The sequence below is a fragment of the Micromonospora sp. NPDC049257 genome (genome assembly GCF_040678915.1).
Classification (GTDB): Bacteria; Actinomycetota; Actinomycetes; order Mycobacteriales; family Micromonosporaceae; genus Micromonospora; species Micromonospora antibiotica.
In genome coordinates, this window is record NZ_JBFAQU010000006.1 from 1 (window position 1) to 57,090 (window position 57,090).

General features: G+C 72.2%; 54 protein-coding genes and 2 pseudogenes (1 of these 56 only partly in view). 41 read left to right on the forward strand and 15 right to left on the reverse strand.

Translation table 11 applies throughout. From position 1 onward, the window contains the following. Positions 1–150: acyl-CoA dehydrogenase family protein (locus AB0K25_RS11765; protein ID WP_363820226.1), on the forward strand; the 150-nt coding region annotated here is incomplete at its 5' end. A 118-nt stretch (positions 151–268) separates the two neighbouring features. Here AB0K25_RS11765 and AB0K25_RS11770 read toward each other — a convergent pair. Both AB0K25_RS11770 and AB0K25_RS11775 read right to left on the reverse strand, forming a co-directional pair. Beyond that, on the reverse strand, positions 269–1,420 hold the full coding sequence (locus AB0K25_RS11770; RefSeq protein WP_363819904.1) for a helix-turn-helix domain-containing protein: 1,152 nt from the start codon (positions 1,418–1,420) through the stop codon (positions 269–271). Next, positions 1,417–1,569, reverse strand: a complete 153-nt coding sequence (locus AB0K25_RS11775) for a hypothetical protein (protein WP_208570977.1) — start codon at positions 1,567–1,569, stop codon at positions 1,417–1,419. The genes AB0K25_RS11770 and AB0K25_RS11775 overlap by 4 nt, the downstream gene beginning before the upstream one ends. 219 nt (positions 1,570–1,788) lie before the next feature. Here AB0K25_RS11775 and AB0K25_RS11780 point away from each other — a divergent pair, with 219 nt between their 5' ends. Next, positions 1,789–2,580, forward strand: a complete 792-nt coding sequence (locus AB0K25_RS11780) for a GntR family transcriptional regulator (protein WP_363819907.1) — start codon at positions 1,789–1,791, stop codon at positions 2,578–2,580. Between the two features lie 72 nt (positions 2,581–2,652). Here the strand turns inward: AB0K25_RS11780 and AB0K25_RS11785 are convergent, their stop codons facing one another. Next, the gene (locus AB0K25_RS11785) at positions 2,653–3,327 is read right to left on the reverse strand and encodes a hypothetical protein (RefSeq protein WP_208570975.1); all 675 of its coding nucleotides are present in this window, start codon (positions 3,325–3,327) and stop codon (positions 2,653–2,655) included. 23 nt (positions 3,328–3,350) lie between these two features. On the opposite strand from AB0K25_RS11785, the gene AB0K25_RS11790 reads away from it, so the two are divergent. Further along, positions 3,351–3,866 carry an acyl-CoA thioesterase gene (locus AB0K25_RS11790; protein ID WP_091248315.1) on the forward strand — a complete coding sequence of 172 codons (516 nt, stop codon included), beginning with the start codon at positions 3,351–3,353 and terminating at the stop codon, positions 3,864–3,866. A 546-nt stretch (positions 3,867–4,412) separates the two neighbouring features. Then, a complete protein-coding gene (locus AB0K25_RS11795; RefSeq protein ID WP_308291128.1) occupies positions 4,413–6,494 on the forward strand; it encodes an acetoacetate--CoA ligase in 2,082 nt (693 codons plus the stop codon). Positions 6,495–6,869: 375 nt separating this feature from the next. Here AB0K25_RS11795 and AB0K25_RS11800 read toward each other — a convergent pair whose 3' ends face one another. Further along, positions 6,870–7,559 carry a TIGR03089 family protein gene (locus tag AB0K25_RS11800; protein WP_363819911.1) on the reverse strand — a complete coding sequence of 230 codons (690 nt, stop codon included), beginning with the start codon at positions 7,557–7,559 and terminating at the stop codon, positions 6,870–6,872. A gap of 151 nt (positions 7,560–7,710) precedes the next feature. Here AB0K25_RS11800 and AB0K25_RS11805 point away from each other — a divergent pair, with 151 nt between their 5' ends. Continuing rightward, positions 7,711–8,856, forward strand: a complete 1,146-nt coding sequence (locus AB0K25_RS11805) for a glycosyltransferase family 1 protein (RefSeq protein WP_219467335.1) — start codon at positions 7,711–7,713, stop codon at positions 8,854–8,856. Between the two features lie 63 nt (positions 8,857–8,919). Next, positions 8,920–10,011: a sugar phosphate nucleotidyltransferase gene (locus AB0K25_RS11810; protein WP_363819914.1), complete on the forward strand. Its 1,092-nt coding sequence runs from the start codon at positions 8,920–8,922 to the stop codon at positions 10,009–10,011. 188 nt (positions 10,012–10,199) lie between these two features. Here the strand turns inward: AB0K25_RS11810 and AB0K25_RS11815 are convergent, their stop codons facing one another. After that, complete coding sequence (locus AB0K25_RS11815) at positions 10,200–10,766, reverse strand: NUDIX domain-containing protein (protein ID WP_308291129.1); 567 nt, start codon at positions 10,764–10,766, stop codon at positions 10,200–10,202. Positions 10,767–10,979: 213 nt separating this feature from the next. On the opposite strand from AB0K25_RS11815, the gene AB0K25_RS11820 reads away from it, so the two are divergent. Continuing rightward, on the forward strand, positions 10,980–12,017 hold the full coding sequence (locus tag AB0K25_RS11820; RefSeq protein ID WP_357536301.1) for a hypothetical protein: 1,038 nt from the start codon (positions 10,980–10,982) through the stop codon (positions 12,015–12,017). A 276-nt stretch (positions 12,018–12,293) separates the two neighbouring features. Further along, positions 12,294–13,295, forward strand: a complete 1,002-nt coding sequence (locus AB0K25_RS11825) for a winged helix-turn-helix domain-containing protein (protein ID WP_219467342.1) — start codon at positions 12,294–12,296, stop codon at positions 13,293–13,295. A 185-nt stretch (positions 13,296–13,480) separates the two neighbouring features. Here the strand turns inward: AB0K25_RS11825 and AB0K25_RS11830 are convergent, their stop codons facing one another. Together AB0K25_RS11830 and cofD are read right to left on the reverse strand one after the other, a co-directional pair. Next, positions 13,481–14,644, reverse strand: coding sequence for a coenzyme F420-0:L-glutamate ligase (locus tag AB0K25_RS11830; RefSeq protein WP_357536303.1), 1,164 nt, complete (start codon positions 14,642–14,644; stop codon positions 13,481–13,483). Beyond that, entirely contained in the window at positions 14,641–15,588 is a 948-nt protein-coding gene (gene cofD, locus AB0K25_RS11835) for a 2-phospho-L-lactate transferase (RefSeq protein WP_219467346.1), read from the reverse strand. Before cofD ends, AB0K25_RS11830 begins: the two co-directional genes overlap by 4 nt. Before the next feature lie 98 nt (positions 15,589–15,686). Between cofD and AB0K25_RS11840 the strand changes: the two genes are divergently transcribed. The 6 genes from AB0K25_RS11840 (at position 15,687) to AB0K25_RS11865 (ending at position 22,455) form a co-directional block, all read left to right on the forward strand. Then, the gene (locus tag AB0K25_RS11840) at positions 15,687–16,646 is read left to right on the forward strand and encodes a hypothetical protein (protein ID WP_363819919.1); all 960 of its coding nucleotides are present in this window, start codon (positions 15,687–15,689) and stop codon (positions 16,644–16,646) included. A gap of 201 nt (positions 16,647–16,847) precedes the next feature. Next, positions 16,848–19,370, forward strand: a complete 2,523-nt coding sequence (locus AB0K25_RS11845) for a bifunctional FO biosynthesis protein CofGH (RefSeq protein WP_357536307.1) — start codon at positions 16,848–16,850, stop codon at positions 19,368–19,370. A 126-nt stretch (positions 19,371–19,496) separates the two neighbouring features. Then, on the forward strand, positions 19,497–19,775 hold the full coding sequence (locus AB0K25_RS11850; protein ID WP_208570296.1) for a hypothetical protein: 279 nt from the start codon (positions 19,497–19,499) through the stop codon (positions 19,773–19,775). Positions 19,776–19,954: 179 nt separating this feature from the next. Continuing rightward, positions 19,955–21,352, forward strand: coding sequence for a DUF4331 domain-containing protein (locus tag AB0K25_RS11855; protein ID WP_208570297.1), 1,398 nt, complete (start codon positions 19,955–19,957; stop codon positions 21,350–21,352). 76 nt (positions 21,353–21,428) lie between these two features. Beyond that, a complete protein-coding gene (locus tag AB0K25_RS11860; protein ID WP_219470688.1) occupies positions 21,429–21,722 on the forward strand; it encodes a phospholipase in 294 nt (97 codons plus the stop codon). Positions 21,723–22,197: 475 nt separating this feature from the next. Continuing rightward, entirely contained in the window at positions 22,198–22,455 is a 258-nt protein-coding gene (locus AB0K25_RS11865; protein ID WP_007455784.1) for a WhiB family transcriptional regulator, read from the forward strand. A 460-nt stretch (positions 22,456–22,915) separates the two neighbouring features. On the opposite strand, the gene AB0K25_RS11870 is transcribed toward AB0K25_RS11865, so the two are convergent. Next, positions 22,916–23,365 (reverse strand): metallopeptidase family protein, encoded by a 450-nt coding sequence (locus AB0K25_RS11870; RefSeq protein ID WP_208570298.1) that lies wholly within the window; start codon positions 23,363–23,365, stop codon positions 22,916–22,918. Positions 23,366–23,518: 153 nt separating this feature from the next. On the opposite strand from AB0K25_RS11870, the gene AB0K25_RS11875 reads away from it, so the two are divergent. Further along, positions 23,519–23,890, forward strand: a complete 372-nt coding sequence (locus tag AB0K25_RS11875) for a DUF3499 domain-containing protein (RefSeq protein WP_208570299.1) — start codon at positions 23,519–23,521, stop codon at positions 23,888–23,890. Between the two features lie 226 nt (positions 23,891–24,116). Here AB0K25_RS11875 and AB0K25_RS11880 read toward each other — a convergent pair whose 3' ends face one another. Both AB0K25_RS11880 and AB0K25_RS11885 read right to left on the reverse strand, forming a co-directional pair. Beyond that, positions 24,117–25,493 carry an FAD-dependent oxidoreductase gene (locus tag AB0K25_RS11880; protein ID WP_363819923.1) on the reverse strand — a complete coding sequence of 459 codons (1,377 nt, stop codon included), beginning with the start codon at positions 25,491–25,493 and terminating at the stop codon, positions 24,117–24,119. A gap of 198 nt (positions 25,494–25,691) precedes the next feature. Then, positions 25,692–27,038, reverse strand: coding sequence for an aspartate aminotransferase family protein (locus AB0K25_RS11885; RefSeq protein ID WP_357536311.1), 1,347 nt, complete (start codon positions 27,036–27,038; stop codon positions 25,692–25,694). A gap of 453 nt (positions 27,039–27,491) precedes the next feature. Between AB0K25_RS11885 and AB0K25_RS11890 the strand changes: the two genes are divergently transcribed. The 3 genes from AB0K25_RS11890 to AB0K25_RS11900 are packed head-to-tail and all read left to right on the forward strand — an operon-like array spanning position 27,492 to position 28,623. Further along, entirely contained in the window at positions 27,492–28,259 is a 768-nt protein-coding gene (locus AB0K25_RS11890; RefSeq protein ID WP_363819926.1) for a helix-turn-helix transcriptional regulator, read from the forward strand. Then, positions 28,250–28,432 carry a DUF397 domain-containing protein gene (locus AB0K25_RS11895; RefSeq protein WP_363819929.1) on the forward strand — a complete coding sequence of 61 codons (183 nt, stop codon included), beginning with the start codon at positions 28,250–28,252 and terminating at the stop codon, positions 28,430–28,432. The genes AB0K25_RS11890 and AB0K25_RS11895 overlap by 10 nt, the downstream gene beginning before the upstream one ends. 11 nt (positions 28,433–28,443) lie before the next feature. After that, positions 28,444–28,623 carry a DUF397 domain-containing protein gene (locus tag AB0K25_RS11900; RefSeq protein ID WP_363819932.1) on the forward strand — a complete coding sequence of 60 codons (180 nt, stop codon included), beginning with the start codon at positions 28,444–28,446 and terminating at the stop codon, positions 28,621–28,623. 30 nt (positions 28,624–28,653) lie between these two features. Here AB0K25_RS11900 and AB0K25_RS11905 read toward each other — a convergent pair whose 3' ends face one another. Next, positions 28,654–29,166: an Lrp/AsnC family transcriptional regulator gene (locus AB0K25_RS11905; protein ID WP_357536315.1), complete on the reverse strand. Its 513-nt coding sequence runs from the start codon at positions 29,164–29,166 to the stop codon at positions 28,654–28,656. 207 nt (positions 29,167–29,373) lie between these two features. Here AB0K25_RS11905 and AB0K25_RS11910 point away from each other — a divergent pair, with 207 nt between their 5' ends. The 9 genes and pseudogenes from AB0K25_RS11910 (at position 29,374) to AB0K25_RS11950 (ending at position 36,195) form a co-directional block, all read left to right on the forward strand. Further along, complete coding sequence (locus AB0K25_RS11910; protein ID WP_357536317.1) at positions 29,374–30,558, forward strand: spermidine/putrescine ABC transporter substrate-binding protein; 1,185 nt, start codon at positions 29,374–29,376, stop codon at positions 30,556–30,558. Positions 30,559–30,563: 5 nt separating this feature from the next. Then, a complete protein-coding gene (locus tag AB0K25_RS11915; RefSeq protein WP_357536360.1) occupies positions 30,564–31,715 on the forward strand; it encodes an ABC transporter ATP-binding protein in 1,152 nt (383 codons plus the stop codon). 5 nt (positions 31,716–31,720) lie between these two features. Continuing rightward, positions 31,721–32,623 (forward strand): ABC transporter permease, encoded by a 903-nt coding sequence (locus AB0K25_RS11920; protein WP_357536362.1) that lies wholly within the window; start codon positions 31,721–31,723, stop codon positions 32,621–32,623. Between the two features lie 174 nt (positions 32,624–32,797). Next, positions 32,798–33,685, forward strand: a complete 888-nt coding sequence (locus AB0K25_RS11925; RefSeq protein WP_363819936.1) for an ABC transporter permease — start codon at positions 32,798–32,800, stop codon at positions 33,683–33,685. After that, entirely contained in the window at positions 33,682–33,885 is a 204-nt protein-coding gene (locus AB0K25_RS11930; protein ID WP_219470902.1) for a hypothetical protein, read from the forward strand. Before AB0K25_RS11925 ends, AB0K25_RS11930 begins: the two co-directional genes overlap by 4 nt. Beyond that, complete coding sequence (locus tag AB0K25_RS11935) at positions 33,885–35,087, forward strand: saccharopine dehydrogenase C-terminal domain-containing protein (RefSeq protein WP_363819939.1); 1,203 nt, start codon at positions 33,885–33,887, stop codon at positions 35,085–35,087. The genes AB0K25_RS11930 and AB0K25_RS11935 overlap by 1 nt, the downstream gene beginning before the upstream one ends. Continuing rightward, positions 35,084–35,209: pseudogene (locus tag AB0K25_RS11940) on the forward strand (agmatinase); the annotation flags it as partial. The gene AB0K25_RS11935 and the pseudogene AB0K25_RS11940, both read left to right, overlap by 4 nt. A 23-nt stretch (positions 35,210–35,232) precedes the next feature. Further along, positions 35,233–35,361 (forward strand): hypothetical protein, encoded by a 129-nt coding sequence (locus AB0K25_RS11945; protein WP_255597893.1) that lies wholly within the window; start codon positions 35,233–35,235, stop codon positions 35,359–35,361. Positions 35,362–35,496: 135 nt separating this feature from the next. Continuing rightward, on the forward strand, positions 35,497–36,195 hold the full coding sequence (locus AB0K25_RS11950; RefSeq protein WP_357536323.1) for a hypothetical protein: 699 nt from the start codon (positions 35,497–35,499) through the stop codon (positions 36,193–36,195). 13 nt (positions 36,196–36,208) lie between these two features. Here the strand turns inward: AB0K25_RS11950 and gabT are convergent, their stop codons facing one another. Together gabT and AB0K25_RS11960 are read right to left on the reverse strand one after the other, a co-directional pair. Further along, the gene (gene gabT, locus AB0K25_RS11955) at positions 36,209–37,480 is read right to left on the reverse strand and encodes a 4-aminobutyrate--2-oxoglutarate transaminase (protein WP_363819942.1); all 1,272 of its coding nucleotides are present in this window, start codon (positions 37,478–37,480) and stop codon (positions 36,209–36,211) included. Between the two features lie 5 nt (positions 37,481–37,485). Next, positions 37,486–38,922, reverse strand: a complete 1,437-nt coding sequence (locus AB0K25_RS11960) for a gamma-aminobutyraldehyde dehydrogenase (protein WP_363819946.1) — start codon at positions 38,920–38,922, stop codon at positions 37,486–37,488. A 143-nt stretch (positions 38,923–39,065) separates the two neighbouring features. Here AB0K25_RS11960 and AB0K25_RS11965 point away from each other — a divergent pair, with 143 nt between their 5' ends. Beyond that, positions 39,066–40,505 (forward strand): aldehyde dehydrogenase family protein, encoded by a 1,440-nt coding sequence (locus AB0K25_RS11965; protein WP_363819949.1) that lies wholly within the window; start codon positions 39,066–39,068, stop codon positions 40,503–40,505. 16 nt (positions 40,506–40,521) lie between these two features. Here the strand turns inward: AB0K25_RS11965 and AB0K25_RS11970 are convergent, their stop codons facing one another. Beyond that, positions 40,522–41,745 carry an SUKH-3 domain-containing protein gene (locus tag AB0K25_RS11970; RefSeq protein ID WP_363819952.1) on the reverse strand — a complete coding sequence of 408 codons (1,224 nt, stop codon included), beginning with the start codon at positions 41,743–41,745 and terminating at the stop codon, positions 40,522–40,524. Positions 41,746–41,819: 74 nt separating this feature from the next. Here AB0K25_RS11970 and AB0K25_RS11975 point away from each other — a divergent pair, with 74 nt between their 5' ends. The 13 genes and pseudogenes from AB0K25_RS11975 (at position 41,820) to ahcY (ending at position 56,849) form a co-directional block, all read left to right on the forward strand. Next, on the forward strand, positions 41,820–42,251 hold the full coding sequence (locus AB0K25_RS11975) for a YbaB/EbfC family nucleoid-associated protein (protein ID WP_363819955.1): 432 nt from the start codon (positions 41,820–41,822) through the stop codon (positions 42,249–42,251). Continuing rightward, positions 42,244–42,588 (forward strand): hypothetical protein, encoded by a 345-nt coding sequence (locus tag AB0K25_RS11980; protein ID WP_363819958.1) that lies wholly within the window; start codon positions 42,244–42,246, stop codon positions 42,586–42,588. The genes AB0K25_RS11975 and AB0K25_RS11980 overlap by 8 nt, the downstream gene beginning before the upstream one ends. Positions 42,589–42,603: 15 nt before the next feature. Further along, positions 42,604–46,632, forward strand: a complete 4,029-nt coding sequence (locus tag AB0K25_RS11985) for a toxin glutamine deamidase domain-containing protein (RefSeq protein ID WP_363819961.1) — start codon at positions 42,604–42,606, stop codon at positions 46,630–46,632. Beyond that, complete coding sequence (locus tag AB0K25_RS11990; RefSeq protein ID WP_219467394.1) at positions 46,604–46,894, forward strand: hypothetical protein; 291 nt, start codon at positions 46,604–46,606, stop codon at positions 46,892–46,894. The genes AB0K25_RS11985 and AB0K25_RS11990 overlap by 29 nt, the downstream gene beginning before the upstream one ends. 148 nt (positions 46,895–47,042) lie before the next feature. Beyond that, positions 47,043–47,240: a hypothetical protein gene (locus AB0K25_RS11995; protein ID WP_363819964.1), complete on the forward strand. Its 198-nt coding sequence runs from the start codon at positions 47,043–47,045 to the stop codon at positions 47,238–47,240. A 37-nt stretch (positions 47,241–47,277) separates the two neighbouring features. Next, positions 47,278–47,913 (forward strand): annotated as a pseudogene (gene nfi / locus AB0K25_RS12000) (deoxyribonuclease V); the annotation flags it as partial. A gap of 297 nt (positions 47,914–48,210) precedes the next feature. Then, positions 48,211–49,731 carry a hypothetical protein gene (locus AB0K25_RS12005; RefSeq protein ID WP_363819966.1) on the forward strand — a complete coding sequence of 507 codons (1,521 nt, stop codon included), beginning with the start codon at positions 48,211–48,213 and terminating at the stop codon, positions 49,729–49,731. Positions 49,732–49,800: 69 nt separating this feature from the next. Then, the gene (locus AB0K25_RS12010; protein WP_208570322.1) at positions 49,801–51,183 is read left to right on the forward strand and encodes a phosphomannomutase/phosphoglucomutase; all 1,383 of its coding nucleotides are present in this window, start codon (positions 49,801–49,803) and stop codon (positions 51,181–51,183) included. 63 nt (positions 51,184–51,246) lie between these two features. Then, the gene (locus tag AB0K25_RS12015; RefSeq protein WP_088642951.1) at positions 51,247–51,432 is read left to right on the forward strand and encodes a Trm112 family protein; all 186 of its coding nucleotides are present in this window, start codon (positions 51,247–51,249) and stop codon (positions 51,430–51,432) included. After that, positions 51,429–52,625, forward strand: a complete 1,197-nt coding sequence (locus tag AB0K25_RS12020) for an SIS domain-containing protein (protein WP_208570323.1) — start codon at positions 51,429–51,431, stop codon at positions 52,623–52,625. The genes AB0K25_RS12015 and AB0K25_RS12020 overlap by 4 nt, the downstream gene beginning before the upstream one ends. Before the next feature lie 91 nt (positions 52,626–52,716). Continuing rightward, the gene (locus tag AB0K25_RS12025; RefSeq protein ID WP_219467397.1) at positions 52,717–53,724 is read left to right on the forward strand and encodes a cation diffusion facilitator family transporter; all 1,008 of its coding nucleotides are present in this window, start codon (positions 52,717–52,719) and stop codon (positions 53,722–53,724) included. 2 nt (positions 53,725–53,726) lie between these two features. Continuing rightward, positions 53,727–55,052 (forward strand): mannose-6-phosphate isomerase, class I, encoded by a 1,326-nt coding sequence (gene manA, locus AB0K25_RS12030; RefSeq protein WP_363819970.1) that lies wholly within the window; start codon positions 53,727–53,729, stop codon positions 55,050–55,052. 309 nt (positions 55,053–55,361) lie between these two features. After that, entirely contained in the window at positions 55,362–56,849 is a 1,488-nt protein-coding gene (gene ahcY, locus AB0K25_RS12035; protein ID WP_219467402.1) for an adenosylhomocysteinase, read from the forward strand. A gap of 104 nt (positions 56,850–56,953) precedes the next feature. Here the strand turns inward: ahcY and AB0K25_RS12040 are convergent, their stop codons facing one another. After that, positions 56,954–57,090, reverse strand: partial view of a hypothetical protein gene (locus AB0K25_RS12040; protein ID WP_219467404.1) — the 3' portion only. It continues 34 nt past the right edge of the window; the window shows 137 of its 171 coding nt (coding positions 35–171); its start codon lies off the right edge, out of view — the gene reads right to left on this strand; the stop codon is at positions 56,954–56,956.

Genomic DNA, 57,090 nt, shown 5'->3' on the forward strand with positions numbered 1-57,090 from the left:
ACCGACGCGGTGCAGTTGCTGGGCGGGTACGGCTACACCCGGGACTACCCGGTCGAGCGGATGATGCGCGACGCCAAGATCACCCAGATCTACGAAGGCACCAACCAGGTCCAACGCATCGTCATGGCCCGCCAGTTGCTCAAGGACTGACCGCCGGGTTCGTTGCTCCTCCGTTCCGGACGCCTGCTTCGCACCTGACAGGCAAGGTGCGAAGTGGGTGTCAAGTTCCGTGAGCTGCCGACGATCTCGATGTGCGGCTGCTGGCGGGTCAGCGGGTGAGGCCGACGGTGGTGGCGAGGCGGGCCACGTCGGCGGCTGGCGGGCCGCTGCGGGCGATCTCGGCGACGAGGGTACGCGCGGCGGGGCGGTAGCGGACCTCGGCGGGCGCGATGGTGTCGGCCTCGACCAGCGTACGACCGGCGGCGGCGAGGTCACCGGCGTCGAGGTAGGCGCGGGCGGCGTCGACGAGGTGCGCGGCCCGATGCTCGACGGGAAGCCGACGCCAGTCGTCGCGCCCGATGGCCTTCTCGTGGTGGTGGACCGCCACGGCCGTGTCGCCGAGGCGCAGGGCGGTCAGGAAGCGGGCCAGCAGCACGGCGGCGGGACCGAACGCGGTGTGGTGCGGGTCGTCGCCGCTCGTACACCGGTTGGCGAGGACGGTGGCGTGGTCGATCAGGTTGTCGGCGCGGCGGCCGTCACCACAGCCGGCGGCGGCCAGCGCGGCCTGGAGGAACAGCGTCCCGCGTACCGCGTCGTGGGTGGCGGTGCCGATGGCGGCGACGGCGGCGGTGAGGGCGAGCCGGTCGCGGCCGAGCGCGCGCAGCGCCTGGGCCACGACGATGGTCGCGGTGCCGGCGCGGACGGGGTCCCCCACGGCGGCGGCGACGGCCCGGTCGGCGGCGAGCCAACCGAGATCGGCCTCACCGAGCTTGACCAGCACCGATGCGGTGATCCGGTACGCGGCCACCAGCGGTCCCGGGCTGGCACGGGCGGCGTCGAGCAGGCTGGGCAGGGCCCGGAGCAGTTGCGTGTAGTGGGCGTGCTGGTAGGTGAGCCAGGCGTGCGCGACATGCCGCCCCAGTTCGTCGGGCGACACCGTCCGGGCCGGACGCTGGTGGTGGTAGCGGGCCAGGGCGGCGCGGACCGCGTCGACACCGTCGAGGCCGGCGGTCACGGGCGGTAGCGGTCTGCGGGGGTCGAGCAGGGTGGCCGGGTCGAGGCGCAGCACCTCGGCGATCTCCTGGACGGTCGAGTAGCGGTCCAGGCTGCGTACGCCGCGTTCGACCTTGTCCACCCAGCTCTTCGACTTGCCGAGCCGGTCGGCGAGCATCTGCTGGGTCATCCGGCGGCGTACCCGCCAGCGGGCCACCCGCCGGCCGATCGGCAGCTCGTCGACGTCGGTCAGCGCCGGCCGGTTCACCGGTCCCGCTCCACCGGCGGGGGTACGGCCACGGTGGTGGACTCCCCGCAGCGCGGACACCACCTCGACTTGACCCGGAACGCCAGCAGCCCGACCAGAAAGCCCGGCACCAGGCCCCCGAACACGATCGATACCACTTCAGACCTCATGATCACTCTTACCTTCGGTAAGCGGGGCTGTGAGCTGCGCAGATAGCTCTGAGTGAGGGCTCCTGCACTGCTACCGAAAGTTAGCGCACTAACTCTAGATCAGTAAAGGACTTAATTGTGCTAACTTTCGGATCATGAACGTTTGACATTGTTTGCTGCGCCTGCGGAGACGTGGTCGACTTGACCGTGAGTAGGTGTGTCCACGTGGAGGGGTCATCCATGACCGGCAGGGAGCCGCCCAACTATCAGCGCGTCGTGGATGACCTGCGACAGCGGATCCTTGGCGGTGAACTGTCCTCTGGGGACAAGCTGCCCACCGAGAGGGAACTCCAGCAGCGCTGGGGCTTCTCCAGCACCGTCATCAAGCACGCCCTCACCATGCTCCGCAGCGAAGGGCTCATCGAAGGCCGACGGGGATCGGGCAACTACGTCCGCAGCCGCACATCGCTCGTGCGTCGCGCCCACTCTCGGGACCTGCGCAACCGCATCGGCAGCACGTCACCGTTCGCCCGGGACAGCGAAGCCGCAGGCAAGCAACCGAGCTGGGAGTCTGACAGCGAGAAGATTCCCGCAACGCCCCGCATCGCCGAACGGCTCGGCATTCAGCCCGGCGACACCGTCATGCACACCAGGTACCGCTACCTGGCCGACGGAGTCCCGATACAACTTGCCGACTCGTACGAGCCGCTGGCCCTCACCGGCGGTACGCCGATCGAGTACCCCGAGCGAGGTCCGATCATCGGCGTGGTCGCTCGGATGGACTTCATCGGTGTGGCCGTCGACCGGTTTGTGGAAGAGGTGACGACCCGGCAGGCGATGCCCGAGGAAGCTGCCGCCCTCGAACTCGACCGGCGCGGCGGCAGGTGGGTGATCGAAGTCGAGCGCACCTACTTCGCCGGGCGGACCGCAGTGGAAACCGCCGACATCGTGTTTCCTGGTGACCGTTACCGACTCGTCTACGAGTTGCCCGTCGATCCCTGGTCACCGCCCGAGGGGGCCGAGCCGTCCTGACAACGGCTCGGCCGTGAAGAAGCCGTACCGGATGATCGGGTGGGCCAGTCGTGCCGGCCCACCCGTCAGCGGTCAACGGTTGTCGGGGCTGTTCTCCGGCTTGGCCCCGTAGCGCGGCGGGGCGGACCACGGCGACTCGGTGCCGGCCCGCCGGGGCAGCGGCTCGGTGGGGGTGTCCAGGTCGGGGTAGCCGAGGGTGAGCGGCGCGGTGTCCGGCTCGCTGCGGGCGGGCGGACCGGCCGGCGGCCAGTCGCTCGTGGCATAGCTGGGCGGTGGCGGGTCGTCGTAGTCGGCCGGGGCCGATTCCGTCCCGGTCGCCGGCTGCGGCCAGCGCCGCCACCGCTGGGCGCTGAACACGGCCATCAGCAGCAGCACGCCGATCAGGAACAGGGTGCCGTTCTGCACCGGCTGGTGCAGCGGCAGCGGGTCGCCGAGCACCTTCCAGCCGCTCGGGATCCAGTCGAGCACGGTGAACGGGGCGATGAACATCCCGACGTACGGGGTGACCAGCAGCAGCCCGGCGACGAGCGGGCCGAGCGGCGAGGTGCGCAGCGTGCCGACCAGGCCGAGCAGGATACCGGCGACGCCGAGGTAGACGGTCGGCTCGATCAGGTTGGCCGTGTTGTACGTGCCGATCTCCACCCAGCGGTCCACGGTCCGGCCCGACCCGTCCTGCCCGAGGGTGATCAGCACCCACGTGACGGGTGCCACCACCAGCCCGGCGAGGAAGCTCCAGAGATGTCGCATTGGCGCACCGTACCGTTTCTGCCATGACCGAGCACCCCACCACCCCTCCCGGCAAGCCGACGTCGTACTCCCGGGTCACGCTGAGTCGCATCATGACCGCTGTCGATGTCAACCTGTACGGAACCGTGCACGGTGGGGTGTTGATGAAGTTCGTCGACGACGTGGCCGGGGCGGCGGCGGCCCGGCACAGCGGCGGTACGGCGGTGACCGCCTCCATCGACGAGATCGTCTTTTCCGAGCCCGTCCGGGTGGGTGACCTGGTGCACGCCCACGCCCAGGTCAACTGGACCGGCAACACCTCGATGGAGGTCGGGGTGAAGGTGGTCGCCGAGCGCTGGGACTCGGCCGAGGACGAACCCGTCCGGGTGGCCACCGCCTACCTGGTCTTCGTCGGTGTGGACGTGGCCGGCGCCCCCCGCCCGGTCCGCCCCGTCCTCCCGGAGACCCCAGACGATCACCGCCGCTACAAGGAGGCCGAGATCCGCCGCGCCCACCGCCTGGCCAAACGCCGCGCCATCCAAGCCCACCGCGCCTCCTGACCCCCTCCGTCCCCCAAGCTCCCCCTTCCCACCCCTGCCCCCCGGCTCCCCCTCCCGCCCCGGTGATCAAGAGATTTACGTCAGCTCCGCGCCCAGTCCTGCCCCAAACCTCTTGATCACCACCCCCCAGCCCCCGGCTGCACCCGGCGTTGGGCGTCCCAGCCCGGTGATCAAGAGGTATACGTCAGGTATCGGCTCAATGTTGACGCGAACCTCTTGATCACCGGCGCCAGCCCGTCGCTGCGGCCGGGGCGGAATGTGCCGGTCCGGTGATCAAGAGGTATGCGTCAGGTTCGGGCTGGAATTTGACCCGAACCTCTTGATCAACGGGGTCTGGTCGATGGGTCAGCTGGATCAGTGGGAGATGGGTGCTTGATCAGCGGGTTGAGCCGGACTCGGCAGCGGGGGTGGGGACGGATTGTGTGCGCGGGGCACGTTTCCGTGGTGGGCCCCGGTGTGGATGATGGCGCTGCGAGGTAGGCAAGATGGCGGTATGGCCGGGCACAGTGCCGTGTGGGCCTCAGGGAGGGTGGAGCGGTGGGTGACGTGCTGTGGACGCCGCCGGCGGACGTACGCGAGCGGTCCCGGATCGGTGGCTACCTGCGGTGGCTGCGGGAGCACCGGGGGCTGGACTTCGCCGACTACGACGCGCTGTGGCAGTGGTCGGTCACCGACCTGGACGCCTTCTGGCGCTCGATCTGGGACCACTTCGAGGTGGTGGCGCACACCCCGCCGACGGCGACCCTGACCGATGCGGCGATGCCCGGTGCCCGGTGGTTCCCCGGCGCGACGCTCAACTACGCCGAGAACGTGCTGCGGCTGCCCGGCCGCGCCGATGACGACCCGGTGGTGGTCGCCCACTCCCAGACCCGCCCGCCGGTCACCCTGACCGCCGCCGAGCTGCGCGAACAGGTCCGTCGAGTGGCGGCCGGGCTGCGCCGCCTCGGCGTCGTCGCCGGGGACCGGGTGGCCGCGTACGCGCCGAACATCCCCGAGACGTACGTGCTGCTGCTGGCCACCAGCAGCCTCGGGGCGATCTTCTCGTCCTGTGCCCCGGAGTTCGGCACCCGGAGTGTCGTCGACCGCTGGCAGCAGATTGCCCCGAAGGTCCTGGTGGCCGTGGACGGCTACCGGTACGGCGACAAGCCGGTCGACAGGCGGGCCGAGGTGGCCGCGATCCGGGCCGCCCTGCCGTCGCTGACCCACACCGTCCACATCCCCTACCTGCACCCGACCGGCCCCGACGGCTTCGCCCCGGCCGGTTCCGACCGCGCTGCCCCTCCGGCCGGTTCCGACGGCGCTGCCCCGGCATCCGCGCTGCCCGGTGGTGCCGTCGGCGGTGCGGAGGCCGCGCCGGGCGGCGTACCACAGAGCAGCCTGAGCTGGGCCGACCTGGCGGCGGAGACCGACGGGGCGTTGACCTTCACCCCGGTCCCGTTCGACCACCCGCTCTACGTGCTCTACTCCTCGGGCACCACCGGCCTGCCGAAGCCGATCGTGCACGGGCACGGCGGCATCCTGCTCGAACATCTCAAGATGCTCGCCCTGCACCACGATCTCGGCCCGGCCGACCGGTTCTTCTGGTTCACCACCACCGGCTGGATGATGTGGAACTTCCTGGTCTCCGGGCCGGCCGTCGGGGCGACGATCGTGCTGTTCGACGGTAACCCCGGCCACCCCGACCTGGGCGAGCTGTGGCGGCTGGCCGACGAGACCGGCACCACCTATTTCGGCACGTCCGCGCCGTTCCTGTTGGCCTGCCGCAAGGCCGGCTTGGTGCCCAGGGACGTCGCCGACCTGTCCGCGCTGCGCGGGGTCGGCTCCACCGGAGCGCCGCTGCCCGCCGAGGGCTTCACCTGGGTGTACGACACGGTCGGCACCAACCTCCAGCTCCAGTCGTTGTCCGGGGGGACGGACGTCTGCACCGGCTTCGTCGGCGGTGTGCCGCTGCTACCGGTGTACGCCGGTGAGATCACCTGCCGGGCGCTCGGTGCGAAGGTGGAGGCCCGCTCAGCCGACGGCACCCCCGTCCTCGGCGAACTGGGCGAACTGGTGATCACCGCGCCTATGCCGAGCATGCCGGTGGGGTTCTGGAACGACCCGGACGGTCGCCGCTACACGGAGGCGTACTTCGACGTCTATCCCGGGGTGTGGCGGCACGGCGACTGGATCACCATCAACGAGCGGGGCGGCTGCGTGATCACCGGCCGGTCCGACGCCACCCTCAACCGGGGCGGCGTACGCCTCGGCACGGCCGAGTTCTACTCGGTGGTGGAGGGCCTCGACGAGGTGGTCGACTCGGTCGTGGTGCACCTGGAGGACGACGAGGGCGGGGCGGGGGAGCTGCTGCTGTTCGTGGTGCTCGCCGAGGGCCTCGAACTCGACGACGCGTTGCGCCGCAAGATCGCCCGCGAGCTGCGTACCGCCCTGTCGCCCCGGCACATCCCCGACGAGATTCACCAGGTCCGGGCAGTGCCGCGCACGTTGTCGTCCAAGAAACTGGAAGTCCCGGTCAAGAAGATCCTCACCGGCACTCCGGTCGACTCGGCAGCTGCCCAGGGTGCCCTGGCCAACCCGGAGTCCCTCACCGCCTTCGCCGCCTTCGCCCAAACCCGCCCCACCCCCTAACCCCACCCACCCCTGCCCCCGGCTCCGCCCTGCCCGTCTCCTGCCCGCCCGCTCTACCCGTGCCCTGCCCGCCCCGCCCCGCCCCGTGCCCTGCCCGCCCCGCCTCGCCCGCCCCGCCTCGCCCCGGTGATCAAGAGCTTTACGTCAATCCGCCCCCTGTTTCTGACCCAAACCTCTTGATCACCGAACACCAGCGCCATCGAGGTCGGGTGATCAAGAGGTTTACGTCATTTGTCGGCGGAATTTTGACGTAAAGCTCTTGATCACCGGGGCGAGGCGAGGCGAGGCGAGGAGGGCGGGGCGAGGCGGGATGAGGCGGGGAGGGCGGGAGGAGGCGGCGGGGGTGGGGTGGGAGCAGGGCGGAGGGGGTGGGGGTCAGGGGAGGGTGTGGGTGGTGCGTTCGGTGGTGGCGCGGGTGGGGAAGCGGGAGCGGTCGGGGTTGCCGGTCAGCACGACCGTCGCCCCCCGCAGCAGCGGGGCGAGCAGCCAGTCGCGCGGGTCGGGGTGGGTGGTCGCGTCGATGAGCAGCCGGTCGCCGGGGGCGATGCCGAGGGCCGTCGCGCGGGCGTCCGCCTCGGCCAGCAGGGCCGCGTCGGTGGGGCCACCCTGGCCGGACGGGGTGAAGTGGTCACCCTGGGTGCGTACCTCGACGACGTAGTCGGCGAAGCCGGCGGGGACCTCGCGCAGCGGGGCGGCGAACGGGGCGAGCGCCAGCGCGTACCGGTCGCCGGCCGGCCAGGCGTCGACCTCGGCCACCCGGTCGGCGGCGGCGAAGAGCACGTGCACGTCACCCGGTTCGTCACGCACCGTCAACCCGGCCGACCAGCAGCCGAGTAGCACGGCGGCGGTCTGCCAGTGCGGTGGCAGCAGCACCCCGGCCGGGTCGCCGGGGCTCAGGGCCAGCTCGTCGACCAGCAGGTTGGCGGTCTTGGCCACCCAGTTCGCCAGGGTCGCGCCGGAGAGTTCGGTGCGTTCGCCGGTGGCGTCGTCGTACCAGGTCAGCAGGGGGCGGGCGGGGTCGGCCGCGATCGCGGCGGCGAACACCCGGGCAATGTTGTCGGCCATCGGCGCGAACGATACGCCCCTGTCGCCCGTATTCGATGACGATGACAAGTCGGCGTACGGTCGGGTCGGAGTCAGCGTCCGTACCGGGCTCCGGCGTAGGCTTGCCCGGAGTGTTGTTTCCCACAGACCAGTCAGTGCAAGGAGTCGCCCCGTGACCGCCGGTCGCCCGCCCCGCGTGCTCATCGACGCCACGAGTGTCCCCGCCGACCGTGGCGGCGTCGGTAGATACGTCGATGGCCTGCTCGGAGCCCTCGGCACAGTCTGCGGGGAGACGGTCGACCTGGTCGTGGTGAGCCTGCGTACCGACCTGGAGCGTTACACCCGGATGCTGCCCGGGGCCGAGGTGATCCCCGCCCCGGCCGCTGTCGCCCACCGCCCGGCCCGGCTCGCCTGGGAGCAGACCGGCCTGCCGCTGCTCGCCCAGCAGGTCGGTGCCGAGGTGCTGCACTCGCCGTTCTACACCTGCCCGCTGCGGGCCGGCTGCCCGGTCACGGTGACCGTGCACGATGCGACGTTCTTCACCGAGCCGGAGCACTACGACAAGTCCCGGCGGACGTTCTTCCGCAGCGCGATCAAGACGTCGCTGCGCCGGGCCAGCCGGGTGATCGTGCCGAGCAAGGCCACCCGCGACGAGTTGATCCGGCTGCTCGACGCCGACCCGACCCGGATCGACGTGGCCTACCACGGGGTCGACCAGAGTGCCTTCCACGCCCCGGGCGAGGAGGAGAAGGCCCGGGTGCGGGCCCGGCTCGGGCTCGCCGGCAGCAGCTACGTCGCCTTCCTCGGGGCCAAGGAGCCGCGCAAGAACGTACCCAATCTGATCCGGGGGTGGGCGCGGGCGGTGGGCGACCGGGAGAACCCGCCGGCCCTGGTGATCGCCGGTGGCCAGGGCCACGACGAGGACATCGACCGCGCGGTGGCCGAGGTCCCGTCGCACCTGCGGTTGCTGCGTCCCGGTTACCTGCGCTACGCCGACCTGCCCGGCTTCCTCGGCGGGGCGCTGGTCGCCGCCTACCCGTCGTACGGCGAGGGGTTCGGTCTGCCGATCCTGGAGGCGATGGCCTGCGCCGCGCCGGTGCTCACCACGCCCCGGCTCTCGCTGCCCGAGGTGGGCGGTGACGCGGTCGCGTACACCAGTGAGGACCCCGACCAGATCGCCACCGACCTGGCCGCCCTGCTCGACGACGAGCAGCGACGGTTGTCGCTGGCCAAGGCGGGTTTCGACCGGGCCAAGGAGTTCACCTGGGCGTCCAGCGCCGAGGTGCACATCGCCGCCTGGAGCCGGGCGCGTTCCTGAGTGGTCGCTGACCGTACGGCGGACCCGGCATCCGACCTGTGGCGGTTCGGGCATGATGTGCTGATGCTCTACGCCGTCATCCCGGCGGGTGGCAGCGGCACGAGGTTGTGGCCGCTGTCCCGCGCGGGGCACCCCAAGTTCCTCCATCCGCTCACCGGCACCGACGCGTCGCTGCTCCAGGCGACCGTGGGCCGGCTCGCGCCGTTGACCACACCGGAGCACATCCTGGTGGTCACCGGGGCCGCCCACGCGGCGGCGGTGGCCCGGCAGCTGAGCGGGGTGCCGGAGGAGAACATCCTGGTGGAGCCGTCGCCCCGGGACTCCTGCGCGGCGATCGCCCTGGCGGCGGCGGTGATCGCCCGGCGGGACGAGACGGCGGTGATGGGCTCCTTCGCCGCCGACCACCTGATCCGTGACCCGGCCACCTGGGTGCAGACGGTCCGGGCGGCGATCGGCGGTGCCGAGCAGGGGCTGCTGATGACGGTGGGGATCACCCCGACCCGGGCGGAGACCGGTTACGGCTACCTGGAGACCGGTGAGCCGACCGGCGACGGCCCGCTGCGTCCGGTGACCGAGTTCAAGGAGAAGCCGGCCGCGTCGGTCGCCGAGGCGTACCTGCGTTCGGGTCGGCATCTCTGGAACGCCAGCATGTTCGTCTGGCGGGTGGACGTCTTCCTCGCCGAGCTGGCCCGCCAGCAGCCCGCCCTGCACGCCGGGGTGATCTCGATCGCGGCGGCCTGGGGCACCCCCGAGCAGGACGAGGTCCTCGGCGCGGTCTGGCCGACACTGCCGAAGATCTCCGTCGACTACGCGGTGATGGAGGGCGCGGCCACCGCCGGCCGGGTCGCCACCGTGCCGGGTGACTTCGGCTGGAACGACGTGGGTGACTTCCACACCCTCGGCGAGGTGTTGCCCGCCGACCCGGCCGGCAACGTGGTGCTGGGCACCGACGCCAAGCCCGGGGTCCTGCTGCACGACGCCCACGACCTGGTGGTGGTGCCGCAGTCGGGTCGGCTGGTCGCCGCTCTCGGGGTCCGTGACCTGATCGTGGTGGACACCCCCGACGCGGTGCTGGTCTGCCCGCGCGACCGGGCCCAGGACGTCAAGGCCCTGGTCGACGAGCTGAAAGCCCGGGGCGAGGACGGGCTGGTCTGACTGTCGGGGCGGCCTGACCCCCGCCCGGTGGTATGCCGCTGCGACCGTCGGGCTTTCCGGCCGCCCGGACGGGCCCACCGCCGGGGGCGGGTCGGCCGTCTCCCGGGGTCGGCCGTCTCCCGGGTCGGCCGTCTCCCGGGGTCGGCCGTCTGGCGGGTCGGCCCCCGGGCGTGGGTCGGAGCGGGCGGTCAGCGGGCCCGGTGGGCGTGGACGGCCAGGGCCGGCGCGACGAGTTTGGCGGTCCCGCCGGCCAGCGGCTCCGGCAGCCGGTCGGTCGGGAACCAGCCGAGCGCCTCGGATTCGTCGCTGACCTGCTCGACCGCGTCCGGCGGGGCGAAGACCGCGAACCGCACGTCGTGGTGCAGCGAACCACCCTGGCAGGCCACCGGATGGATGTCCACGTCGATCGGTACGGGATCGATGACCAGCCCGGGGATGCCGGACTCCTCGGTGGCCTCGCGCAACGCCGCCCCGGCCAGTGTCTCGTCGCCCGGTTCGCAGTGCCCGCCCAACTGCACCCAGCGGTGCAGCTTGCCGTGCAGGCAGAGCAGCACCCGGGCTCCGGCGGCGTCGAGGATCAGCGCGCTCGCGGTGAGGTGCCCCGGCAGGTGGTGGCGGGTCAGGGCGACCGGGCCGGCGGCGAGGAGCGCGAGGGTGCGGTCCCGCGCCTCGGCGGCGTCCGGCCCGGCCGGCGTCCAACCGGCCAGCACCGCCACCGCGTCCGCGTGCAGCGCCACGTTTCCGTCGCCGGGCACTCCGGGGCGGGCTCCGCTGGTCCCGCCCGGCAGGGTGGCGGTGTCCGCCCGGCTGGCGCAGGTGGACCCGGCAGTCCTGCCCGGGTCGGCAGTCCCGCCCGGCTCGGTGGGGGCGGCTGGCTCGGTGGTGCCGGCCGGGGAGGGGACCGGGGTGGCGGGGAAGGCGTCGGGCATCCCGACACTCTACGAGCGTGCGCTCCGTACCCTGGCGCGGTGAGCCTGAGACTTCTGGAGTTCGTGGTGGCCGGCAACGAGGCCAGCGACCTGTTGCCGGTCCGGTCCCGGTCGCTGCTGCGGGCGTACGACGCTGTCCGTGGTTTCTGGACCGTGCTCGACGAGGGGCCGGTGGAACACTGCCTCGCCCTGCTGCTGGAGCGCACCGACGGCGAGTGGGTCGCCCATCACGTGACGGCCGACGCGGGGACCGAGAACGGCCGTACCGAGGACGGTGAGGCGCTCGCCGCGCACGACGGCTGGGTGTACGTCTTCGGGTCGCACTTCGGTTCGAAGGCCGGCCCGCTGCGGCCCCGCCGTGCGTTCGTGGCCCGGTTCCGGGAGGACGACGCCGCCACCGGGACGCTGCCGGTGCAGGTGGTCCGCAACCGGTTCCGGGTGCACCGGGCGGTCAACGACGCCCTGGTCAAGGCGGCGTTCACCCCGTTGCCGCCGGGTGAGCGGGTCCGCCAGCGGTTCATCGGCGAGACGGTGTCCCGGGGTACGGCGCGGGCCAAGTCCTGGGTACGCCGGCTGGCCGACGGTGACCTGCCGCTGAACGTGGAGGCGGCGACGTTCACCCCGCACGGGACGGTGCTGCTGGGGCTCCGATTCCCGGTGACCGTGGACGGGGAACCGGTCCTGGTCGAGCTGGCCGGCATCCCGGAGATGTTCACCCCCGGTGGCGGCTGGCCGCGCGCCGGTCGGGCGTATGTGGTGACCGGTGTGACGCCGCCCGGTGCACTGGTGGGTTTCCGCGCGATCACCCCGACGCCCGACGGCGGGTACGCGGCGGTGGTCGGGTCGATCGACGCGCTCGGCAAGGGCTCGGTGCTGCTGGACGACCATCCGACCGGTGGCGATGTCACCTCACGGCACGTCCGGTTCCGCTGGGAGCCGACCGACGACGACCGGATCGCGGGTGAGGTGGCGGCCGAGTTGGCGCCGTTCCACAATGTCGAGGGGGTGGCCGAGGTGGACGGACGCAGCTTCTACGTCACCGACGAGGATCATCGGGTGGCGCTCTGGATCGGCTGAGCCGACCACCGCTCGGGTGGTGGGCCCGGGCGACACCTCCACGGAACCAGGGCCGCAGACCCTCGTGGTGCCTCCCGGACCCACGTCTCCCTGGGCCACAGGCCACCAGGTGGACGGTGGGGAGACCCCCACGCGTCGTACCAGGCAGTAGGAGCATGTCAACCGACGGTACGGGCGTCGAGGTCTTTCAGCCCACGCTTAAAAGTGGAGATAAGTGCCGCCCGGTACAGTTCAGTGGGTCGGCGGGCTCCCCCTGCCCCGCCCCAGGAGCGCTCGATGCTGACCATTCATTTCTCCCAGGAGGACATCCTCCGGACCCGGGTCGCCCCTGCCGCCGATCCGGTCTGGGAGTCGGTCCTCAGCCTGCACCTGCTCCAGGGGCGGACCCGCGACCCGTTGATGGCGGGCTGGCGGCGGGGCGTGGCCACCGGGCTGCGTCGGGAGACCGCCGCCGACCAGTTCCGGCTGCTGTTCGCGCTGAACCCGCCCCGCGGCTACTTCCCCGACTTCCTCACCCCGTACCAGAGCCTCGACGGTTTCGAGGCGGGGCTGGACGCCGTCCGGTCCACCCCGACCGGGCTGCTGCGCCGGGACCTGGCCCTGCTGGCGGGGACGAACCCGTTGCCGCCGTCGGCTGCCGCGCTGGCCCGGGGTGAGCCGGAGGTCCTCCGCCACCTGACGGAGTCGATGGCGCAGTACCGGTCGGTGGCGATCGACCCGTACTGGGGGCGGATCAGGGCCGCCGTGGAGGCCGACCGGGCGGTACGCGCCCGCGCCCTGCTCGACGGTGGGGCGGAGGGACTACTGGCGAGCCTGCGGCCGGGGATGCGCTGGGAATCCGGGGTCCTCCAGGTCCTCGACTATCCGAACCGCCGGGAGTTGCACCTGGACGGTCGGGGGCTGCTGCTGGTGCCCTCGTTCTTCTGTGCGCGTACCCCGGTCGCCCTGCTCGACCCGATGCTGCCGCCGGTGCTGGTCTATCCGGCCGACCGGCTCGGCGGGTTGGACCCGCCCCCGGGCGAGGGTGGCCGACCTGCCGGCGACGGCGGTAGGGAGGCGCTGGCGGCGCTGCTGGGCCGTACCCGGGCGGCGGTCCTGGAAGTCAGCGACGACGGTGCGACGACCGGCGAGGTGGCCCGGCGGCTGCACATCTCGGCCGCCGCCGTCAGCCAGCACACCACCGTGTTGCGCAACGCCGGGCTGCTGGTCAGCCGCCGCGACCGCAACACGGTGCTGCACACCCTGACCCCGCTCGGCCGGGCCATGCTCGACGCCTGACGCCTGACGCCTGACGCCTGACGCCTGACGCGTGACGCGTGACGCGTGACGCGTGACGCGTGACGCGGCGAGCGGGCAGGTGCGGCTGACCCGGCGGTGTCCAGCCTCGCGGAAGCCGCCACCTCGGCGACCCTGTGGTGATCATGACCGGCTCGGTCAGCCCGCCCGGGGAGGGTGCTGGCCGGTCAGAGGGCCAGGCAGGCGCTGGCGATGCTGCCCGTCGGTGGCGGCAGCAGGGTGGACGGGATCCCCTCGGCGGCCAGCGCGATCCGCAGCCGGTGCAGGTCGACGCCGAAACGCACCAGGTCGGGCTGGTCGACGGGAGTGGGTGCCGCGCCGAGCAGCAGACCGCTCGCCCCGATCGGCCAGCCGTCGACGGTCGCGGCGAGACCGGCGCGTACCTCGTCGTCGGTGACCTGGGTGAACGTGGTGCCGGGGGCGACCACCTCGGCCACCGCGGCGATCGCCCGGTCGACGGCCGCCGGGTCCACCGGTGCCTCACCACGGCCGTCGGCAAGCGTCGCGGCGGCGCGCATCCCGGCCGCCATCGCCTCGGCGGTGCCCAGTGAGAACAGGTCCAACGCGCTCTCCCGCACCAGGGCGGCGGCTCCGGCCCCGTCGTCGACCAGCCGGACCGCCGGCCGGTCGTCCCGGCCGTCGCCCCCGGCCGGCGGGTGCGCCCGGCCACCGTCGGCCGGGGGCGACGACGACGGCAGGTAGCCCCGGACCACCGCCACCGGGACCTGGTCGCACTTGCCCTTGATCAGCTCACCTGCGCCGGCCAGCTCGTCGACCACCGCCATCTGGGTCAGTTGCAGCTCGTTGCCGTAGGGGTCGACCTCGCCCCGGTGGTCCCGGATGGCGGGCATCCCGGCGACGCCGAGCGCCACGTCGGTCAGCCCGTTGCGCCACGGCCGGCCCATCGTGTCGCTGATGATCACCGCGACGTCGACCCGGTAGCGGTCCCGCAGGGCGGCGCGCAGCGCCCGCGCCGACGCGTCCGGGTCCACCGGCAGCAGCACCAGCCGGGTCTTGTCGACGTTCGACGCGTCGATCCCGGCAGAGGCCATCACGAAGCCGTGGTGGGTCTGCACGATCCGGGTCGCCCCCCGGCTGGCCACCACCCGGGCGGTCTCGGCGGCCAGCACCTCGTCCCGGGCGGCGAGCCGTTCCGGGCCGTCGGCCGGCACGTCCACCAGCCGGCCCTCCGCCTTCGACACGATCTTGCTGGTGACCACCAGCACGTCGCCGTCGCGCAACCACGGCGCGGCCGTGCCGATCAGCACCGCCAGGTCGTCGCCCTCGGTCACGTCGCCGATGCCCGGCACCGGCAGGATCTCCAGTCTCACACCAGCTCCATCGCGGCCCGGACCATCGCCGTGGTCGCCGCCTCGTCGGTCATCCGCAGCGGGACCGCGCGGACGGTCACCCCGGGCACCGCCACCCCGTCGTCCTCCGGCGCGACCAGCCAACCGTCGAGCAGGCCACCCTCGCTGCGACCGCCGTAGAGCCGACCCACCCCGGCGGCGCTGCACTCGACGTCGAGGACCTCCAGGCACCGGTCGGCCATCCCGCGCACCGGTGCGCCGCCGATGATCGGCGACACCCCGACGACCCGGGCCGGACCGGTGGCGACCGCGTCGCGCAGGCCGGGCACCGCCAGCACCGGGGCGATGCTCACCACCGGGTTGCTCGGCGCGACCAGCACCACGTCGGCGGCGGCCAGCGCCTCGGCCACCCCGGGGGCCGGCTTGGCGGTGTCCGCGCCGACGAAGACGAACCGGTCGGTGGGCACGCCCGCCCGGTACCGGACCCACCACTCCTGGAAATGGATGGCCCGCCGCTCGCCGTCCAGGTCGACCACCGCGTGCGTCTCCAGCCGGTCGTCGGTGGCCGGCAGCAGCCGTACGCCGGGCTGCCAGCGGGCGGCCAGCGCCTCGGTGACCTGCGACAGCGGATACCCGGCATTGATCATGGTGGTGCGCACCAGGTGGGTGGCGACGTCCTTGTCGCCGAGGGAGAACCAGCCCGGCTCGGCACCGTACGCCGCCAGCTCCTGCTTGATGGTCCAGCTCTCGCCGACCCGCCCCCACCCGCGTTCCGGGTCGGCACCCCCGCCGAGGGTGTACAGGACACTGTCCAGGTCGGGGCAGACCTTGAGGCCGTGCAGGTAGAGGTCGTCGCCGACGTTGACCACGGCGGTCACCTCGGCGCCCACCTCGCGGGCGTACGCCCGGACGCCGAGCAGGAATCGGGCACCCCCGATCCCGCCGGTCAGAACCACGATGCGCATGTCGTCCATCCTCCCGTACGGGACGCGAGCCGCCGCCGGGCGGCCCGGGAGACTAGGCTCACGTCGGCATCTGTCCGTTTCGCCCCGAGGGAGAGTTCGTGACCAGCCCCGCCGAGCCCGCGTCGCACGACGCGTCGCAGGCCCGCCAGATCACCGCACCCCTGCGCGAACTCGCCGCGCTCGTCCTGCTCGGCGCGAACGCCGTGCTGCTCTTCGTCGGGTTCGTCCGGCTGCTCGTGCCGATGTCGGACTACAGCACCTTCTCGGGGCGGGCGGGGAGCGAGTTCTTCGCCTTCGTCGGTGTCGAGGCCACGGTGCTGCCGTTGTTGGCCGTGCTGCTGGTCACCCACCTCGCGCCGGTGTCCGGCCGGGCCCGGCAGTTCACCCAGGTCGCCCTCGCCGAGTACGCCTTCGGCGCCCTGTTCGGCGTGTTGACCTTCCTGATCTGGCTGGTCGGCCGGCTGGCCGAGGCCGAGGTGCTGGACGCCCTGCTCGGCATGCTTACCCGGGCGGCCTGGTTGGCGCTGTTCGGGATGGCCGCCTTCGTGGTCTACCGGATCTGGCGCACCCTCTATTACGTCGCGAAGCCGAAGCCCCAGCCCGGCGTCTACGGCCAGCCGCAGCCCGGCTGGCCGCAGCAGCAGGGTGGCTACCCGGGCCAGGGCTACCCGCCCCCGGGTCACCCTGGTGCCGGGCAGTACGGCCAGCCCGGGTTCGCCCCGCCGCAGTCCGCGCCGCCGTTCGGTGCTCCGCAGTCCGCGCCGCCGCAGTCCGCGCCGCCGCAGTCCGCGCCGCCGTTCGGTGCTCCGCAGTCCGCCCCGCCGCAGTCCGGGCCACCGACCGGAATCCCGCCGCAGTCGGCCCCGCCGTTCGGGGCTCCGCAGTCCGCCCCGCCGTTCGGGGCTCCGCAGTCCGCCCCACCGTTCGGGCAGCCTCCGTCGGCCGACCCGACCCAGGCGATCCCGCGTCAGTCCACGGAGCCGACCACCGGCCCGGCCGACGCGGACGGGGACCGCACCCAGCCCTTCCGGCGGGACGATCCGAACACCCCGCACTGAGCCGCACCCGGCCGGGTCGGCCCGCGCCACGGCGTGAGCCCGACCCGGCCGGCGCGGTGCCACCAACCCGGGTCGGTCGGCGCGCTGCGACGCGAGGTGCCGATCCGGCCGGGACGGTGGTGCGGCAGCACCCGACGGGGAGATGTCACACCCGGCTCGCATGGCTGCCGGATCGTCCCGGCCAGCGCCTAGGCTGGGCGGATGGTTGACCGCACCGATCCCGGCCCGACCTCGGCGAGCGTGCGACGGGCGCTGCGCCGGGCCGCCACCGGGCGCGCGCTCGACGTCGACGAGGCCACCGCGCTGCTGAGCGCCCGGGACGCCGACCTGGACGAGTTGCTCCGGATCGCCGGGGAGGTCCGGGATGCCGGGCTGCGCGACGCCGGCCGGCCGGGCGTGGTGACGTACTCGAAGAAGGTCTTCATTCCGTTGACCCGGCTGTGCCGGGACCGGTGCCACTACTGCACCTTCGCGACCGTGCCGCACCGGCTGCCGGCGGCCTTCCTGGAGACCGACGAGGTGCTGGCGATCGCCCGGCAGGGCGCGGCGCTGGGTTGCAAAGAGGCCCTGTTCACCCTGGGTGACCGGCCGGAGGAGCGCTGGCCGGCGGCCCGCGCCTGGCTCGACGAGCGCGGCTACGACTCCACGGTGGACTACCTGCGGGCCTGCGCGGTGGCGGTGCTGGAGGAGACCGGTCTGCTGCCGCACCTCAACCCGGGGGTGCTCTCCTGGTCGGAGCTGCAACGGCTCAAGCCGGTCGCGCCGAGCATGGGGATGATGCTGGAGACCACCGCCACCCGGCTCTGGTCGGAGCCGGGCGGCCCGCACTTCGGCTCCCCGGACAAGGAGCCCGCGGTGCGGCTGCGGGTGCTCGACGACGCCGGCCGGGTGGGGGTGCCGTTCACCACCGGCATCCTGATCGGCATCGGTGAGACCCCGGCCGAGCGGGTCGACGCGCTCTTCGCGATCCGTCGCGCGCACCGGGAGTACGGCCACCTCCAGGAGGTGATCGTGCAGAATTTCCGCGCCAAGCCGGACACCGCGATGGGCGGCCTGCCCGACGCCGAGCTGCACGACCTGGCGGCCACCGTGGCGGTGGCCCGGCTGCTGCTCGGCCCGAAGGCCCGGCTCCAGGCCCCGCCCAACCTGATCGAGGACGAGTACGACCTGCTACTGCGGGCCGGCATCGACGACTGGGGTGGGGTGTCCCCGCTCACCCCGGACCACGTCAACCCGGAGCGGCCGTGGCCGCAGCTCGACGAGCTGGCCCGGCAGACCGAGAAGTCCGGCTTCACCCTGCGCGAGCGGCTGACGATCTACCCGGAGTACGTCCGGGCCGGCGACCCGTGGCTCGATCCCCGGCTGTCACCGCACGTCACCGCGCTCGCCGACCCGGCGACCGGGCTGGCCGTGGAGGCGGCCCGGCCGGTGGGCCGCCCGTGGCAGGAGCCGGAGGAGGTCTTCGGCGGCGGCCGGACCGACCTGCACGCCACCATCGACACCGCCGGCCGCACCGACGACCGGCGGGGTGACTTCGACAGCGTCTACGGCGACTGGGCGGAGGTCGCCGGCAAGGTGAGCCCCGCCGCGTCGGGCGGGCCGGTGCCGGGTGCCGACGGTGACCTGCGGGCGGGGCTGCGGCTGGCGGCCGACGACCCGGCGGCGCTGCTGGAGCCCCGGCACGCCGACGCGGCCCTGGCGCTGTTCGGCGCGGACGGCCCCGCCCTGGACGAGCTGTGCCGGCTCGCCGACGACGTGCGGCGGGACACCGTCGGCGACGACGTCACCTACGTGGTCAACCGCAACATCAACTTCAGCAACGTCTGCTATGTGGGCTGCCGGTTCTGTGCGTTCGCCCAGCGGGAACGGGACGCCGACGCGTTCCGGTTGTCGGTGGAGCAGGTGGCCGACCGGGCCGAACAGGCGTGGGCGGCCGGCGCCGGTGAGGTCTGCCTCCAGGGCGGCATCGACCCGAAGCTGCCGGTGACCGGTTACGCCGACATCGTCCGGGCGATCAAGGCCCGGGTGCCCGGCATGCACGTGCACGCGTTCTCCCCGATGGAGATCGTCACCGCCGCCGCCAAGGCCGGCGTGCCGGTGCGGGAGTGGCTGTCGATGCTGCGCGAGGCCGGCCTGGACACCATCCCGGGCACCGCCGCCGAGATCCTCGACGACGACGTGCGCTGGGTGCTCACCAAGGGCAAACTGCCGGCCGCCGCCTGGGTCGAGGTGGTCTCGACCGCGCACGAGCTGGGCATCCGCTCCAGCTCCACGATGATGTACGGCCACGTCGACCATCCCGGCCAGTGGCTGGCGCATTTCCGGGTCCTCGCCGGGGTGCAGGACCGCACCGGTGGGTTCACCGAGTTCGTGGCGCTGCCGTTCGTGCACACCAACGCGCCGATCTATCTGGCCGGCATCGCCCGGCCCGGCCCGACCTGGCGGGAGAACCGGGTGGTGCACGCGATGTCCCGGCTGCTGCTGCACGGGCGGATCGACAACATCCAGTGCTCCTGGGTGAAGCTCGGCGACGAGGGCACCGTGGCGATGTTGCAGGGCGGCTGCAACGACCTGGGCGGCACCCTGATGGAGGAGACAATCTCCCGGATGGCCGGCTCGGGCAACGGTTCGGCGCGTACCGAGGAGCAGTTGCGGGCGATCGCCGCCGCCGCGGGACGTCCGGCACGCAAGCGGACGACCGCTTACGGTCATCCGTTGCGATGACATCGAACCTTTCGCGCGTGCGGGCCGTACCAGTGTTCGCCGGCGGCGGTTGAGGCGAGGGCCGCCGCCGGCGACCTCGCGCTCCACACCGCGCGCGCTCACGCGCCGCCGGAGGAAAGGTTCCCCATGACGAGCGAAGTGCGGAAGCGTTCCTGGCCGCGACTGACCCGGCGGCAGACACTGACCGCTGCGGCGAGTGCCACGCTGGGCGCGGCGGCGTTGACGGTGACCGGCGTGTCGGCCGCGCAGAACTCCCCGTCGGCGAGCAGCGCGGAGGGTCCGATCGTGGTCCACCTGCGCGACGCCAAGTCGGGGACGTTGGACGTCTTCGTCGGTACGTCCCGGATCGAGGTACGTGACCGGGGGCTCGCGGACCGGCTCCGCCGGGCTGCCGGGCGCGGCTGACCCCGTCTGCTGTCCGACGGCGGTCTGACCTGCCCGCCGTCACCGGGTGGGGGTGACCCGCCCGCTGTCCCGGGTGGCCCTGAACCGCCCGCCCTCTTCCTCTTCACCGCCAGGCGCAGACTCCCGCGCCCGGTTCGTCATGCCCTGACTCCTCATGATCCCGCAAAGGTTGGTCCGCCATGTCGTCCCACCGCGAAGCACCGGAAATAAGCAAGGACCCGGTCGCCGACAGTTCCGACCTCTACGCCTTCGTCAGCCCCGAACGGCCCGACTCGGTGACGTTGATCGCCAACTACGTGCCGTTGCAGCTCCCCTCGGGCGGCCCGAACTTCTTCGAGTTCGGCGACGACGTGCGGTACGAGATCCATATCGACAACGACGGTGACGGCCATCCCGACGTGACCTACCGGTTCGAATTCCGTACCGAGATCACGAACGAGAACAGTTTTCTCTACAACACCGGGCCGATCGAGTCGCTGGACAGCAAGAACTGGAACCGGCGGCAGTTCTACAAGCTGACCCGGGTGACCGACGGCAAGGAGCACGTGCTCGCCAACAAGCTGCCCTGCCCGCCGTGCAACGTGGGGCCGCTGTCCATCCCCAAGTACAACGACCTGGTCCGGCAGGCGACGTACAAGCTGTCGACGGGGGAGAAGGTGTTCGCCGGGCAGCGCGCGGACGGCTTCTTCGTCGACCTGGGCGCGATCTTCGACCTGGGTACGCTGCGGCCGTTCCAGCAGTTGCACGTGGCCGGCAAGAAGCTGTTCAAGACCGAGGGTGAGCCGGTCAACTCGGTGGACCGGATGAACGTGCACAGCATCGCGGTGCAGGTGCCGCTGAGCAAGGTCCGCCGCAGGTCCAACCGGTACGGCGTGGGCGACCGCGCCTCGACGATCGGGGTGTGGACGACGGCGTCCCGGCAGCAGGTGCGGGTGCTCGGCGACCGGGTCGCCGCGGACGCCGCGATCGGCCCGTGGACCCAGGTGTCCCGGCTGGGCAACCCGTTGTTCAACGAGGTCATCGTCCCGATGTCCAAGAAGGACCTGTGGAACACGCTGCCGCCGACCGAGGACAAGCGGTTCGCCCGGTTCGTCGAGCAGCCGGAGCTGGCGGCGTTGCTGCCGGTGCTCTACCCGGGGGTCTTTCCCAACCTGGACGCGCTGAACAAATCCAAGAAGCCCCGGGCCGACCTGCTGGCGATCCTGCTCACCGGCATTCCGTCGGGGCTGATCGACGGCTTCACCAACCTCACCGGTGACGTGCAGGCCGACATGCTGCGGTTGAACACCGCGATCAGGCCGAGCAGCAAGCCGAACCAGTTCGGGCTGCTCGGCGGGGACCTGGCCGGTTTCCCCAACGGTCGCCGGGTCGTCGACGACGTGGTGAGCATCGCGTTGCGGGCGGTGGCCGGGGTCACCGTCCCGCTGGTGGACAAGAAGTTCAAGCCGGACGCGGCGGCCGGTGCGGTCACCCCCGGCCTGAGCGCCGCCGACGTGACGGCGCCGTTCCTGCGGGACTTCCCCTTCCTCGGCACGCCGTACGACGGGTTCAACAACCCGGCCGCGGCGAACTCCTGACCGGACGGAGAGCGGCGTGAGCGGACACCACCACCACCATCATCACCAGTACGGGCCGACGGAGAGCGGCACGGTGATGCTCGACGTCGGTGGTGACACCGGTGCCCTGATCATCTACACCGGACGTGACCAGCACGGGCGGGAGATCGAGATCAGCCGGGTCGACCAGGCCGGTGCGGTGCGGACGCACTCCGCCGTACGGGAGCGGATCGTCCGGGACGGGGTGTTCCACAGCGCGGTGTACCCGGACCTGACGGCGGGTGTCTATACCGTCTGGTGGGACGAGGAGACGCCCGCCGGAACGATCTCCGTCAACGGGGGTTCGATCGCCGAATTCGTCTGGCCGACCAGCCCGTCAAGGTCGACCTGAGCACCACGACAACCGTACCGACCCGAGCGCCCCGTCCACAATGTGGACGGGGCGCTGTCGGTATTTCCGGCTCGGTGAGCGATCCGGGCCCAACCGCGTTAACCTGTCCCCCACCATGCTCATGATCTTGATAGGACCGGCCGGCCGGAGCGGTCGACGGCGCTGTGCGGGAGCGTCCGGGGCGGCGACGCCACGGCAGAAATCTGGGGCAACTCGCCGGAGAGGGCGTTACTCGCCCGGGGTCTGAATCGATAGGGCAGGTTGCGAGGGCCGGGTGGTCCGGGTGACCGTCCGGTGGCGTGTCGGGAGGGCGACTCCATTATCAAGTTCGGCTTGACGGCGCACGCATTACACGCGTGTAATTTCGATGGGGTTGTTCGCACGGAACGCACAAATAGGACCGGACGGACAAGCACGCCTTTCGCGTGGGGGGTTGCAGCGGCGGTGACGTCGGTGCGCGACAAGGAGGCATCTGATGGACGGCCAGCTTGAGGTGGCCGACCTGCTCGGAAACGCGCCGGAGTGGCAGGAGCGGGCACTGTGCTCGCAGACCGACCCGGAAGCGTTCTTCCCCGAGAAGGGCGGCTCGACCCGCGAGGCGAAGCGGATCTGTTCGCGGTGCGAGGTCAAGACGGAATGCCTGGAATACGCCCTCGGGCACGACGAGCGGTTCGGGATCTGGGGTGGGCTCTCCGAGCGGGAGCGGCGCAAGCTGAAGCGGCGGGCCGCCTGAATGGAAGGTCGAGTCGGGCGGTGGGGGCCGCCCGGCTCACGCCCACAGCCGGTCGCGGGGGCGGCCGGCGTCGGGCGGCGGTCCGGCCACGACGGTGGCCGACCATGGCGACACAGCACCAGGTCACGACGTGAGCGGCCACCGGGCCCGGGCGACGGGCGAGTCGGTCCCCGGGCCGGGCTGTGCCGGCGGTGGAGGTAGCGGGCCCGGCGGATCGTCGGGCCGGTGACGGCGGCTCGCCGGACCAGTGCCGACGATCCGTCAAAAGCGGGGCGTGGTGCTCGACCCCGGGACCGGGTGCCCGCCGACGCGGTTCGTCTCGTCATTGGGCGGGTGAATGCCCGCCTGGGTGGCGGGTCCGTCCTCCGGTAGATGAGTGCCCGCCCGCGTGGTGGGCCGGCGGAGTGCTGGTCCTGGTCAACCTCGGCCGAAGACCCGGGTCGTCACCGGGCGCGCAGCCTCAGGTCAGCTCGTCCGGGTCGACCCCGAGCAGGTTCGCCACCTGCTCGATGATCACGTCGTGGACCAGGTCGGCCAGGTCCTCACGGTCCATCGCGCGAAACTCCAACGGCCGCCGGTAGAGCACGATCCGGGGTGGCACCTCCTGCCGGCCCGGTCGGCCGGGCAGCAACCGGGCCAGCGGCACCTCGCCGTCCTCCAGCACGTCTGAGTCATAGACGTTCAGATCCGGCGGGACGTCCTCGACGGCGAACTCCACGCCGGCAAGTTCCTTGGCGAACCGGCGCTCCAACGTCTCCACGGTGTCCAGCACCAGGTCGTCAAAGATCTCGGCCTTGGTCCGGGCCAACGGGACGGTCGCCGGCACCAGCCGCCCGCGCAGGCCCCGTCCGTGCCGGTCGCGGTGGTTGCGCCGGCCGGAGCCGGGGCGGCGGCGTTCCGGGCTCGTCATGAACAGAAGGGTAGCCCCCGGTCCGGCCCGCCCGATGGCAGCGCGCGCCGACGGGCGCGGCGGGGCGGCAGGTGCGAATTGTGATCACGGTGACGGGCGTGTCGGAAAGCGAACCGGTGCGCCGGACCCGGTAATGGGGATACCCTGCCGCACGTGAGGTCACCACGGCGCTGCTCCCGTAACGCCTGCCCCCGGCAAGCGGTTGCCACATTGACCTATGTCTACAACGAGTCGACCGCTGTCGTGGGGCCGTTGGCGGCCTTCGCCGAGCCGCACACGTACGACCTGTGTGAGCAGCACGCCCGGAGCCTGACCGCCCCCCGGGGCTGGGACGTCGTCCGGCACGAGGGCGAGTTCGAGCCGCCGCCGCCCACCACCGACGACCTGGTCGCCCTGGCCGAGGCCGTCCGCGAGGCGGCCCGCCCGGTGGCCCCCCGCCCACCCCAGGACGACCACGACCCCCACCCCCAGACCCCGCCCACCGGCCGCCGTGGTCACCTCCGCGTAATCCCCCCCAACCACTAACCCCACCCCACCCCCACGGCCCTCCCCACCCCACCCCACCCCACCCCAGGCCAACCCCACCCCAGGCCCTCTCCCCGGTGATCAAGAGGTTTGCGTCAAGTTCGATCTTCAACCTGACGCAAACCTCTTGATCACCGGGGCCGGCGGGTCGCGGGGACGGGGGGTCGGCGGGACGGGGGGTCGGCGGGTGGGGGAGGGGAAGCAGGGAGGGGGAGCGGGGTGGGGGTTAGTGGCCTAGGAGGGGGGAGAAGAGGGTGGCGCGGCGGGCGGGACGGCCGGTGCGGTGTTCGACCTCGTCGGCGGAGGACATCACCCGGAGGCCGGCGTTGATGGCCAGCCAGCGCAGCGGTTCCGGCTCCCAGCGGGGGGAGCGGTGGCCGACCCACGGGAGTGCGGTCAGGTCCGACTCCACACCCCGGATCAGGTCGGCGAGGGTACGGCCGGCCAGGTTGCTCGTCCCCACCCCGTCGCCAACGTAGCCGCCGGCCCAACCCAGCCCGGACGACCGGTCCAGCCCCACCGACGCGGACCAGTCCCGGGCCACCCCCAGCGGGCCGCCCCAGGAGTGGGCGACCGGTACGTCCGCGCCGAGCACCGGGAAGAGTTCACCCAGCGTCCGGCGTAGCGCGGCGAAGACCCGGGGCTCCCGGTCGTAGCCGGGGGAGACCCGGGACCTGAAGTGGTACGGGGCGCCCCGCCCGCCGAAGGCCAACCTCCCGTCGGCGGTGCGCTGGCCGTACACGATGAGGTGCCGGTAGTCGGCGAAGGTCTCCCGGTCGGCCAGCCCGATCCGCTCCCAGGCCGGCGCGGGCAGCGGCGCGGTGACCACCATCAGCGAGTAGACCGGGGCGACCGTGCGGCGGTGGCCGGGCAGCATCGGGGTGTACGCCTCGGTGGCCCGGACCACCACGTTCGCGCGTACCGTGCCGTGCGGGGTGACCGCCGCGCCGGGCCGGATCGCGGTGACCGGGGACCGTTCGTGCAGCGTCACCCCGTGCCGGCGCACGGCGCGGGCCAGGCCCCGGACCAGCTTCGCCGGGTGCACGGCGGCGCAGTGCGGGGTGAACGTGCCGCCGCGTACCCCGTCGGCGGCGCACCGGGCGGCTGCCCCGGCGGCGTCGAGCAGGACCAGGTCGTCGGGGTCGAGGCCGTGGTCTCGGGCCTCGGCGACCGCGGCGCGTGCCCGGCCGAGCTGGACGTCGGTACGGGCCAGCAGCACCGTGCCGCCGTGGTGCCAGTCGCAGTCGATCCCCTCGGCGGCCACCACCCGGCCCACCTCGGCGACGGTCGCCTGCATGGCCCGTTGCAGCGCCAGTGCCTGCGGCCGGCCGTGCCGACGGGCCAACGCCGGCAGTGAGGTGGGGAACAGCGCCGAGCACCAGCCACCGTTGCGCCCGGACGCGCCGTACCCGGCGATCTCCGCCTCCAGTACGACGATCCGCAGCGTCGGATCGGCCACCGCCAGGTAGTACGCCGTCCACAACCCGGTGTAGCCGGCACCGACGATCACCACGTCGGCGTCGGTGTCACCGGGCAGCGCCGGGAGCGGGGTCAACGGTTCGTCCACCGTGGACAACCAGTGGGACAACTCCGGGTAGCGCATGCGGGCTCCGGGCGGTCAGCGCCGGCCGGGCCGGCGGCGGGAACTTCGCTGGCCGCGAAGTGTCAGTGCCGGCCGGCGGGGACGGGTGGCCGACCGGGGTGCGGAGGTGCCCCTCGGGTGTGGGGTGGCCGGTCCGGTGTGGGCCGGCCGGCGGGACCGCGGGTCGAGCCGCTGTCCGGCTGGTCGGCCCGCAGACGGTTACAGCCGGGACCACGCCTCGGTGAGTACGGCGCGCAGGATCTGCTCCATCTCGTCGAACTGCTCCTGCCCGCTGATCAGCGGCGGGGCGAGCTGCACCACCGGGTCGCCCCGGTCGTCGGCGCGGCAGTAGAGCCCGGCGGAGAAGAGCGCCGTCGACAGGAAACCGCGCAGCAGCCGCTCCGACTCGGCCTCGTCGAAGGTGGCCTTCGTCGACTTGTCCTTGACCAGCTCGATGCCGTAGAAGTAGCCGTCCCCCCGGACGTCACCGACGATCGGCAGGTCGGTGAGCTTCTCCAGGGTGGACCGGAAGGCGTCCTCGTTGGCCCGGACGTGGCCGATCAGGTCCTCCCGGGCGAACACCTCAAGGTTGGCCAGGGCCACCGCGCAGGAGACCGGGTGCCCGCCGAAGGTCACCCCGTGGGCGAACATGCCGGTCTCGGTGAGGAACGGTTCCATCAGCCGGTCACTGGCGATCATCGCGCCGAGCGGGGCGTAGCCGGAGGTGATGCCCTTGGCGGTGGTGATGATGTCAGGTTGGTAGCCGTACCGGACGGCACCGAAATACTCGCCGAGCCGACCCCACGAGCAGATCACCTCGTCGGAGACGAGCAGCACGTCGTACGCGTCGCAGATCTCGCGTACCTGCTGGAAGTAGCCGGGCGGCGGCGGGAAGCAGCCGCCGGAGTTCTGCAACGGCTCCAGGAACACCGCCGCGACCGTGTCCGGCCCCTCCCGCTCGATGGCCCGGCGGATCTCGTCGGCGGCCCAGCGGCCGAACGCCTCGGGCGAGTCGCCGTGCTCGGGGGCCCGGTAGAAGTTGGTGTTCGGCACCTTGATCCCGCCGGGCACCAACGGCTCGAAGTCGTTCTTGATGCCGGGCAGGCCGGTGATCGACAGGGCGCCCATCGAGGTGCCGTGATAGGCGAGGTAGCGGCTGACCACCTTGTGCTTGTTGGGCCGGCCGGTGCGCTTGAAGTAGGCGCGGGCCAGCTTCCACGCCGTCTCGACGGCCTCCGAGCCGCCGGTGGTGAAGAAGACCCGGTTGAGGTCGCCGGGTGTCAGCGACGCGATCTTCTCGGCCAGCTCGACGGCCTTCGGGTGGGCGTACGACCACAGCGGGAAGTACGCCAGCTCGGCGGCCTGCTTCGCGGCTGCCTCGGCCAGCTCGGTACGCCCGTGCCCGGCGTTGACGACGAACAACCCGGCGAGCCCGTCCAGGTAGCGACGGCCCTGCGAGTCCCAGACGTACGTGCCCTCGCCGCGCACGATGGTGGGCACCTCGCCGGCCGAGTAGCTGGCCATCCGGGTGAAGTGCATCCAGAGGTGGTCGGTGGCGTCGGCCATGTCAGCCCCATCGGGTCTCGGGCCGGGCAGAGGTGACACCGGCCGCTCTGCCCACGGTTATCCCACAGTCCTGCCGCGAAATGCAAGCCTAGTTCGCGTCAGGGGCGACGGATTCAGCGTGAGTGAGGGCGTAAGGCAACGGAATCCGTATGCCCCTGGGATGGTGGCAGTCCGGCTGGATGCTCGCTCCGCCGGCCCCGCGCCGGCCGGCCTCGGTGGGGCATGATCGACTCGATGGCGGCCAACTGGCGGTATGCGGGCACGGGGGAAACCGTCATATCGGCTCCCGAGAGTGGATCCAGGTGCACTTCCGGGGCGCTTCGCGGACCTTCCGGGGCACCTTGCGGACCCTTGGCAGAGGTCTCGCGCCGACACGCCGATGACGGGCGGACGTCGACACGCACTGTCGCTATGGTGCGCCGGAGCGTGTCGGTCGGGCGGAAGGGGCTGCCGGTGAACGAGGTGCTCCGGGTGGCGATGGCGGAACGCGGGGAGACGGTCGAGTCGCTGGCGCAGCAGGTCGGGGTCGATCCGAAGACGGCGGGGCGATGGCTCAGCTCGGGGCGTGTGCCCCATCCGCGTACCCGGGTGGCGGTGGCCGGTGTCCTCGGCCGGGAGCCGGCCGAACTCTGGCCCGAGCCCTACCGTCGCCGTGACCTGCCCTGGTTCCGCCCGTGGGCAGAACTGGAGCAGGACGCCACCTCGATCCGCTCGTATCAGTCACTGCTCGTGCCGGGCCTGCTCCAGACCGAGGGGTACGCCCGAGCGGTGTTGGGGACCGGTGGCCTGCTCCCGTCTGACGAGGTTGCGCAACTGCTGGGCGGACGGTTGGAACGACAGGTCCTGCTCGACCGCGACCCTCCAGCCCAGTTGGTTTTCGTGATCGACGAGGCGGTGCTCCATCGACTGGTTGGCGATCGCATGACCATGGCCGGACAGGTGGCCCACTTGGCGGCCGTCGCCGGGCGGGAACACGTGCAGGTGCGGGTAATTCCGCTCGGTGGACCCTGGCGCACCGGTCTGGCCGGGCCGTTCATGCTGGCTCGGCTGCCCGACGGCAGCGAGTTGGCCTATCTGGACAACCAACTCCGTGGTGAGCTAGTGACCGAGAGTGCCGACATTGCTAGCCTGGGCAGGAGGTGGGAGAGCGTGGCCGGCGAGGCGCTGCCCGCTCGTCGGTCGCACGAGCTGATCCGGGAAGCGGTGGAGACATGGACGTGATCGAGCCCCGCTGGCGGACCGCCAGCCGCAGCAGCAACAACGGCGGTGACTGTGTCGAGGTGGCCGACAACCTGCACGGTCGGGTGCTGGTGCGGGACAGCAAGGACCGGGTCGGCGGCACGCTGACCTTCACCCCAGAGGTCTGGCGTGCCTTCGTCGCCGCCCAGAAGTGAGCGGTGAAGAGATGGACCTGATCGAGCCCCGCTGGCGCACGGCTACTCGGAGCAGCAGTAACGGTGGTGACTGTGTCGAGGTGGCGGACAACCTGCACGGTCGGGTGCTGGTGCGGGACAGCAAGGACCGGGTCGGCGGCACGCTGACCTTCACCCCCGACGCCTGGCGTGCCTTCGTCGCCTCCCGCTGAGCGCCGGGGAGTGGACCATGGTGGGCGGGCTCAGGCCGTACCCCAGGTGTAGGTCTGTTTGCGGAGCTTGAGATAGACGAACGCCTCGGTGGCGAGCACCCCGGGCACCGACCGCAGCCGTTGCAGGATCTCCAGCAGGTGGGCGTCGTTGCGGCAGACCACCTCGGCGAGCAGGTCGAACGATCCGGCGGTGATCACCACGTAGTCGAGTTCGTCGAACTCGGCCAGCCGGTCGGCGACGGCTTCCAGGTCGCCGTCGGTGCGCAGGCCGATCATGGCCTGCCGGGGGAAGCCGAGCTGGAGCGGGTCGGTCACCGCGACGATCTGCATCACCCCGGCGTCGAGCAGCCGCTGCACCCGCTGGCGGACCGCCGCCTCGGAGAGCCCCACCGCCTTGCCGATGGCCGCGTACGGCCGGCGGCCGTCCTGCTGTAGCTGCTCGATGATCTGTTTCGCCACGTCGTCCAACAGCGCGTGGCTGGCACCTTCGCGCACCGTGACGCGTCGCCCCCCGCTACCGTTCTCGTGCTGTCGGATCGTCATCGACCGCTCCCCATGTCCGTTCCCCCAGCTGAGCCTAGTGCCATCGCGCAGTTTGGCGTAATTCGTCGTCAGAGGCTATTGCGGCAACGGAATCCCTTGTGAGGCTGGTTACCTCATGCCAGGATCAGTCGTCTCAGGCACCCGACCCCTCCCGCCGGCGCCGCACCCCGTCCCCGCCGCCGTCGGACGACCCCTAGGAGTCGTCACATGCGTATTCCCCTGCGGCCCCTCACCCGGCGTGGACTGCTCACCGGCACCCTCGGATCGGCCGCCCTGCTCGCTGCGGGCGGCAGCCTCGCCGGCTGCGGCACCAAGGCCGCTACCCAGACCGAGGCGGGCTGCAAGAGCGACGACCTGTCGGCCACGGAGAAGACCCTCGCCTTCTCCAACTGGCCGCAGTACATGGACGTGGACGACAAGGACGCCGCGAAGCGGCCCAGCCTCGACGCGTTCGTCGCCGCCAGCGGCATCACGGTGACCTACACCGAGGACATCAACGACAACAACGAGTTCTTCGGCAAGGTGCAGAACCAGTTGGCCGGCTGTCAGAGCACCGGGCGGGACATCATCGTCCTGACCGACTGGATGGCCGCCCGGATGATCCGGCTCGGCTGGATCCAGAAGCTCGACCCGGCCAAGGTGCCGAACGTGGCGGCCAACCTGCTGCCGTCGCTGCGCGGGCGCTCCTTCGACCCGGAGGACCGGGTCGCGATCCCGTGGCAGTCCGGCCTCGCCGGGCTGGCCTACAACGGCAGCGTCACCGGCGAGGTCCGGACCGTCGACGAGCTGCTCACCCGGCCCGATCTCAAGGGCAAGGTGACCGCCCTGTCGGAGATGCGGGACACCATGGGCCTGCTGCTCTCCTCGAACGGGCACGACCCGTCGAAGTTCACCGCCGCGCAGTTCGACGACGCGCTCAACAAGCTGCGCAAGGCCGTCGAATCCAAGCAGATCCGTCGCTTCACCGGCAACGACTACGCCCCCGACCTGGCCAAGGGGGACATCGCCGCGTGTGTCGGCTGGTCCGGCGACGTGATCCAACTGGCCGGCGACAACCCCAAGATCAAGTTCGTCGCGCCGGACTCGGGGGTGATGCTGTTCAGCGACAACATGCTGGTGCCCAACAAGGCCACCCACCGGGGCAACGCCGAAGCGCTGATCGACTACTACTACCAGCCGGCGGTCGCCGCGAAGCTCGCCGCGTACGTCAACTACATCTGCCCGGTCAAGGGCGCCCAGGCCGAGATGGAGAAGATCGACCCGGAGCTGGCCGCCAACCCGCTGATCTTCCCGGACGACACCCTGCTGGCGAAGTCGAAGGTCTTCATGGCCCTCGACGAAAAACAGGAAAAGGAATACGAGTCGAAGTTCCAGCAGGTCATCGGGGCGTGAGCGGGATGGCGAACGAGGCACCCGCCGGTGACCTGCGGCTGGCCCAGCTGAGCAAGCGGTTCGGCGTCTTCACCGCCGTCGACGACCTCAGCCTGACCGTCCCGCAGGGCTCCTTCTTCGCCCTGCTCGGGGCGTCCGGCTGCGGCAAGACGACCACCCTGCGGATGATCGCCGGGCTGGAGGAGCCCACCAGCGGGCAGGTGCTCCTCGGCGACCGGGACATCGCCCGGCTGCGGCCGTACCAGCGGCCGGTCAACACCGTCTTCCAGAGCTACGCGCTCTTCCCGCACCTGGACATCGCCGAGAACGTCGCCTTCGGGTTGCGGCGGCGGGGCATCCGCAAGGTCGGCGACCAGGTCCGCCGGATGCTGGCCCTGGTCCAGCTCGACGGCTACGAACGGCGTCGCCCGGCCCAGCTCTCCGGCGGCCAGCAGCAACGGGTCGCACTGGCCCGCGCCCTGATCAACCACCCGCAGGTGCTGCTGCTCGACGAGCCGCTCGGCGCGCTCGACCTGAAGCTGCGCCGGCAGATGCAGATCGAGCTGAAACGCATCCAGACCGAGGTCGGCATCACCTTCGTGCACGTCACCCACGACCAGGAGGAGGCCATGACGATGGCCGACACGGTCGCGGTGATGAACGCCGGCCGGATCGAGCAGCTCGGCGCACCGGCCGAACTCTACGAGTACCCGGCGACCGCGTTCGTGGCGAACTTCCTCGGCCAGTCCAACCTGCTCGCCGCCGACGCCGCCGGCCCGGCCGGGTCCGAGGTGCCCGTCACCGCGCACGGCGCGCGCTTCTCGGTGCCCGTCGACCGCGCCCGCACCGACCGGGGCCCGGTCTACCTGGGGGTACGTCCCGAGAAGCTGCACCTGGCCGAGACCGCCGACCAGGTGCCCACCGGCCACCACCAGGTCGAGGGGGTGATCACCGACGCGTCGTACGTGGGGGTGAGCACCCAGTACCTGGTGCGCACCGGGTGGGGCAGTGAACTGTCCGCGTTCACCGCGAACAGCGGCGTCGGCCGGCAGCACCCGGTCGGCACGACCGTGGTGGCGCACTGGGACCCCCGGCACGCCTTCCTGCTGCCCCGCGAGCCCGGTCAGGACGACCGCACCACCCCGCTGCTCGACGAGCCCGTCGGGGCACCGTCGTGACCGCACTGGCCCAGTTGGGCGGCGGGACGCCGGCGACCGGGGCACCGGCACCGGCCCGGCCCGGCCGGCACCGGCTGCTGCCGTACCTGCTGCTGCTGCCGGGGGCGGCCTGGCTGACGCTGTTCTTCGTCGTGCCGCTGCTGCAGTTGGCTGCCGCCAGCCTCTACGACCCGACCGGTTCGCTCTCCACCGGGTACGCGCTGACCTGGGCGTTCGGCAACTATCCGGAGGCGGTGCAGGCGTACTGGCCGCAGTTCGCCAGGTCGTTCGGCTATGCCGGGGCGGCGCTGGTGCTGGCCCTGCTGCTGGGCTACCCGCTGGCGTACGCGATCGCGCAGAAGGCCGGCCGGTGGAAGAACCTGCTGCTGGTCTGCGTGGTCGCCCCGATGTTCACCAGTTTCCTGGTGCGCACCCTGGCCTGGAAGACCATCCTGTCGGACAACGGCGTGCTGGTCGGGCTGCTGCGCGACGTGCACCTGCTCGGTCCGGACGGGCGACTACTCGCCACCCCGGTCGCGGTGGTGCTCGGGTTGACGTACAACTTCCTGCCGTTCCTGGTCCTGCCGTTGTACGCGAGCCTGGAGCGGCTCGACTACCGGCTGCTGGAGGCGGCCAGTGACCTGTACGCCGGCCCGCTGCACGCCTTCCGCACGGTCACCCTGCCGCTGTCGATGCCCGGCCTGATCGCCGGCACCCTGCTCTTCTTCATCCCGGCCACCGGCGACTACATCAACGCCGAACTGCTCGGCACCCCCAACGAGTACATGATCGGCAACGTCATCGACTCGGCGTTCCTGGTCCGGTTGGACTACCCGCAGGGTGCCGCCCTGTCGTTCCTGCTGATGGCGGCGATCCTCGCGGTCGTCTTCGTCTACCTGCGCCGCGCCGGCACGGAGGATGTGCTGTGAGCGCGAGGAGTGCAGCGCAGCGGAGCCCCGCAGTCGCGAGCGGAAGGGTGGGCCTGGTGAGCGCGAGGAGTGCAGCGCAGCGGAGCCCCGCAGTCGCGAGCGGAAGGTCGGTCCGGTGAGCGCGAGGAGTGCAGCGCAGCGGAGCCCCGCAGTCGCGAACGGAGGTGGATTCCGGTGAGGGTGTCGCGGTGGTTGGCCGACCGGTGGGTGATGATCGTCGCGCTGCTGGTGCTCGGCTACCTGTTCCTGCCGATCGCCGTGGTCGCCGGCCTCTCCCTCAACCGCCCGTCCAGCCGGCTGTCGTACGACTTCAACGAGTTCACCCTGGACAACTGGCGGCAGCCCTGCGCCACCCCCGAGATGTGCGACGCGGTCGTCCGCAGCGTACAGATCGGGTTCCTCGCCACCGTCGGATCCACGGTAATCGGCACGCTGATGGCGTTCGCCCTGGTCCGGCACCGGTTCCGGGGGCGCGGCGGGATCAACCTGCTGATCTTCCTGCCGATGGCGACGCCGGAGCTGGTGCTCGGCACCTCGCTGCTCGCGCTGTTCGTCTCCGCCGGGGTGCCGCAGGGATTCTGGACCGTCGTCATCGCGCACGTGATGTTCTGCGTGTCGTTCGTGGTGGTGACGGTCAAGGCCCGGCTCGCCGGGATGGACCGGCGGCTGGAGGAGGCCGCGATGGACCTCTACGCCAGCGAGTGGCAGACGTTCCGGCGGATCACCCTGCCGTTGGTGCTGCCCGGCATCGTGGCCGCCGCGCTGCTCGCCTTCTCGCTGAGCTTCGACGACTTCATCGTGACGAACTTCAACGCCGGCACCACCGTCACCTTCCCGATGTACGTCTGGGGTGCCGCCCAGCGGGGCATCCCCCCACAGGTCAACGTGATCGGCACGGCGATGTTCGCCATCGCCCTGCTGCTCGTCGGGCTGAGCATGCTGCGCGGTCGACGGTCCCGACGGGCCGCGCTCCCGGTCGCCGACGCGCCCGGCCGAAGGGCGGCAGGCTCGGCGTTCCCGGTCGCCGACGCGCCCGGCCGACGGGCGGCAGACCCGTCGTGATCCTTCCGCATACCGACCGGGCGTTCGCCGAGGTGACGCCCGGCCGGTATGCGCACCACCGCCCCGACTCTCCCCGTCCGGCCGCCGACATCCACCTCACCCGCTGGTCGCCGGCCCGCGCCGACGCGTACGCGCACGACGACCGGCACCAGCACTGGCTCCGTACGCCCGATCGTCTTGGTTTGGGGTTCGATTCCTGATGCGTATCCTGCTCGTCGGTGCCGGCGGGGTCGGCTCCGCCGCCGTCGCCATCGCCGCCCGCCGTTCCTTCTTCGCCACCGTCGTCGTCGCCGACTACGACCTGACCCGGGCCGAGCGGGCCGTCGCCGGACACGGGGACCGGTTCGTCGCCGTGCGGCTCGACGCCTCCTCGGCGGACGCCGTCGCCGCGCTCTGCCGGGAACACCGGATCACCCACGTGCTCAACGCCGTCGACCCGCGCTTCGTCATGCCGATCTTCGAGGGGGCGTTCGCCGCCGGGGCGGACTACCTGGACATGGCGATGTCACTGTCGCACCCGCACCCGGCGCGGCCCTACACCCAGACCGGGGTGAAGCTCGGTGACGAGCAGTTCGCCGCCGCCGCGACCTGGGCCGACGCCGGTCGGCTGGCGCTGTGCGGCATCGGCATCGAACCGGGCCTGTCCGACGTGTTCGCCCGGTACGCCGCCGACGAGCTGTTCACCGACATCGACGAGATCGGCATCCGCGACGGCGCGAACCTCACCGTCGACGGCTACGACTTCGCCCCCTCGTTCTCCATCTGGACCACCATCGAGGAATGCCTCAACCCGCCGGTGATCTGGGAGAGGGACCGGGGCTGGTACACCACCGAACCGTTCAGCGAACCGGAGGTCTTCGACTTCCCGGCCGGCATCGGCCCGGTCGAATGCGTCAACGTCGAACACGAGGAGGTGCTGCTGATCCCACGCTGGGTCAAGGCCAGGCGGGTCACCTTCAAGTACGGCCTCGGCGACGAGTTCATCGAGGTGCTCAGGGCCCTGCACAAGGTCGGTCTCGACTCCACCACCCCGGTGTCGGTGCGCGGCATGCAGGTCTCGCCCCGCGACGTGGTCGCCGCCAGCCTGCCCGACCCGGCCACCCTCGGCGACCGGATGCGCGGCAAGACCTGCGCCGGCACGTACGTCACCGGCACCGGGACCGACGGCCGGCCGCGCCGGGTCTACCTCTACCACGTGGTCGACAACGAGTGGTCCATGCGGGAGTACGGCCACCAGGCGGTGGTCTGGCAGACCGCGGTCAATCCGGTGGTGGCGCTGGAACTGCTCGCCACCGGCGGCTGGTCCGGCGTCGGGGTGCTCGGCCCGGAGGCGCTGCCCCCGCGCCCCTTCCTCGACCTGCTCACCGACTACGGCTCCCCCTGGGCGCTGGAGGAACGATGACCCGCTACGGCCCGATGTACGGCCCCGACGTCACCTTCCTCGGGGTGCCACCCTGCACGGTCACCGAGCCGGTGACCTACGCCGACGCCGACGTGGTCATCATCGGGGCGCCCTTCGACGGCTGATGGGGGTCACGCCGGGCCGGGTGAGTCAGATCGAGAACGGTGATCTGGACGTCAACGAGGTGGCGACGCTGAGCAGGTATGCCGCCGCACTCGGCGCACGCCTGCGGATCATCTTCGACTACGGCAACGATCTGCGGCAGATCGCCTGAGCGGAGCCGTCACACTCCGTCGACATCGACGGCACTCTCGCCTGGTGTCCGAAACTTTCCTGACAGTGGAACTGAACGGGGAGCGCTCCCGGGCCGTATCAGCCGATGCAGGCAACGGCGACGACGGGAGACGTGGTGAAGGTGCAGCGCAAGCACGTACTGGCGGCGGGGGTGGCGGTGGTCGCCACGGCGGTGGTGGCGGTGGGGACCGGATTCGGGTTCGCCGACACCACGTCCGCCCGTCCGAGCCTCTGCTCCGGGTCGGTCACCTTCTCCGCCGAGGGCGGGGACCCCGCCGCGACAAGTGACCGGTTCCCCGTGGGCACACGGTTGCGGGTGACGAACCTGGACAACGGCAAGGTGGCGACGGTGTCGGTGAGTGGGCCGTCGGGCAGTTGTGTGCTGCTCAACGCCGCCGCGATGGACCTCGTCCGGGAGCCCGGCAAGAACGTGATCCGGCGCAACGTGGTCGAGCGGGTCGGCGTCGACGCGCCGGCGGCCCCCGCCCCCGGCGAGACCCGGCCCGGTGCCGCCCAGCCGCCGGCCACCCAGCGGCCGACGACGCCACCGGCGACCGGCGTGGCTGCCGGGCGCAGCGCGTGCAGTGGCCCGGTCACCTTCTCCGCCGAGGCCGGCGCAGCCGCCGCGACGAGCGACCGGTTTCCGGTGGGCACACGGTTGCGGGTGACGAATCTGGACAACGGCAAGGTGGCGACGGTGTCGGTGAGTGGGCCGTCGGGCAGTTGTGTGCTGCTCAACGCCGCCGCGATGGAGCTGCTCCGGGAGCCGGGCAAGAACGTGATCCGGCGCAACCTGGTGGAGCTGGTGCGCTGACGGCCGTGGACGGTCAGCCGAAGGCGGCGTCCAGGATGTCCAACCCACGGGCCAACTCGCCGTCGGAGATCACCAGCGGCGGCAGGAACCGCAGCACGTTGCCGTAGGTGCCGCAGGTCAGGGTGAGCAGGCCGGCAGCGTGACAGGCCGCCGAGACGGCACTGGCGGCGGCCGGGTCGGGAACCAGGGTGCCCGGCCGGACCAGCTCCACCGCCAGCATCGCGCCCCGCCCGCGTACCTCGGCGATCCGGGGGTCGCGGGCGGCGACGGCGCGCAACCGGTCGGCGAGCACCGACCCGATCCGCCGGGCGGCGGCGGCCAGGTCCAGCTCCCGCATCGTCTCGATGCTGGCCAGGGCCGCCGCGCAGGCGATCGGGTTGCCGCCGTAGGTGCCGCCGAGGCCGCCGACGTGCACCGCGTCCATCAGCTCCGCCCGGCCGGTCACCGCCGCCAACGGCAACCCGCCGGCGATGCCCTTGGCCAGGGTGACCAGGTCCGGCACCACGCCCTCGTGGTCGCAGGCGAACCAGTCGCCGGTACGGCAGAAGCCGGTCTGGATCTCGTCGGCGACGAACACCACCCCGGCCGCCGTCGCCCACTCCCGCAGCGCCGGCAGGAAACCCGTCGCCGGTACGACGAAACCGCCCTCCCCCTGGATCGGCTCGATCAGCAGCGCGGCCACGTTCTCCGCCCCGACCTGCTTGTCCACCAGCTCCAGCGCCCGCGCCGCCGCCTGCGCCCCGGACAACCCGCCGTCGCGCAGCGGGTACGACATCGGCACCCGGTGGATCTCCCCGGCGAACGGCCCGAACCGGTGCTTGTACGGCATGTTCTTCGCGGTCAACGCCATGGTCAGGTTGGTCCGGCCGTGGTAGGCGTGCTCGAAGACCACCACCGCCTGCCGTCCGGTGGCGTGCCGGGCGATCTTCACCGCGTTCTCCACCGCCTCGGCACCCGAGTTGAACAGCGCCGACCGCTTCTCGAAGGTGCCCGGGGTCAACGCGTTGAGCTGCTCGCAGACCGCCACGTACGACTCGTACGGCGCGACCATGAAGCAGGTGTGGGTGAACCGTTCGACCTGGGCGCGTACCGCCTCCACGACACGCGGGGCCGAGTTGCCGACGCTGGTGACCGCGATGCCGGCGGCGAAGTCGATCCACTCCCGCCCCTCGACGTCGACGACCGTGCCGCCGCTGGCGGTGTCCACGTACGAGTCGATGACGCTGCCGACCCCCCGGGCCACGGCGGCACCCCGCCGCCGGTGCAGCTCCGCGCTGGAAACCATGGGGATCAGCCCTCGATGTGGTGCATGACGTGCTTGATCCGGGTGTAGTCCTCCAGGCTGTAGACCGACAGGTCCTTGCCGTGCCCGGAGTGCTTGAAGCCGCCGTGCGGCATCTCCGACACGAACGGGATGTGGGTGTTCACCCAGACACAGCCGAAGTCGAGCCGGCGGGTCATCCGCATCGCCCGGCCGTGGTCACGGGTCCAGACCGAGGCGGACAGGCCGTAGTCGACGCCGTTGGCCCAGCGCACCGCCTCGTCCTCGTCGGTGAACCGCTGCACGGTGATGACCGGGCCGAACACCTCCTGCTGGATGATCTCGTCGGCCTGGCGTACCCCGGAGACCACGGTGGGGGAGTAGAAGTAGCCGCGCCCGCCCACCCGCGCGCCACCGGTGTGCAGGTCGGCATGATCGGGGAGCCGGTCGACGAAGCCGCTGACCCGGGCGAGCTGGTTGGCGTTGTTCAGCGGGCCGTAGAGCACGTCGGCGTCGTCCGGGGCACCGGTGCGCGTGTTGCGGGCCTGCTCGGTGAGGGCCGCCACGAAGTCGTCGTGCACACCGGGACCGGCCAGCACCCGGGTCGCCGCAGTGCAGTCCTGGCCGGCGTTGAAGTAGCCGCCCATCGCGATCGCCTCGGCCGCCGCCGCCACGTCCGCGTCGTCGAAGACCACCACCGGGGCCTTGCCGCCCAGCTCCAGGTGGGTCCGCTTGAGGTCCGGCGCGGCGGCCGACGCGACCTCCATGCCCGCCCGGGTCGAGCCGGTGATCGACACCAGCTGCGGCGTCGGATGCGCCACCAGGGTACGACCGGTGTCCCGGTCGCCGCAGACCACGTTGAACACCCCCGGCGGGAAGAACTCGGCGGCGATCTCGGCCAGCAGCAGCGTCGACACCGGCGTGGTGTCCGACGGTTTCAACACCACCGTGTTGCCGGCCGCCAACGCCGGGGCGATCTTCCACACCGCCATCATCAGCGGGTAGTTCCACGGGGTGACCTGCGCACAGACCCCGATCGGCTCCCGCCGCACGTACGAGGTGTGCCCGGCCAGGTACTCCCCGGCCGAGCGGCCCTCCAACATGCGGGCCGCCCCGGCGAAGAACCGGAACTGGTCCACCGCCGGCGGCAACTCCTCCTCGGCGGTGAGCTGCCGCGGCTTGCCGGTGTTGCGCACCTCCGCGTCGACCAGCTCGGCGGCCCGCGACTCCACCGCGTCGGCGAGCTTCAGCATCGCCCGCTGCCGCTCGGCCGGGGTGGTCTCCCGCCAGCTCTCGAAGGCGGTGGCGGCGGCCCGCATCGCCGCGTCCACGTCCGCCGGCCCGGAGACGGGAGCCTGGGCGAAGACGTCACCGGTGCAGGGGTCGATCAGATCGGCGTGACCGCCGTCCACCGGGTCGACGTACGCGCCGTCGACGAAGTTGCGCAACTGCTGCTGGTCGCTCATGGTGAGGTCTCTCCAGGGGTGGCTGGGAGTCGGAGTCAGCGGAGGTAATCGCAATCTGACTGCCATCTTGGCTACCGAATTCGCGGCAGACAAGGGCTTGAGCGACTGTTTCCGTGCGGCTGCGTGTCGTCTACGCTGCCGACGTGGAGCCGAGAGCGTTCTGGGTCGCCGGTCGTGCCGTCCACGGCGACGACGAGGTGACCGTCACCCACCCGTACGACGGCCGGGCGGTGGGGCGTACCAGCTGGGCCACGCCCGACCAGGTCGAAACCGCCGTCGCCGCGGCGGCCAGGGTGGCGACGGAGGCCGCGGCCCTGCCCGCACACGTCCGGGCGGCGGCCCTCGACCACGTCTCCCGGGAACTCGCCGCGCGGGCGGCCGAGGTGGCCGACCTGATCACCGCCGAGAACGGCAAGCCCGTCACCTGGGCGCGAGCCGAGGTGGGCCGGGCGGTGTCGACGTTCCGCTGGGCGGCCGAGGAGGCCCGACGGTTCTCCGGCGAGATGCAGCGCCTCGACACCGACCCCACCGCGACCGGCCGGATCGCCCTGGTCAGGCGGGTGCCCCGGGGGCCGGTGCTGGGCATCACCCCGTTCAACTTCCCGCTCAACCTCGTGGCGCACAAGGTCGCCCCGGCCCTCGCGGTCGGTGCGCCGATCATCGTGAAGCCCGCCCCGGCGACACCGCTGTCCGCGCTGCTGCTCGGCGAGATCCTCGCCGGCGCCGACCTGCCGGCCGGGATGTTCTCGGTGCTGCCGTTGCCCAACGACCGCACCGCCGACCTGGTCGACGACCCCCGGCTGCCGGTGGTGTCGTTCACCGGCTCCGGGCCGGTCGGCGCGCAGATCCGCCGTCAGGTGCCGGACAAGCACGTCACCCTGGAACTCGGCGGCAACGCGGCGGCGGTGATCTGCGCCGACTGGTCGTCCGACGCGGACCTGGACTTCGCCGCCCGGCGGATCGCCACCTTCGGCAACTACCAGGCCGGGCAGTCCTGCATCGCCGTGCAGCGGGTCCTCGTGCACGAACACCACCACGACGCCTTCCTGCCCCGGCTGGTCGCCGCCGTGCGGGCACTGCGCACCGGCGACCCCACCGCCGAGTCGACCGACGTCGGGCCGCTGGTCTCCGTCGAGGCCGCCCAACGGGTCGAGGCGTGGGTCGACGAGGCCGTCGCCGCCGGGGCCACCGTCGAGACCGGGGGCCGCCGCGACGGCGCCAGCTATCCACCCACCGTGCTGACCGGGGTGCCGCCGTCGGCCAAGGTCTGCGCCGAAGAGGTCTTCGGGCCGGTGCTGGTGGTGGCGTCGGTCGACAACGACGACGCCGCCTTCGCCGCCGTCAACGACTCGGCGTACGGGCTGCAGGCCGGCGTGTTCACCCACCGGCTCGACGTGGCGTTCACCGCCGCGCGGGTGCTGGAGGTGGGCGGGGTGATCGTCGGCGACGTGCCGTCGTACCGGGCCGACCAGATGCCGTACGGGGGTGTCAAGGGCAGCGGCGTCGGCCGGGAGGGCGTGCGGTCGGCGATGGACGACTACACCGAGCCGAGGGTGCTGGTGCTGACCGGGATGCCGCTGTAACCCCGGCACACCCCTCTCACCAGCTGCCGTCGTCCCGGACCCGGGGCGGGGCGAGACCCAGGAGCAGGGTGGTCAGCGCCGTGTCGACGTCGTCGCCGAGGAACCACTCGCCCGCCTGGTCCAGTGCGAAGACCCGGCCGTGCTCGTCCACCGCCAGGATCGTGTCCGGATGCCCCGCGCCGATCGGGAAGAGCCGTACGCCGAGCACGGCACCGAAGTCCGCCAGGGTGGCGGCGGTGTAGGCGGCGTGCACGGGGTCGATGGAGAACCGCGAGATCCAGACCTGCCGCCCGGGACCGCGCCGACTGCTCCCCAACGAGGGAAAGCGGCTCAAGGCGTCCAGCGCGGCAGGAAGCTCGGGATGCCCGGGGCACAACTCGCGGGCTTCGAGAATTGCCATTCTCGCCAGCGCCTCGTCGCCAGGGGTTGGTTCCCAGCCCCCCTCGACCAGAGCATGAGCAACCTCTGCGGCGAATCGGTCAGCTTCAGGTGCTGTCGCGGGCTCCGGCTGCCACTGCTGGGTGAACGCGAGTTCGGACCAGCCGAGGACCGCGAAGTGCACCAGGAAGTTGAGGCAGGAGTCGCACGGGCGTTCCGCCGGGCCGGCCTGCGGATCACCCGGCTCGCGGGCCAGGAACACGTCCATCCCGGTCGCCAGCAGCAGCGACTCCGCCTCGCGCATGGTCAGCGGGGGCTGGCCGGCGGCGGCGCGGCGGTGGTCGTACTCGTGCAGGACGTCCGACACGACGACCATCTCGGCGTGCCGGTCGCCTCCGCGCACCAGGTGCCCCGGGGGCAGTTCGTCCAGGTAGGCCCGGACCAGCGGGTGATGCCGCACCGCCACGTCGCCCTTGACGCCGTGACCGAGGTAGGTGCGGCCCTCGACGGTCAGGTGCGCCACGGTGGCGGGCGACGGCAGCCGACGGATCTCGCGGAGCAGCAGGCTGGCCGGGTCGACGGTGCGCGGGGCGGGGGTGCCGGTGGGGCGGCTGCGGCGGTACATCTGCTGCACCACGGCCGCCGGCACCCGGGGCCAGGTGGTGACCTCGCCGGTCTCCTTGTCGACGACGGTGGTCGGCAGGTCGCCGGGGTCCGTGTCGACCGCGCGGTCGACGGTCGACCTGATCACGTAGCCCAGGTCGAACTCGTCCAGGGTGGCCCGGCACTCGTGGCCCAGGCGCTGAGAGTCCCGCCGGGCCCACACGTCGGCGAGTTGCTCGGCCTGTTGGCGATCGATCACGGCCCGAAACTACCGGACCCCACGGAATCGTGGCACCCGGTATGGTTCGCCTGACTGACGGTGACCGGGGGAGGGTGGCCTTGGCCGAGAGGGTGGACCGCGACGCGAACCAGGCGCTCCGGGCGCGGTTCGACGAGGTGTACGGCCAATACCGGCGGTTGCGGTCCGGTGTGGACGAACTGGGGTCCGAACTGGCCGCACTGCGTGTCACGGAGCGGTCGGACGACGGCCAGGTCACCGCCACGGTGGGTGCCCGTGGCGAGCTGATCTCGGTGGAGCTCACCGGCGAGGTCTACCACGACCGCGATCACCACGCGCTCAGTCGCAAGATCACCATGACGGTGCACCGGGCCTGCGCCCGGGCGGCCACGGCCACCCAGGAGTTGGTCGCCGCCCACCTGCCGGCCGGCTCGGGGTCGGTGGAGTTCCTGCGTACGGGCGACTTCGGCACACTGTTCGGGCGGGCCGACGCGGTGCTCCGGCGGGAGGACGAACGGCATGGGTGAGGGGCAACTCTGGCTCGATCCGGCCCGGGCCCGGCGGGGTGGCACCGACCTGCACCTGGCCGGTGAGTCGGTGTCGGCCCGCCGCATCACCCTCGGTGGGGAGATCACGGCGGCCAGCGCACCCCGCCCATGGGGCCGGGACGACATCGGCGCGGCCTTCGAGAAGAGCTACCGGTCCCACGAGGAGACCCTGCTGCGTGCCTGGGCCGGGCTCGGCCGAGCGTTGCAGGGGCTCGGCACCGACGTGGTCACCTCGGTCGACGCCAACCTACGGACCGACGCGGCCAGCGGCCGGCGCTTCGACCGGGTGGCCGACCCTCGTGACCGTCGGCACTGACCTGCGGGGGAAGCCGTGACCGTGCTGCCGAGCCCGATCCCGCACCCCCTCGACTACAGCCCCTGGGACCTGCCGGGCTGGGCCTACGAGGCGCTCGACTGGGTGGTCGGCGTGGAGTGGCCGGAGGGAAACGAACGCGCCGTCTGGGATCTCGCCGACCAGTGGTACGCCGTGGCGGGCGCGCTGGCCGGCCCTCGTGCCGACGCGATCGCCGCCGCCACCGAGGTACGCGGCGGCTACGGCGGGACCGGCGCGGTCCCGGAGGCGTTCGAGGCGGCCTGGCGACGGCTCGCCGACGGCGACGAGGCTCCATTGTCGGTGCTGCTCGCGGTCAGTACCGACCTGGGCCGCCTGGTCGAGGAGTGCGGCTGCGACATCGAGGCCGCCAAGCTCGAGGTGTGGATCGAACTCGGCATCCTGGTCGTGGAGCTGCTCGCGCTCGCCGTCGCCGCCGCACTCACCGCCGGGGCCGCCTCACCGGCGGCCGGCGCGGCGGTCACCGCCAGTCGGCTGGTAATCCAGCAGATTTTCCGCCGGCTGATGGCGCAACTGGCCAAGAAGGCGCTCCGACAGGGCCTCAAGGAGGCGGGCGAGCGGGCCGCCAAAGAAGTGGCCCGGGACGGGATCCGTGGGCTCGGCAAGCGGGCGGTCAAGGGGGGCCTGTTCGAGGCGGGACAGGAGGGCGGCGTCAACCTCGCGACGCAGGCGTACCAGAACTCCACCGGTCGCCGGCACGGCCTCGACCTCGCCGATCTCGGTGCGTCGGCGCTCGGTGGGCTGGCCGGTGGTGCGGTCGCACCACTGGCCGGGCTGGGGCGGCACGCCACCGGGCGGGGGGCCCGGGTCGGTGAGCACCTGGGCCGGGAGATGACCGGTGAGGTGCTCGCGGAGGGCGCGGCGGGGCTGGCCACCGGCCAGGGAGCGTTGTCGCCGGAGGACGCGGCTCGGGCGGCCGTCTCCGGGGTCGGCGGTTCGGCGACCGCGCAGGCGGACGCCGCGCTGCACGCCCGCCTCGATGGCCGGCTGCACTCGTTGGCCGACGCCACCCAGGTGCCGGCGGCCTTCCCCGTCCCACCGTCACCGGTGCCGGCCGGTACCGACCAGGCATCCCCGGCCGGCGATGCTCCTGCGCGGCCGGCCGCCGACGCTTCCGTGCCGGGACCGGGGACATCCTTCGGCCCCACCGTCGTGGCCGGTGACGGCTCAGGCGCTGCCGTCGAGACGCCGTCGCCCCGCGATCCGCAGGTGCCGCCCGATCCCAGCCGGGCCGCCGCTGCCGTCGGGCCGGTGGACGGGAAGGCGGGAGCGGGCGCAGTGATGGCCCTGGCCCGACCAGCACCCGAGATCGACCACGTCACGGGCGCGGCTCCGGCGTCGATCGTGGCCGAGTCGACGCCGTCCAGCCCCACCCTGTCCTCGGTCGCTGCCGATCAGGTGACCTCCCCGCTGACGGCAGGTCGAGCCGCTGAGGTGGCGCCGACGAACGCGGCGGTCACCGTGCCACCCGGGCCCGACTCCGGGCAGGGCAACCCGCCCGCCAGCGTGACGACAGCGGGCGGAGCACCGACGGCAACCGCTGCGGCGTCACCTACCGCAGACCCCTCTCCTGGACGCACGACGTCGGCCGCTTCCACAGCCGGCGTTCCGCTGGGGCCGGCACCCGGTGGGTCGGTGGGGCCGGCACCGACGCCTGGGCTCCCGACCCACGGCAGCGCACCGGACACTCCGCAGGCTGCCCGGGAGAGGCCGCCCGGCGTAGCCGACCGTGATGGCCGGCGGCAGGGCGACAGACGTTTCCCGCTCCTGGAGGCACTGGCCCCCGGGCCCGTGGACCCGCCGGCCACCGACCCGACCCCTCCGACACCAGATCCGGACGACGAGCCACCGCGCCCGAGAACTCCCCGGTGGTACGCCGCGAAATGGGCAGCCGAACGGGAGGCGCTCGACCGTCGCCGCTATCAGGGTTACTTCGAGGCACAGCGACACTGGTTCGAGGATCGGCGACGCACCGACGCGGCGTCCCGTCAGGGAGAAGCAGCCCGCAGGCGCGAGACGGTGGCCAGACGTGCTGCCCGCCAGGCGTTCGAACTCCACCGTGAGGGCCGGTCGACCCTGGCCAACTGGCTCCGGGGAATTGCCCGTCAGGCAGAGCATGACGCCAACCGCCACCGTGACCTCGCGGAAGAGATCCGCTCAGGTCGGGTGGTCCCGGATGTGGTGTTCGTAGCTGACTCTGCTGACTTCTCCCGCATCAACGACGACGTGGCCGAGTTGGCCACCGGTGGGGTCGAGACGGGCGACAGGTCGGCGCTCACCGGCGACGACGATCCGCCGCCCATCGACCGCTCCCGCCGGTACGGGCAGTTCGGTGGGTTGCGGCCACCGCTGGCCTTGCACCAGACCGACCTCGAACGGCAGATGCCCCGGCAGCCGGACGGCAGCGTGGTGCGTACCCCCGATCCCCGGCAGGGCGGGTGGTTCGCGCTGGCCAACGACGGTGGCCCGCAGGCCGACCCGACCCGGGGCATCAACTGCCTGGACTGCACCCTGTCCCTGTTTGAGACGTGGGTGCACGGTCGACCCAGGGTGGCCGCGCCCCGTACCTTCGACGGCTACCTGCAAGGCGACATCCGGCGTCCGGTCAACGGTGAGGCCGGCGGACCCGGCCGGGTCGAGGAGATCACCGGCGGACGGTTCCAGAAGCTGTTCGCCGTCGCCGACGGTGTCCCGCCGGGGCCGGCAGACCTGCGCCAGTCCGTCGAACGGGGCTACCGCAACCTGCACGACCAACTGGTCCTGGGAGGTCACGGCAGCTACGCCTTCCTGATCACCGAGTGGGAGAACGGCGGCTCGCACGCCTGGGTGGCGCTCAACCAGAACGGGACGGTGCTCTATCTCGACCCGCAGGCGGGAACGGTCCACGAGCGCCCCCTCTACGCCCACGCCGGCCGGCGGCACCCCGACAACGTCGTTGGTATCGACGCGCTGATCCTCGGCGGAGACGGCCACCCGATGCCGTTGGCCGGGTTGGCGCGGGGGCGGTTCAGCGCCCTGCCCGACCTGCCCGAGCACCCGCCGGCACCCGACGACGAGCAGGGGTACGGCGACCCGTACCTCAACCGCCTGCACCTGCTCGACGGGCCCGGTGGCTCGGACCGCACGGCGGACGCCCAAGATGACGCGTCGGAAACGAGTGGTCAGGGCGTACAGCCGGCGGACGTGTTCGCCGAACTCTCCGCGCATGAGCGTAGGGTGCTTGACAGGCTTCATGAGCAGGCGGCGGTGGTGGCCGACGATGTGGAGAGCGCGCTCTCCCGGGTAGGCAGGGCACTGGGATCAGATGGTGCGGTCGAACTGCGTGACCAGGAGTTCCGGTTGAAGAGTCCGCTGTCTCTGGCCCGTAAGTTCCTCGACGAGGCACGTGCAGTCGGCGTCTCGGTGGAGGAATTCAGCGGTGAGGTCAACGACGTTCTCAGATTCTGTTTCGTAGTGTCACAGGTAGTGTCTTACGAGCAGGCGGTGCATGGGACCGTGGCGGAGTTGAGTCGTGCCGGATTCACGGTTGACGAGCGCTCCTGTAAGAACTTCTGGCGGTCCGGCAATCGGTTCTACGGCTTCAACTGCACCGTCCGCTCCCCGCAGGGGCAGCTCTTCGAGTTGCAGGTGCACAGCCAAGCTTCCCGCGCCGCGTGGTTGGCGACACACCGCGCGTACGAGGTGCTGCGTCGCACGACCCAGTCGCCGGCACAACGGGTCGAAGCATTCTTGGAGATGTTGTCGATCAACCGTCGCCACGGAATGCCCGCCGAAGTGCCCACCCAGCTTGCGGAGTTCTTCGCTGCGAAGGATGCCACCTTTGCGAAGTGGATACACCTCAACAGGGGCGTCTGGTGGTCCTACATCGAGGCGCTCCGAACTGATGGGCGAGACTTTGCGGGTGTCGCTGCGCAGTTCGGGCTGACGGCGCAGGACTTCCCCGTATCTCCCGAACTGGAACATCACATGGAGCGTCAGAGTGTTGACCTACTACGTTCTGTCCCGTAACGCCCAGACGGCTGAGCCGGCAGGTGTGTTCGTGATCGACCCGGCCCGGGGGCATGCCCTGATGTGGGACCACCGCCGCCGCTCATGGGTGTACAACCCTGGGCTCGTTACCCGATTTCTTGACGACTATCGAAATCTCGACCGTTACCGCGAGGTCGACCGGGCTGCTGCCGATCAGGTCGCGTTGGCAGTGACGGGAGGACAGCTCCTCCCGGACGCCGAAACCATCGAAGGCATTTTCGAGCAGGCGGCAGGCGAGTAGATCCCGCCAAGCCGCACTGCCCGGCGGGTATGGAGCGGTGAGGGTGGATGGGTCTGACGCCTCGTAGAAGCAGCCTGCCTGAAGGCGGGACGCCGCCGGCAGCCTCCGGTGAAACGGGTGCTTTGCGGTAGCTGAATAGGATGAGGTGATGTACCCCTCCGCCAACAAGCGCCAGCTCACCGCCTGGGTGTCGGGCCTGCTCATCGGCATCGTCATCGGGTGGACCATGTTCGAGGACGCCGTCGGTGTGGTGTTCGGGATCTCCATCGGCACCATCTTCGCGATCGCCTTCGGGGCCTTCGGCAACAAGAAGGAAGAGGGCGGGCGCGACGGTGAGCCGAGCTGAGTCGGCTCGGCGGCCCGAGCAGCACCGCAGCACCGAGCTGACGGTCGCCGAGGCGGTGGCCGTACAGGACCGGTTGCGGCCCCAGGCGGACCTGATCGGGCCGGGGCCATGCCGGCCTGCGACGGTGGCCGGCCTGGACGTGGCGTACGCCGAGAGTGGTGACCTGCTCGCCGCAGCCGTGACCGTGCTCGACGCCACGACCCTGGAGGTGGTGGACCGGGCGGTCCACGTCGGCCGGCCCGCCTTCGGGTACGTGCCGGGGCTGTTCGCCTTCCGGGAGCTGCCGGCGTTGCTGGCCGCCCTGGACCGGTTGACGACCCGCCCGGAGCTGCTGGTCTGTGACGGGCACGGGTTGGCCCACCCGCGTCGCTTCGGGTTGGCCTGTCATCTGGGCGTGGTGACCGGGCTGCCGGCGATCGGGGTGGGTAAGACCCCGCTGGTGGGCGGGTGGACCGGGCCGGGTCCGCGCCGGGGGGACGCCGCCCCGCTGGTCGATGCCGGTGCGGTCGTCGGCCGGGTGCTGCGTACCCGGGACGGGGTGAAGCCGGTGTTCGTCAGCGTCGGGCACCGGATGAGCCTGGACAACGCGGTCGACCAGGTGCTCGCGTTGACTCCCCGGTACCGGCTGCCGGAGACCACCCGGACCGCCGACCGGCTCTGCCGTGACACCCTCGCCGCCGCGACGGGGCTGGTCGGGGAGGAGTTCGTGGGCAGTGAGCCGGCCGGTGTCGAGCCGGCGGCCACGGCGCCGGCCGGCACGGGTGGCGGGTCGCCGAACGCAGCCGTGCGTCGGCGGGGTGGGCGGCCGGCGCCGGCCCGCCCATCCTGAGCCCTGCCGCCGAAGGGCCCGGTGCCGCCCGCCCCGGGAACGAGTAATACGGCCCACATGCGGGACGCTCTGTCACCGGGTGGGTCGCTGACCGGGTTGTAACCTGACCCGCGGCCCCGCCGGGGCGGGAGGGGAGGGGAGATGTCCGTGTGTCGGCAGGCGACGCGGGTGGTGGCCGTCGGTGCGCTGCTCGGTGGCCTGGTGGCGGTCGGCGCGCTCCCCGCGTATGCGGACTCGGACCGGGTGCGGGTCCGGGCCTCGGGTGCCTTCTCCGCCGGTGGTTCCCCGGGCGCGGTCTCGATCGAGGTGCGTAAACGTAGCGCCGGATGCGTGTCGCTGCGCACCGCGCTGGGGCTGAGCCTCACCGGGGTTGGCGCGGACCAGGTGCGGGTAGAGGTGCAGACCGGGGGCCGCTGGTCCAGCGTGCCCGTTTCCGGAGACGGTGGCGTGGTGCGGGTCTCCCGTACCTCGTCGGCGGCTCCACCGTTGTGCAGGGGGAAGAGCAGCACCGTCCGCTACCGGGTGGCGTTCCTGGCCGGGGCACCGGCGGGTCGGTTGGCCGTGGTCGGTGAGGCGACCACGGCGGTCGGCCGGCTGATCGGCCGGGGCACCGACACGTCCAGGGTCGGCGGGAGGGCTGCCGGTACCCCGACCCCGAGTCCCACCCCGACCAGGAAGCCCACGCCCACCCCCGTCGCGTCCACCCCCGTGCCCGCGACGGAGCCGGTGGCCACCCAGGCCGTGCTCGCCGCCTCGCCCGCCGGTCGGGCCGCCGCCGCAGAGACCTCCGGAGGATCCATGATCATGTACGCCGGTATCGCCCTGGTGGTCCTGGGTGCCGGGCTCATCGCCCTGTTGATCTTCCGGTCCCGGGCCGATCGGGCCCGCGCCAGGGCGGCCGGTGCCGACCACGCCCCGGCCGCCGGCCCGGCTGACTTCCCGGCCGTCCCGCAGCCCCGCAACCCGGGTCCGACCACCTACCGCTCCGGGGTCGCGGTGCCGGGTCCGCCCCCGCCACCCGCCGGCCAGGTGTACGGGGGCCAGCAGCCGCCCGCCGGTGGCCAGGTGTACGGGCAGCCGCAGCCCCAGCCGTCCGCGCCGGCCCGCCCCGGCAGCCTGTACGGGGCACCCGGCACCTACCCGGCGGTGACACCCGCCCCCGCCCCGCGCCCGGCCGGCGGGGTGTACGGTGCCCGCCCGGCCTCCGCCCCGGACCACCCCGCTTCCGCCCCACCCTCGGCTGCCCCATCGGTGTCGGCCCGGGCCGTCCCCGTCCAGCCGGTCGCCGCTCCGCCTGCCCCGCCCGTCTCGGCCCAGGCCGTCTCGGTCCCGCCTGTTCCGGCTCCGCCCGTCTCGGCTTCGGCTGTCTCGGCTCCGTCGGTCTCGGCTCCGCCCGTCTCGGTCCCGCCTGTTCCGGCTCCGGGTGTCCCCGTGCCGCCGGCTCCGGACGGCTCCACCGCAGGCCCGTCGGCTGCCGCCCCGCCGGCCCCGTCGGCTGCCGCCCCGCCGGCCCCGTCGGCTGCCGCCCCGCCGGCCCCGTCGGCCGCTGTTCCGCCGGCCCCGGCGCGGCCCGTCTCCGTCCCGCCCGACCAGGGGCGGTCCGCTCCGACGCCCACCGCCGGCGGTGGGTCGACAACGATCATGCCCCAGCTCCCCGGCTAGCACGGGACGGACGCCACCGCTCCGATACGCTCAGGGTCGTTGACGACCCCTGTCGAGGAGCTGAAACCGGTGTCTGACCTGTCCCAGATCGTGAAGGCGTACGACGTCCGTGGGACGGTGCCCGACCAGTGGGACGAGCGGGCGGCCGAGGCGCTGGGGTCCGCCCTCACCCAGGTGCTCAACTCCTCCGGTGAGCCGGGCGACGCCGTGCTGGTCGCGCACGACATGCGGGCCACCGGCCCGGGGCTGGCCGCCGCCTTCGCCACCGGGGTCCGGGCCGAGGGGCGGGCCGTGATCGAGCTGGGGCTGGCCTCCACCGACATGCTCTACTACGCTTCGGGCGCGCTGGGCCTGCCCGGGGCGATGTTCACCGCCAGCCACAACCCGGCGCAGTACAACGGCATCAAGATGTGCCGCTCCGGTGCCCGCCCGATCGGCCAGGACAGCGGCCTGGCCGACATCCGGGTCCGGGCCCAGGCGCTGCTGGACTCCGGCACCCGCCCCACCGCCGCGCCGACGGCCCCCGTCGACCGGCGTGACCTGCTCCCCGACTATGCGGCCCACCTGCGCAAGTTGGTGGACCTGTCGACCATCCGCCCGCTCAAGGTGGTGGTGGACGCGGGCAACGGGATGGGTGGCTACACGGTGCCGAGTGTGCTCGGCGACGCGGCGCTGCCGGCCCTGCCGTTGGAGATCGTCCCGCTCTACTTCGAGCTGGACGGCACCTTCCCCAACCACGAGGCCAACCCGCTCGACCCGAAGAACCTGGTCGACCTGCAGCGGGCGGTGGTGACCCACTCCGCCGACCTGGGCCTGGCCTTCGACGGTGACGCCGACCGCTGCTTCGTCATCGACGAGCGGGGCGAACCGGTCTCCCCGTCGGCGATCACCGCCCTGGTCGCCGCCCGCGAGCTGGCCAAACACCCCGGCTCCACGGTGATCCACAACCTGATCACCTCCCGCGCGGTCCCGGAGATCATCCAGGAACACGGGGGGGTGCCGGTGGTGGCCCGGGTCGGCCACTCCTTCATCAAGGCCGAGATGGCACGCACCAACGCGATCTTCGGGGGCGAGCACTCGGCGCACTACTACTTCCGGGATTTCTGGTTCGCCGACACCGGGATGCTCGCGGCCATGCACACCCTGGCCGCATTGGGCGAGCAGTCCCAGCCGCTGTCCCTGCTGGCCAGCGTCTACGAACGGTACGTCGCCTCCGGCGAGATCAACTCCACGGTGACCGACCAGGCCGCCCGGGTGGCGGAGGTGCGGGCCGCCTACCCGCAGGCGGAGGCGGACGAGTTGGACGGGCTCACCCTGCGGTTCCCCGACGGCGCGTGGTTCAACCTGCGCGCGTCCAACACCGAGCCGCTGCTGCGGCTCAACGTGGAGGGCCCGACCCAGGAGCGGATGACCTCGCTGCGTGACGAGGTGCTGGAGCGGGTTCGCCGATAAGATCCCTCGCGCCGGTCGGCACCGTCGACCGGCACAGACCACACACGTGGAAGGAGCCGCGCCGTGGCCCTGGACCCGCAGTTGCTCGAAATCCTCGCCTGCCCGGACACACACCACGCACCGCTGGACTACGACGCTCAGGCCCAGACCCTCACCTGCACGCAGTGCGGTCGCATCTTCGAGGTGCGCGACGACGTGCCGGTGTTGCTGCTGGACGAGGCACGCGGTGGGCCGGAGGCGCAGCGGTGATGGAGGGGACGGCCGGCGTGAGTGGCCGGCGGGTGGCCGACGAATCGATGCTGGACGACCCGGAGGCGGTCGCCAGCCACGACCCGGGTGGAATGTTGCGCTTCACCGCCTCCGCCGGGGCCCAGGTGCGGGAGTCCGCCGCGCTGGCCGCCGAGGCCAACCTGGCGCTGCTGGAGGACGAGGGCCGCCCCCGGGCGGTCGTCATCGCGGGCATCGGCACCGCCGGGCGTACCGGGGACGTGCTCGCCACGGTCGCCGGGCCGCGCTGCCCGGTGCCCGTCATCCCGCACCGCAGCGCCGGGGTGCCCGGCTGGGTCGGCGCGGCCGACGTGGTGATCGCGGTCAGCGCGTCGGGTCGCAGCCCGGAGGCGCTGGGTGCCGCCGAGGCCGCGCACCGCCGGGGTGCCCGGTTGGTCGCGGTCGGCGCCCCCGACTCGCAGTTGCAGTCGGTGGCCGAGCGGGCCCGTGCCCCGTTCATCCCGGTGCCCCGCCGAGCCCCGGCCCGCGCCAGCCTCTGGGCGCTCACCGTGCCGGTCCTGCTCGCCGCCCGTACGCTCGGCCTGGTGAAGGTCAACGAGGCGGATCTGGCCGAGACGGCGGCCCGGCTGGACGCCGACGCCGACCGGTGCCGGTCGACCGCCGAGTCCTTCGTCAACCCGGCGAAGTCGCTGGCCCTCGGGCTGGCCGGGTCGATTCCGATCGTCTGGGGGTCGTCCCCGCTGGCGACCGTGGCGGCCCGCCGGTTCGGCGACACGCTGTCGGCCAACGCCCGTTACCCGGTGGTCGCCGGGGCGCTGGGCGAGGCCGGCCGGGGCCGGGTCGGCCTGCTCGACGGCGTCTTCGGCGGCCTGGTGGAGTCGACCCGGGACATCTTCGCCGACGCGGACGAGGCCGAGCCCGACCCGACCCGGTTGCGGCTGGTGTTGCTGCGTGACGGCGGGCTCAACGCCGACGACGACACCGATGAACCGCTCGCCGTCGAGGAGCGCCGCGCCGACGCGGTGCAGACCCTCGCCGAGCGGCGGGGCGTGCGTTGCGACGTGGTCACCGCCGAGGGTGGTTCCGCGCTGGAACGGCTCGCCTCCCTCGTCGCGGTGCCCGACTTCGCGTCGATCTATCTGGCCCTGGCCCATGGGCTGGACCCGATGGCCGTACCGGCCGTCACCGAGATGAAGGAGCTGTCGAACCAGTGAACGCATGCAGGGACCGCGCTGTGGGCGAGCGGGCCGTCGGACCGGGTAGCGCGGCGTCTCACGTCGCCGCGTCGCGGAGCGGAGCGACAGCGTGAGCGCGAACGGTGGGACCAAGGCGATCATCGCCGCCCTGCTGGCTAACGTCGGCATCGCGATCACCAAGTTCATCGCGTTCCTGCTGACCAGCTCGTCGTCGATGCTGGCCGAGTCGATCCACTCGGTGGCGGACTCGGGCAACCAGGCGCTGCTGCTGCTGGGCGGTAAGCGGGCCAAACGGGCGGCCACCCCGGAGCACCCCTTCGGGTACGGCCGGGAGCGCTACATCTACGCGTTCATCGTGTCGATCGTGCTGTTCAGCCTCGGTGGCCTCTTCGCGCTCTACGAGGCGTGGCACAAGGCGGCCGACCCGCACCCGATCACCGCGTGGCAGTGGGTGCCGGTGACGGTCCTGTTGGCGGCCATCGTGATGGAGGGCTTCTCCTTCCGTACCGCGATCAAGGAGTCGAACCACACCCGGGGCAGCCAGTCCTGGGTGAACTTCATCCGTCGGGCCAAGGCGCCGGAGCTGCCGGTGGTGCTGCTGGAGGACTTCGGCGCGCTGGTCGGTCTGGTGCTCGCGCTGTTCGGTGTGGGGTTGACGCTGATCACCGGCAACGGCATGTGGGACGCTGCGGGCACCGCGATGATCGGCGTACTGCTGGTGATCATCGCGATCGTGCTGGCGATCGAGACGAAGAGCCTGCTGCTCGGTGAGGGTGCCGACCCGGCCGACCTGGCGACCATCGAGCGGGCCGTCACCGCCGGCCCCGAGGTCGAGCGGATCATCCACATGAAGACGCTCTACCTCGGTCCGGAGGAGCTGATGGTGGCCGCGAAGATCGGCGTGCCGGCCTGGGAGAGCGCCGAGGAACTCGCCCGGGGGATCAACGCGGTCGAGGCGCGGATCCGTACGGCCGTGCCGATCGCCCGGGTCATCTACCTGGAACCGGACATCTACAGCGTGGCCGCCGAGCGGGCCGGCACCGGCACGGCCGCGCCGACCGCCGTCGTGCCGTCGCCGAGCGAGTCGGGTGAGGTGGCCGGGCGGGCCGGGGGCTGAGCGTGGAGCTGCTCTACGGGTCGATCCGCGACTACGCCTGGGGGTCCCGCTCGGCGATCGCCGAGTTGCAGGGGCGACCGGTGCCCAGCGCCGGCCCGGAGGCGGAGTTGTGGCTGGGCGCCCACCCGGGCGGCCCGGCCACGGTCGACCGGGGCGGCGAGCGGATGAGCCTGACCGATCTGCTGGTCGCCGAGCCGGATCACTGGCTCGGCGACCAGGTGGTCGGCCGGTTCGGCGCCCGGCTGCCGTTCCTGCTGAAGGTGCTCGCGGCGGAGGCCCCGTTGAGTCTCCAGGCCCACCCGGACGCCGAGCAGGCCCGCGCCGGGTACGCGGCCGAGCAGGCCCGCGCCGGGTACGCGGCCGAGCAGGCTTGCGCCGGGTCGCCGGCCGGGCAGGCTGAAGCAGGGCAGGCTGAGGCCGGGCGGGCAGGGGTGGGCGGTGGCACCGGGGCGGGCCACGCCGGAACCGCTGCCGGGGCGGGCCACGCCGGAACCGTCGTCGGGGCGGGTCGGGGTGGGCGGCCGCGTAACTACGTCGATCCCTACCACAAGCCGGAGTTGCTGGTCGCGTTGACGCCGTTCGACGCGCTCTGCGGGTTCCGTGACCCGGCGGTGTCGGCGACGGCGTTGGCCGGTTTCGGCGTACCGGAGCTGTCGCCGGTGGTGGCCGCGTTGCGGGCCGGTCCGGCGGGGCTGCGCGAGGCCGTACGGACGCTGCTGACCTGGCCGGACGCGGACCGTGCCCGGCTGATCGGGGCGGTGCGCACGGCGGACGTGGCCGGGCCGGACGCCGACCTGGCCCGGGAGTTGGCCGACCGCTACCCGGCCGACCCGGGGGTGCTGGTGGCGTTGCTGCTGCACCACGTCCGGCTGACGCCGGGGGAGGCGATCTGGATGCCGGCCGGCAACCTGCACGCCTACCTGCGGGGCTGCGGTGTGGAGATCATGGCGGCCAGTGACAACGTGTTACGCGGTGGGCTGACCCCCAAGCACGTGGACGTCGACGAGTTGCTGCGGGTGCTGTGCTTCGAGGTGCTGGACGATCCGGTGATCGCCGCCCGTCCGGTGGCGTCCGGGGTGGTCCGGTGGCCGGTGCCGGTGGACGATTTCGCGTTGCACCGGGTGACGGTGGAGGCGTCCGGGCCGGAGGTCCGGCTGCCGTTGCCCGGCCCCCGGGTGGTGTTCTGCCACAGCGGCAAGGTCGCGGTGGACGACGGGGTCGGCACGGTGATGCTCGGTCCGGGGCAGGCCGCCGTGGGCACGGCCGCCGCGACGGCACTTGTCGTCTCCGGTACGGGCGCGGCGTTCGTCGCCAGTTGCGGCATCTGAACGATCTCACCCCTTTTCCGCAGCAGAGTTGGCGGCAGACGCGGCACGCCGCAAGTCCGACTTTCCCGAATTGCTTGACTATGCCGTGGCGCAGTGTAACTATATGTGTACGCAGCGTTGTCGCGACGAAGGTCCGGCGGCGCGCGGGGGAAACCAAACCGGGGGGATGCACGGGGCGGCCGGCAGGTGGGCGGAGGTTTCGTCCGGTGCCGACCGCCCCGTGTGCTGTCCCGAGGCGGCCCGCCGTGCGCCGCGAGAAGGCGAGCGTAAGGTGGATGGTCGCGCAGCCATCGTTCGACAGGAGCCTTCATGACCAGCACCCTCCCGGCGTCATCCAGCGACGCCCGGCCGGCCACCCTCGCCGAGGGCGACTACAAGGTGGCGGATCTGTCGCTCGCCGAGTTCGGGCGCAAGGAGATCCGCCTCGCCGAGCACGAGATGCCCGGCCTGATGGCGATCCGCCGTGAATTCGCCGACGCCCAGCCGCTCGCCGGCGCCCGGATCACCGGTTCGCTGCACATGACCATCCAGACCGCCGTCCTGATCGAGACGCTGGTCGCCCTCGGCGCGCAGGTCCGGTGGGCGTCCTGCAACATCTTCTCCACCCAGGACCACGCCGCCGCGGCGATCGTGGTGGGCCCCGAGGGCACCCCGGAGGCGCCGGGTGGCGTCCCGGTCTACGCCTGGAAGGGCGAGAGCCTGGAGGAGTACTGGTGGTGCACCGAGCAGGTGCTCGCCTGGCCGGACGGGCAGGGCCCGAACATGATCCTCGACGACGGCGGTGACGCCACCCTGCTGGTCCACAAGGGCGTCGAGTTCGAGAAGGCCGGGGTCGTCCCGCCGGTCGAGTCCGCCGACTCCGAGGAGTACGCGGTCATCCTCCAGGTGCTGCACCGCAGCCTCGGGGAGGACAACCAGCGCTGGACCCGGATCGCCGCCGGCATCAAGGGCGTCACCGAGGAGACCACCACCGGCGTGCACCGGCTCTACGAGATGCACCGGGCCGGCACCCTGCTCTTCCCGGCGATCAACGTCAACGACTCGGTGACCAAGAGCAAGTTCGACAACAAGTACGGCTGCCGGCACTCCCTGATCGACGGCATCAACCGGGCCACCGACGTGCTGATCGGCGGCAAGATGGCCGTCGTGCTCGGCTACGGCGACGTGGGCAAGGGCTGCGCCGAGTCGCTGCGCGGCCAGGGCGCCCGGGTCGTGGTGACCGAGGTCGACCCGATCTGCGCCCTCCAGGCGGCGATGGACGGCTACCAGGTCGCCACCCTGGAGGACGTGGTCGAGCAGGCCGACATCTTCATCACCGCGACCGGCTGCTTCGACGTCATCACCAACGAGCACATGGCCCGGATGAAGCACCAGGCCATCGTCGGCAACATCGGCCACTTCGACAACGAGATCGACATGGCCGGCCTGATGAAGCGCTCCGACGTCACCCGGGAGAACATCAAGCCGCAGGTCGACGTGTGGCGCTTCGACGACGGCCACGCCATCATCGTGCTCTCCGAGGGCCGCCTGCTGAACCTGGGCAACGCCACCGGTCACCCGAGCTTCGTGATGTCGAACTCGTTCGCCAACCAGACGATCGCCCAGATCGAGCTGTTCACCAAGACCGACGAGTACCCGATCGGCGTCTACGTGCTCCCCAAGCACCTGGACGAGAAGGTCGCCCGGCTGCACCTGGGCGCGCTCGGTGCCCGGCTGACCGAGCTGACGAAGGAGCAGGCCGCCTACCTCGGCGTCTCTCCGGAGGGCCCGTTCAAGCCCGAGCACTACCGCTACTGAGCACACCCGCGCAGGGCCGGCCGCCGAGCGGCCGGCCCTGCGCGCGTCCGGGGGTCTCGCGGCGCGGTGGGGCGGTCCGGCGGGGTCGTGGCCGGTGGATGCCGCTACCGTCGCCCGGCAGAGCGGATCTTGTCGCGGCGGGCCGGGCGGACCCAGGTCCACACGCACCAGGCGAGCCAGGCGAGGGACACGACCAGGGCCAGCGGGCGCAGTCGGAGTGCGTTGAGGACGATCACCAGCG

Coding starts and splice junctions, on each gene's coding strand:
- gabT (WP_363819942.1), bottom strand. CDS start 37,480: ATGGTTTCCAGCGCGGAGCTGCACCGGCGGCGGGGTGCCGCCGTGGCC.
- AB0K25_RS11825 (WP_219467342.1), top strand. CDS start 12,294: ATGCTGACCATTCATTTCTCCCAGGAGGACATCCTCCGGACCCGGGTC.
- AB0K25_RS11915 (WP_357536360.1), top strand. CDS start 30,564: ATGGCGAACGAGGCACCCGCCGGTGACCTGCGGCTGGCCCAGCTGAGC.
- AB0K25_RS11910 (WP_357536317.1), top strand. CDS start 29,374: ATGCGTATTCCCCTGCGGCCCCTCACCCGGCGTGGACTGCTCACCGGC.
- AB0K25_RS11900 (WP_363819932.1), top strand. CDS start 28,444: ATGGACCTGATCGAGCCCCGCTGGCGCACGGCTACTCGGAGCAGCAGT.
- AB0K25_RS11865 (WP_007455784.1), top strand. CDS start 22,198: ATGGACGGCCAGCTTGAGGTGGCCGACCTGCTCGGAAACGCGCCGGAG.
- AB0K25_RS11775 (WP_208570977.1), bottom strand. CDS start 1,569: ATGAGGTCTGAAGTGGTATCGATCGTGTTCGGGGGCCTGGTGCCGGGC.
- AB0K25_RS11885 (WP_357536311.1), bottom strand. CDS start 27,038: ATGGCCGACGCCACCGACCACCTCTGGATGCACTTCACCCGGATGGCC.
- AB0K25_RS11870 (WP_208570298.1), bottom strand. CDS start 23,365: ATGACGAGCCCGGAACGCCGCCGCCCCGGCTCCGGCCGGCGCAACCAC.
- AB0K25_RS12005 (WP_363819966.1), top strand. CDS start 48,211: ATGTCCGTGTGTCGGCAGGCGACGCGGGTGGTGGCCGTCGGTGCGCTG.
- AB0K25_RS11800 (WP_363819911.1), bottom strand. CDS start 7,559: ATGGCCGACAACATTGCCCGGGTGTTCGCCGCCGCGATCGCGGCCGAC.
- AB0K25_RS11960 (WP_363819946.1), bottom strand. CDS start 38,922: ATGAGCGACCAGCAGCAGTTGCGCAACTTCGTCGACGGCGCGTACGTC.
- ahcY (WP_219467402.1), top strand. CDS start 55,362: ATGACCAGCACCCTCCCGGCGTCATCCAGCGACGCCCGGCCGGCCACC.
- AB0K25_RS11895 (WP_363819929.1), top strand. CDS start 28,250: ATGGACGTGATCGAGCCCCGCTGGCGGACCGCCAGCCGCAGCAGCAAC.
- AB0K25_RS11785 (WP_208570975.1), bottom strand. CDS start 3,327: ATGCGACATCTCTGGAGCTTCCTCGCCGGGCTGGTGGTGGCACCCGTC.
- AB0K25_RS11880 (WP_363819923.1), bottom strand. CDS start 25,493: ATGCGCTACCCGGAGTTGTCCCACTGGTTGTCCACGGTGGACGAACCG.
- AB0K25_RS11935 (WP_363819939.1), top strand. CDS start 33,885: ATGCGTATCCTGCTCGTCGGTGCCGGCGGGGTCGGCTCCGCCGCCGTC.
- AB0K25_RS11905 (WP_357536315.1), bottom strand. CDS start 29,166: ATGACGATCCGACAGCACGAGAACGGTAGCGGGGGGCGACGCGTCACG.
- AB0K25_RS11995 (WP_363819964.1), top strand. CDS start 47,043: ATGTACCCCTCCGCCAACAAGCGCCAGCTCACCGCCTGGGTGTCGGGC.
- AB0K25_RS11860 (WP_219470688.1), top strand. CDS start 21,429: ATGCTCGACGTCGGTGGTGACACCGGTGCCCTGATCATCTACACCGGA.
- AB0K25_RS11980 (WP_363819958.1), top strand. CDS start 42,244: ATGGGTGAGGGGCAACTCTGGCTCGATCCGGCCCGGGCCCGGCGGGGT.
- AB0K25_RS11790 (WP_091248315.1), top strand. CDS start 3,351: ATGACCGAGCACCCCACCACCCCTCCCGGCAAGCCGACGTCGTACTCC.
- cofD (WP_219467346.1), bottom strand. CDS start 15,588: ATGCGCATCGTGGTTCTGACCGGCGGGATCGGGGGTGCCCGATTCCTG.
- AB0K25_RS11850 (WP_208570296.1), top strand. CDS start 19,497: ATGACGAGCGAAGTGCGGAAGCGTTCCTGGCCGCGACTGACCCGGCGG.
- AB0K25_RS11780 (WP_363819907.1), top strand. CDS start 1,789: ATGACCGGCAGGGAGCCGCCCAACTATCAGCGCGTCGTGGATGACCTG.
- AB0K25_RS11855 (WP_208570297.1), top strand. CDS start 19,955: ATGTCGTCCCACCGCGAAGCACCGGAAATAAGCAAGGACCCGGTCGCC.
- AB0K25_RS11810 (WP_363819914.1), top strand. CDS start 8,920: ATGCTCTACGCCGTCATCCCGGCGGGTGGCAGCGGCACGAGGTTGTGG.
- AB0K25_RS11845 (WP_357536307.1), top strand. CDS start 16,848: ATGGTTGACCGCACCGATCCCGGCCCGACCTCGGCGAGCGTGCGACGG.